Origin of the sequence: Sphingobium agrisoli (assembly GCF_041877245.1) — a bacterium.
Taxonomy (GTDB): Bacteria; Pseudomonadota; Alphaproteobacteria; order Sphingomonadales; family Sphingomonadaceae; genus Sphingobium.
Genome location: NZ_JBHDJI010000002.1, coordinates 389,212 through 434,278 on the forward strand (window position 1 = coordinate 389,212; position 45,067 = coordinate 434,278).

Below are 45,067 nucleotides of genomic sequence, written 5' to 3' on the forward strand. Positions count from 1 at the left end.
TTCTCGATACGATCGACAGTTCGATGCCGGGCGGCCATTCGATCGTGGCCATCGACAATCTGCGCGTGCCGGCGGACCAGATGCTGGGCGCCAGCGGCGAGGGCTTTCAATATGCGCAGGTACGGCTCAGCCCCGCTCGCCTGTCCCACTGCATGCGCTGGCTGGGTGGAGCGATGCGGGCGCAGGAGATCGCGACCGCCTATGCCTGCAAGCGCCATGCCTTCGGCAAGCCGCTGGTGGACCATGAGGGGGTCGGCTTCATGCTGGCGGAGAATCTGATCGACCTCAAGCAGGCCGAACTGATGATCGACTGGTGCGCCGGGGTGCTCGACAGCGGATCGCTCGGTACGGCGGAAAGCAGCATGGCGAAGGTCGCGGTGAGCGAGGCGCTGATGCGGATCGCCGACAAATGCGTCCAGGTGATGGGCGGCACTGGCGTTTCGGGCGATACCATCGTCGAGCAGATTTTCCGCGAGGTCCGCGCATTCCGCATCTATGACGGGCCGACCGAGGTGCATAAATGGAGCCTCGCCAAGAAGATCAAGCGCGACTTTTCCAGGGCGCAGCCGTGACGAACGCGCAGGAGGCGAACAGCGGCACCACGCAAGTGCGCGAGGGCTATGCGCTGGACGAGTCGGCGCTGTCGAAGTGGATGGCGGCGCATGTGCCGGGATTTTCGGGGCCGCTTGCCGTCGACCAGTTCAAGGGCGGGCAGTCCAATCCGACCTATCGGCTGCGGACGCCGGGCGCTACCTATGTGCTGCGCCGCAAGCCGCCCGGCCCGATCCTGAAAGGCGCGCACGCGATCGAGCGCGAGGTGCAAGTCATCAGCGCGCTGGAGGCGGCGGGTTTCCCGGTGCCGCATATCTACGGGCTGTGCGAAGAGGACGCCGTGATCGGCACGCCCTTTTACGTCATGGACATGGTCGAGGGACGGGTGATCTGGGACGCGACCTTCCCAGATGTGGACCGGTCGGCGCGGGCCGCCCATTTCGACGCGATGAACGCGGCGATGGCGCAACTGCACAGCATCGACGTCGCGCCGCTGGCGGGGTTCGGCAGGCCCGGCAATTATTTCGCGCGGCAGGTAAGCCGCTGGTCGCGGCAATATCTGGAGGATGATCTGGCCGGGCGCGACCCGGACATGGACTGGCTGGTCGAGTGGCTGCCGGCGAACATCCCAGCCGGCGATGAAAGCGCGGTGGTGCATGGCGATTTTCGCTGCGACAATATGATCTTCCATGCCCGCGAGCCGCGCATCCTGGCGGTACTGGACTGGGAATTGTCGACACTGGGCCACCCGCTCGCCGACTTTGCCTATCATACGATGATGTACCGGATGCCGCCGGACATTGTGGCCGGACTAGCCGGGGCGGACCTGGGGGCGCTCGGCATCCCATCGGAAGCGGACTATATCGCCGCCTATTGCGCGCGGTTGGGTCGGACAGGGATCGACCATTGGCCCTTCTACATGGCGTTCAACTTCTTCCGGCTGGCGGCCATCTTCCATGGCATCAAGGGCCGGGTGCTGCGCGGCACTGCCTCCTCCGCCAATGCGCGAGAGCGGGCCGAGAATTTTTCCCGGCTCGCCCATATCGCACGCGCGAGCGTCGATTAGCCGGCGGTCAGTCGCCGAGCCAATTGTCGATAATGGGCTTCAAGGCGATGGAGATCAGTTCCACCAGCAGCGCGCCATCGGGGGACGCGAGATAGGCGATGACGCCATAGCCATCCTGCGGCGCGGCATTGGCGCCCCGCACCGTCCAGCCGGCTTCGGTCAGGCGCGCGGCTTCGGCAGCGAGATCGTCGACCCAGACGCCGATATGGCGGGCGCTTTCGGCACGGGCGGTGTCGTAGAACACCCCCTCCCCCTGCACCAGTTCCAGATGCACCCTTTGCCCAAGCGAATAGGTGGCGCGCACGCGCAGGTCGCGCAGCCCCTCCTCCGGGGTCCAGAAGGCGAGCGGATCGAAATCGCGCACCGGCGCGAAGGTGAGGCCCAGCGCCGCGCCATAGTCGGCGACCGCCCGGTCGATGTCGGCGACGGCGATGCCGTTGTGGTGAATGCGGGTGAGATCGATCATGGTGCCTCCTGCCTGTCCTGCTCCAGCGTGCGAGATTAGCCGATCGGCGCGCACGGGAAAGCTGGCGGCTTTGTCAGGTCGGGTCAGCGCGGGGCCATGCGGATCGCGCCGTCCAAGCGGATGACTTCGCCGTTCAGCATGGGATTGCGGATGATGCTTTCGACCAGTTGGGCATATTCGGCGGGTCTGCCAAGCCGGCTGGGGTGCGGCACCTGCGCGCCGAGCGCATCCTGCACATGCTGCGGGAAACCCTCCACCATGGGGGTGAGGAAGATGCCGGGTGCGATGGTCATCACGCGGATCTTGTGCGCGGCGAGATCGCGCGCGATGGGCAGGGTCATGCCGACCACCCCACTCTTGGAAGCGGCGTAGGCCGCCTGGCCGATCTGCCCGTCATAGGCGGCGACCGAAGCGGTGTTGACGATCACGCCGCGCTCGCCGGCCATCTCTTCGAGCGTTGCTGCGCGGGCGGCGACCTTGGCGATCATGTTGAACGTGCCAAGGAGGTTGATCGAGATCGTCCGTGCGAAGCTGTCGAACGGATGCGGCGCATTATCCTTGCCGACCGTTTTGGTCGCGGGCGCGACGCCCGCGCAGTTGACAAGGATGCGAGCCACGCCATTTGCCGCCTCGGCGGCGTCGAGCGCGGCGGTGACGCTGCCCTCATCGGCGACGTCGACGGCGAAGGCGACAGCGCCGATGGCGTCGGCCACGGTGCGCGCGGCCTCTTCGTTGAGGTCGAAGATGGCGACCTTCGCGCCCTTCTCCACAAGCATCGTCGCCGTCGCCTTGCCGAGCCCCGATGCGCCGCCGGTAACGATGGCGGAGAGTCCTTCGATGTCCATATGCTGCCCCTTATGCCAGTTCGATCGCCATGGCGGTCGCTTCGCCGCCGCCGATGCAGAGGCTGGCAAGCCCGCGCTTGCCGCCCCGCACCTTCAGCGCGCCGATCAGCGTCGCGAGAATGCGCGCGCCCGATGCGCCTATCGGGTGGCCGAGAGCGGTCGCGCCGCCATGGACGTTGAGCCTGTCGTCCGGGATGCCGAGTTCGCGCGCGGCGATCATGGCGACGACCGCGAACGCCTCGTTGACCTCGAACAGATCGACATCCTCAACCGACCAGCCGGCCTTCGCCAGCGCCTTGCGCATTGCCGGGACGGGGGCGGTGGTGAATTTGGAAGGCTCATGCGCGTGAGCGGCGGTGGCGACAACGGTCGCGACGACCGGCAGGCCGAGCCGCTGCGCGACGCTCGCCCGCGTCATCACCAGCGCCGCCGCGCCGTCGGAAATGGAGGAGGCGTTGGCGGCGGTGATGGTGCCATCTTTTGCGAAGGCGGGCTTGAGCGACGGAATCTTTTCCGGCTTCGCCTTGCCGGGCTGCTCGTCGGTATCGACCAGCATGTCTCCGCCCCGGCCGCTGACGGTCACCGGCGCGATTTCCGCAACGAAGGCGCCGCTCGCGATGGCGGCATTGGCGCGTTCGAGCGAGCGGATGGCGTAGGCGTCCTGCTGCTCGCGGGTGAACTGATAGTCGCGCACGGCTTCCTCGGCAAAGACGCCCATCGCCTTGCCGGGTTCATAGGCGTCCTCCAGCCCGTCCATCATCATCGTGTCGATGATGCGGTCATGACCGATGCGCGCGCCGCCGCGATGCTTGGGAAGGGCATAGGGGGCGTTGGTCATGCTTTCCATGCCGCCCGCAACGATGATGTCGGCCGCGCCGCTGGAAAGCGCCTCATGCGCCATAATCGCGGCCTGCATCCCCGATCCGCACATCTTGTTGACGGTGGTCGCCTCCGTATTAAGGCCGAGCCCCGCGCCGATCGCCGCTTGGCGGGCGGGGGCCTGGCCGAGGCCGGCGGGGAGGACGCAGCCCATATAGATGCGGTCGACCGCGTCCGTCGAAACGCCGGCGCGCTCGACCGCCGCCTTCACCGCCGCCGCGCCGAGATCGGTCGCCTTGAGTGGCGAGAGCACGCCCTGAAAGCCCCCCATCGGGGTGCGGGCGTAGCTGGCGATGACGACGGGATCGTGGGGCATGGGGTCAATCCTTCAGGCGCGATGATGCGCGTGCATATGGGGGGCGATTAGCCATGACGGAAGATGGCGACGATCTGCGCGGCGATCTGCGCGGGGGTGAGGCGACCGGGGCGATACCAGTCGGCGGCGGAGTTGAGCTGCGCCAGCAGGAGGTTGCGATAGATGGAGCGATCGATCCGGGGCGGTAGCGGCAGCAGATCGACGAGCGTGCGGAACATCCGCTCGAACCGGTCGCGGCGCGCAATCAGCTGGGCGCGGACAGTGTCGGGCACTTCGCGGAAGTCGTTCATCATCGGCGTAGTGAGCGAATCGGGCGCGAGTTGGATGTCGAGAAGGGTGGCGCAGGCCGCTTCCAGCTTGGCCCAGGGATCCGCCATGGCATCGATGGCGGCGGCGATCCGCGCCTCCGCCGCGTCGAGCGCGGCATTGTGCAGCTCGACGAACAGAGCATCCTTGGACTTGATATGATGATAGAGCGATCCGCCCAGCACCCCCGCCCGCTCGCCAATGTCGCGCATCGACGTGCCCCGATAGCCCTTGCGCGCGAAGAGACGCGCGGCGATCTCCAATATCTCGCGGCGGCGGGCGGACGCCTCTTCGGCCGGGACGGGTGAGGACAGCGGGGAACTCATTGGGCCAAGCGGCTAGCATATCGCTCGGGCTGACGCCAACGGGCTGAAAGTTGGAACTCACCCATGCCTAGCAATCATATGTGGCGATTGGCGGCCAGTTTCATATGTGGCGTGGGCAGGCCGCCAGCCGATGAAGGCGGTGAGAAGTGACGGAGTAAGCATGGTGGACCCCGAGCGGCTGACCCATTTGCAGCGACTGGAGGCCGAGAGCATCCATATCCTGCGCGAGGTGGTGGCCGAGGCCGACAAGCCGGTGATGCTGTATTCGGTCGGCAAGGACAGCGCGGTGATGCTGCATCTGGCGCGTAAGGCTTTCTATCCCTCGCCGCCGCCCTTTCCGCTGTTGCACGTCGATACTACCTGGAAGTTCAGGGCGATGTACGACCTGCGCGACCGGATGGCGGCCGAGAGCGGGATGGAGTTGCTGGTGTATCAGAACCCGGAGGCCGAGGCGCGGGGGATCAATCCGTTCGATCATGGCCCGCTCCATACCGACATGTGGAAGACGGAGGGCTTAAAGCAGGCGCTCGACCTCTATGGCTTCGATGCGGCGTTCGGTGGCGCGCGGCGCGACGAGGAAAAGAGCCGGGCCAAGGAGCGGATTTTTTCTTTCCGTACGACGTCGCACGGCTGGGATCCCAAGAACCAGCGGCCGGAGTTGTGGAGCCTCTACAATGCCCGCAAGAACAAGGGCGAGAGCATCCGGGTGTTCCCGATCAGCAACTGGACCGAGCTGGACATCTGGCAATATATCCACCTTAATGACGTGCCGATCGTGCCGCTCTATTTCGCGCAGGAGCGGCCGACCTATGAGTGGGAAGGACAGCTGTTCATGGCCGACGATGTCGAGCGGCTGGAAAAGGTGCTGGGTCGGCGGCCGGAGGTCGTGAACCGGTCGATCCGGTTTCGCACGCTGGGCTGTTTTCCGCTGACCGGGGCGGTCGAGAGCAGTGCGCGGACGTTGCCGGAGGTGATCCAGGAAACGCTGCTCACCACGACGAGCGAGCGGCAGGGCCGGGTGATCGACAAGGATGCGGGCGGGGCTGGCATGGAGAAGAAGAAGCAGGAAGGGTATTTTTAACGCGCCACGTCATCCGCGCAGCCGAGTAACGAAGCGTCAACCCCGGCGCAGGCCGGGGTCTGAGGCCGCCCGGCCGAACCTCTCCCCGAAGAACAATGAGATGCCGGCCTTCGCTGGCATGACGGAACGGACGATATGACCGATACCATCGCCGACCCCATCTACCAGACCGACGCGCTGATCGCGAAGGACATCGACGCCTATCTGAAGGTGCATGAGCACAAGACGATGCTGCGTTTCATCACCTGCGGGTCGGTGGATGACGGCAAGTCGACGCTGATCGGACGGTTGCTCTACGACAGCAAGATGATCTTCGAGGATCAGTTGGCCGCGCTGGAGGCCGACAGCAAGCGCGTCGGCACCCAGGGGCAGGAAATCGACTTCGCCCTGTTGGTGGACGGCCTCGCCGCCGAGCGTGAGCAGGGCATCACCATCGACGTCGCCTATCGCTTTTTCGCGACCGAAAAGCGCAAGTTCATCGTCGCCGACACGCCCGGCCACGAACAATATACGCGCAACATGGTGACGGGGGCGTCCACCGCCGATCTGGCCGTCATCCTGGTCGATGCGCGCAAGGGCATTTTGACGCAGACGCGGCGGCACAGCTATCTTGCCCACCTGCTGGGCATCCGCAACATCGTGCTGGCAGTGAATAAGATGGACCTGGTCGGATACGACCAGAGCGTCTTCAACCGCATCGTCATGACCTATCGCGCCTTCGCGACCGAGTTGGGCATCACGCGCTTCACCGCGATTCCGATTTCGGGCTTCAAGGGCGACAACATCACCGGCCCGAGCGAAAATACGTCCTGGTACAAGGGGCCGACGCTGATCGAGCATCTGGAAACGGTGGAGGTGAACAGCGCGGCGGACGCGGGAAAGCCGTTCCGCATGCCGGTGCAGTGGGTCAATCGACCGAACCTGGATTTCCGGGGCTTTTCCGGCCTGATCGCGACCGGATCGGTCAGGCCGGGCGACGCGGTACGGGTGCTGCCTTCGGGTAAGACCTCGACCGTCACGCGCATCGTCACGCTGGACGGCGACCTTGAGCAAGCGGTGGCGGGCCAGTCGGTGACGCTCACCTTCGCCGACGAGATCGACTGTTCGCGCGGCGACGTGATCGCTCTGGCCGACAACCCGCCGCAAGTCGCCGACCAGTTCGAGGCGACGATCGTGTGGATGGCGGACGAGGCGATGCTGCCAGGCCGGCCCTATTGGCTGAAGATCGGCACGCAGACCGTCAGCGCGACGGTGCAGCAGCCAAAATATCAGGTCAACGTCAACACTATGGACCAGCTGGCGGCCAGGACGCTGGAGCTGAACGCGATCGGTGTCGCCACCGTCACGACCGACAAGCCGATCACCTTCGAGGCCTATGCCGACAACCGGACGCTGGGCGGCTTCATCCTGATCGACAAGATCAGTAATGCCACCGTGGCGGCGGGGATGCTGCATTTCAGCCTGCGGCGGGCGCAGAATGTCCACTGGCAGGCGACCGACGTGTCGCGCGATCATCACGCCAGCCTCAAAAATCAGAAGCCCGCCGTGCTGTGGTTCACCGGGCTTTCGGGCGCGGGCAAATCGACCATCGCCAATCTGGTCGAGAAGAAGCTCGCCCGCATGAACCGCCACACCTTCCTGCTGGACGGCGACAATGTGCGCCATGGCCTGAACAAGGATCTGGGCTTCACCGATGCCGACCGCGTGGAGAATATCCGCCGCGTGGGCGAGGTGGCGAAGCTGATGACCGATGCGGGCCTGATCGTCATCACCGCCTTCATCTCGCCCTTCCGGTCGGAGCGCGACATGGTGCGGCAGATGATGCAGCCAGGCGAATTCATCGAGGTGCATATCGACACGCCGCTGGCCGATGCGGAGGCGCGCGACGTGAAGGGCCTCTACAAGAAAGCGCGGGCCGGGCAGCTCAAGAATTTCACTGGCATCGACAGCCCCTATGAGCCGCCGGTCGATCCCGAAATGCGGATCGACACGACGGCCATGAGCGCCGAAGAAGCGGCCGACGCCATCGTTGCGCGACTGATCCTGTGAGTTCGGGCCTAACCGACGGAGAACTGGCGGCGCATCTGGCCGAGACCGCCGGTCGGCTGCTGCTGGAGGTGCGAGCGAGCGGGATATTTTCGGGCAAGGCGCTGGGACTGGCGGGGGACCAGACCGCGAACCAGTTCCTAGTCCATGCGCTGCGCCATGCTCGGCCCGATGACGGGTTGCTGTCGGAAGAGATGAAGTGCGACGGCACGAGATTGTTGCACGAGCGGGTGTGGATCGTCGATCCGGTCGACGGGACGCGCGAATATGGCGAAGCGCGCGCCGACTGGGCGGTGCATGTGGGGCTTGCGATAGCGGGCGAGCCGGCGGTTGGCGCGGTGGCGCTGCCCGGCGCGGAAGGCGGGCTGGTGCTGCGCTCCGACCAGCCGCGCGCGGTGCCGTCCGCACCCGACCGGTTCCGCATGGTGGTCAGCCGTACCCGCCCGGCACGCGAGGCAGTGGAGATCGCCGCGCGGATCGGCGCGGAACTGGTGCCGATGGGATCGGCCGGGGCCAAGGCGATGGCGATCATCCTGGGCCAGGCCGACATCTACCTCCATTCGGGCGGACAATATGAGTGGGACTCGATGGCCCCGGTCGCGGTCGCGCTGGCGCACGGCCTGCATTGTTCGCGCATCGACGGCAGCCCGCTCCGCTACAACCAGCCGGACGTTGCGCTCCCCGACCTGCTCATCTGTCGCAGGCAAGATGCGGGCATGATCCTGGAGCAGATCAAGGACTTGCCGCCCGCCTAGTTGCGCGCGTTGGCGAGGATGCGCTGCGCCTGGATGAGGTGCGGGCGGTCGATCATCCGGCCGTCGAGCCTGAGCGCCCCGGCGCCGGGGTTGGCGGCGAAGGCATCGACCACGGCGCGGGCATGCGCGATCTCGGCGTCGGTGGGAGTGAAGCCCGCGTTGATGATCGCGACTTGGTTCGGGTGGATCGCCATCATGCCGGTGAAGCCGTCGCGCCGCGCGCGGGCGACATAGGCGGCGAGCGCTTGCGTCTCGTCGATGCGGGGGAAGACGGTTTCGATCGCAGGTGCCCCAGCCGCATGGGCGGCGAAGAGGGTGAGGCTGCGGACCATCTCATAGGGCGGGGTGTAGCGGCCGTCGTCCTCGCGCGATGTGGCAGCGCCAATGGCGGCGGGGAGATCCTCCGCGCCCCAGGTGAGGCCGGCGAGATGGGGAGCGACTTCGCCATAGCTGCCGAGTTGGAAGATCGCGGCGGGGGTTTCGGTGGCGATGGGAAGGATCGACGGCGCGTCCTTGCCTGCGATGGCGAGGAGCGCGCGGATGCTCGCCGCGCCTTCAGCCTTGGGGAGCAGCAGACCGTCGGGCCGGCCGGGCAGGACGGCCGCCAGATCAGCGCTGGTAAGGTCGCCGTCGAGCGGATTGACGCGCACGAAGACAGGCGCGGTGCGGTCCTGCGCCAGCCATTCGGCGATGGCCGTGCGACCGTCCGCCTTTCGTTCGGGCGCGACGCTGTCTTCCAGGTCGAGGATCAGCGCGTCCGCGCCACTCGCCGCCGCCTTGGCGAAGCGCTCCGGCCGGTCGGCGGGCACAAACAGGAGGGAGCGCAGGCTCATGCGTCCGACTTTTTGAGAAGCGCCATGCGCAGGCATTGGCAAACGATCTGGTCGCGCTGGTTGAGCAGGTGATGGGTAAAGGTGACGATGCCGGCATTGGGGCGCGACTTGCTGGGCTTGAGGTCGGTGACTTCGGTTTCGCAGCGGAGCGTGTCGCCAATGAAGACCGGGTTGGGCATGACGAGCTTGTCATAGCCGAGGTTGGCGACGAGCGTGCCGAGCGTCGTGTCGCCGACCGACAGGCCCACCATCAGAGCGAAAGTGAAGGTGCCGTTGACGAGGATCTGGCCGAACTCGCTCGCCTTCGCGGCTTCCGCGTCGAGGTGCAGCGGCTGGGGATTGTGCGTCAGGCAAGAGAAGAGGAGATTGTCCGTCTCCGTCACCGTGCGGCGGATATCGTGGGCGATCGTGTCGCCGATCTGCCATTGGTCGAAATATCTGCCTGCCACTACGACCTCCTGATCCTGCCGTCATCCCGGGCTTGACCCGGAATCCTGCTTTCTTCTCCACCAAAGAACGGCGGGACCCCGGATCAAGTCCGGGGTGACGAAGTTGTGCTAATCTGCCTTCTCGATCTTAGCGAGCAGCGCCCCTTCGCTGACCTGCTCGCCTTCTGCCGCGTTGAGTTCTGCAACCATACCGTCGAAGGGCGCGACTAGGCTATGCTCCATCTTCATCGCTTCGAGGGTGAGGAGCTTCTGGCCCTTGGTCACTTGCTCCCTCGCTGCGACGGCGACAGCGATGACCCGCCCCGGCATGGGCGAGAGGATCGCGCCGTCGGAGGCATCCGCTCCGCCGCTTCCCCCCGCGCGCCATGGGGCGAGCCGCCAGACCTGCCCGTCCTCCGCGATCAGCACATCGGATGACGGTGCGTCCGCCCCCTCGCGCGGATCGAAGCGGGTGCTCACCGCGTCCCGGTCGAGAAGGAACATGGCTTCGGTGTGGACGGGTGCGTTGAGGCGAAAACCCGCCAGCCCGCCACCCCGCGTCAGCGCCGCCGCTCCGTCCGCCAGCGCTTCCTCGCTGGGGCGGGTGGGTGGCATGAGCGCGTCGCCCGCCCGCGCGATCAGCCCGGTGTCGAGCCGCGCGGCGGCGAAGTCTGCGTGTCGCAGCGCCTTCACCAGAAAGCCCGCATTGGTCTTGAGCGGCCAGACCGCGCTGCCCGCCAGCGCCGCCCCCAGCCGCTCCCGCGCTTCGTCGCGGTTTGCGCCATGGGCGATCACCTTGGCGATCATCGGATCGTAGAAGGGCGAAATCTCAGCCCCCTGCTCAACGCCCGTGTCGATGCGCAGGCCCGGCGCGTCGCTCTCCAGATCAAAGGTGTCGAGTCGCCCGATGCTCGGCAGAAAACCCTTGGCGGGATCTTCGGCGTAGAGGCGTGCTTCCATCGCATGACCGTTGATCGACAGTTGGTCCTGCGTCTTCGGGATGGGGTCGCCCGACGCGACGCGGATTTGCCATTCGACGAGGTCGACGCCGGTAATCTCCTCGGTCACGGGATGCTCGACCTGGAGCCGCGTGTTCATTTCCATGAACCAGATGCGGTCGGCGCGCAGCCCTTCGCTGCCGTCGGCGATGAATTCGATCGTGCCCGCGCCGACATAGTCGACCGCCTTGGCCGCGTTGACCGCAGCGGTGCAGACGGCGGCGCGCGTCGCCTCATCCATGCCGGGCGCTGGGGCTTCCTCGATCACCTTCTGGTGGCGGCGCTGGAGCGAACAGTCGCGCTCGAACAGGTGGACGATGTTGCCGTGGGTGTCGCCGAAGACCTGCACCTCGATATGGCGCGGATTGGTGATCCATTTTTCCAGCAGCACGGCGTCGTTGCCGAAGCTCGACGCCGCCTCGCGCCGGCAGGAGGCGAGGGCTTCGGCAAAGTCGGCCGCCGCATCGACCTTCCGCATCCCCTTGCCGCCGCCGCCCGCGACCGCCTTGATGAGGATGGGGTAACCGATCGCGTCGGCTTCCGCTTTCAGGCGTGCCTCGCTCTGGTCTTCGCCCAGATAACCGGGCGTGGTGGGGACGCCCGCGTCCTGCATCAGTTTCTTAGCGGCGTCCTTGAGGCCCATGGCGCGGATGCTGTCGGGACGCGGGCCGACCCATATGAGGCCAGCGTCGGTCACCGCCTGCGCGAAATCGGCGTTTTCGGAGAGAAATCCGTAGCCCGGGTGGATCGCCTGCGCGCCGGTGGCTTTCGCGGCGGCGATGATTTTTTGGCCGACGAGATAGCTTTCGCGCGCGGGGGAGGGCCCGATATGCACGGCTTCATCGGCGGAGCGGACGTGGAGTGCCTGCGCGTCGGCGTCCGAATAGACGGCTACGGTGCGGACACCCATCGCGCGCGCGGTGCGGATGATGCGGCAGGCGATTTCGCCCCGATTGGCGATGAGGAGGGAGGCGATCATGGGCATTACATCCTGAACACGCCGAATTGCGCGCGCTGTTCGATCGGCGCGTTCAGCGTGGCGGCGAAGGCCAGCCCCAGCACGTCGCGCGTCTGCACCGGGTCGATGACGCCGTCGTCCCACAGGCGCGCGGTGGCATAATAGGGGCTGCCTTCCTCCTCGAAGCGCTGGCGGATCGGCGCCTTGAAGGCTTCGGCCTGCTCGGGCGTCCAGTTGGCGGCGTCGCGGTTGACGGTCGCCAGCACGCTCGCCGCCTGTTCGCCGCCCATCACAGAAATGCGGCTGTTGGGCCAGCTGAAGAGGAAGCGCGGGCCATAGGCGCGGCCGCACATGCCATAATTGCCCGCGCCGAAGCTGCCGCCGATCAGGACCGTGATCTTGGGCACCTGAGTTGTCGCGACGGCGGTGACGAGCTTCGCGCCATTCTTGGCGATGCCCTCCGCCTCATATTTGCCGCCCACCATGAAGCCGGAGATATTCTGGAGGAACAGCAAGGGCACGCGCCGCTGGCAGGCGAGTTCGATGAAATGCGCGCCCTTGACCGCGCTTTCGCTGAAGAGGACGCCATTGTTGGCGAGGATCGCCACCGGCATCCCCCAGATATGGGCGAAGCCGCAGACGAGCGTGGTGCCATAGAGCGATTTGAACTCGTGGAACTCGCTGCCGTCGACGATGCGGGCAATCACCTCGCGCACATCATAGGGCGCGCGCACATCCTGCGGGACGATGCCGTAGAGATCGTTCGCATCATAGAGCGGCGCGCGCGGATCGCGGAGGTTCACGTCGGGCGTGGCGTCGCGCTGAAGCGTCGAGACGATGTCGCGGACGATGGTGAGGGCGTGATCGTCATTCTCGGCGACATGATCCACCACGCCGGACTTGCGGCCATGGAGGTCGCCGCCGCCCAGTTCCTCCGCGCTGATAACCTCGCCTGTCGCGGCCTGGACCAGCGGCGGGCCGGCGAGGAAGATGGTGCCCTGATTGCGGACGATGACGCTTTCGTCGCACATGGCGGGAACATAGGCGCCGCCGGCGGTGCAGCTTCCCATGACGCAGGCGATCTGGGGGATGCCGCGCGCCGACATCTGCGCCTGGTTGAAGAAGATGCGGCCGAAATGGTCGCGATCGGGGAACACTTCCGCCTGGTTGGGGAGGTTCGCGCCGCCGCTGTCGACCAGATAGACGCAGGGCAGCCGGTTTTCGAGCGCGATCTCCTGCGCGCGCAGATGCTTCTTCACCGTCATCGGGAAGTAGGTGCCGCCCTTCACCGTGGCGTCGTTGCAGGCAATCATCACCTGCCGCCCGGAAACGCGGCCGATGCCAGCGACGATGCCGGCGCCGGGGACTTCGTCGCCATAGAGGCCGTTGGCGGCGAGCTGGCCGACTTCCAGAAAGGGGCTGCCCGGATCGAGCAGCCGTTCCACCCGATCGCGGGGAAGCAGCTTGCCGCGCGCGACATGCTTGTTCCGCGCGTTGTCCGATCCGCCCCGCGCGGCGGCGGCGACCTTCGCACGGAGGTCTTGGGCCAGCGCACGGTTATGCGCGGCATTGGCGCGGAAGCTTTCGCTGTCGGGCGATAATTTGGTGTCGAGGACAGGCGCGCTCATGCTCCGATCAGTTCCCGGCCGATCAGCATCCGGCGGATCTCGTTGGTGCCCGCGCCGATGTCGAGCAGCTTTGCGTCGCGCATGTAGCGCTCCACCGGCCAGTCCTTGGTATAGCCCGCGCCGCCCAGCGCCTGCACCGCTTCAAGCGCGACCTTCATCGCATTCTCGCTCGCCAGCAGGATCGCGCCCGCCGCGTCGAAGCGGGTCGTGCGGCCTGCGTCGCACGCCTTCGCCACCGCATAGACATAGGCGCGCGCGGAGTTCAGTGCGACATACATGTCGGCGACCTTGGCCTGCATCAGCTGGAACGCGCCGATCGGCTTGCCGAACTGATGGCGTTCGCGGACATAGGGCAGCACCGTGTCGAGGCAGGCCTGCATGATGCCGAGCTGGATGCCAGCCAGGACGGTGCGCTCATAGTCGAGGCCGCTCATCAGAACCCCGGCGCCGCCATTGAGCGGCCCCATGACATTCTCCTCCGGCACTTCGCAATCGTCGAAGACCAGTTCGGCGGTCGGCGAACCGCGCATCCCGACCTTGTCGATCTTCTGCCCGATCGAAAAACCCTTCATGCCCTTTTCGATAAGGAAGGTGGTGACGCCCTTCGACCCCTCGCCGGTCTTGGCGTAGACGACGAGCGTGTCGGCATAAGGCGCGTTGGTGATCCAGAACTTTGTGCCGTTCAGCACATAGCGGTCGCCGCGCTTCTCCGCGCGCAGCTTCATCGAGATGACGTCCGATCCCGCGCCCGCCTCCGACATGGCGAGGCTGCCGACATGCTCGCCCGAAATCAGCTTGGGCAGATATTTCGCCTTCTGCGCCTCATTGCCCCAGCGGCGGATCTGGTTGACGCAGAGGTTTGAGTGCGCGCCGTAGGAGAGACCGATCGAAGCGGAGGCGCGGGCGACTTCCTCCTGCGCCACGACATGCTCGAGATAGCCAAGACCCAGACCGCCCCATTGCTCGTCCACCGTGATGCCGTGCAGCCCGAGTTCGCCCATGGCGGGCCAGAGCTCCTCGCGCGGGAACCAGTCCTTCGCGTCGATCTCGGCGGCCAGCGGGGCGATCCGGTCGGCGGCGAAGCGCGCGGTGCTTTCCCGGATCATGTCGGCCGTTTCGCCGAGCGCGAAGTCGAAATCACTCATGCCTCTCTCCTCGATCGCTTTGTAACCCCGCGCCGCGCTTTCCCAAATTGAAACTTTTCTGTGCCCCGCTATAGATAGCATCTATAATGGAGCGCTATCTTCTTCGCTACTTCCTGGCCGTGGTGGATCAGGGCAGCTTTTCCCGCGCCGCGGCGGCGTGCAACATCGCACAGCCGACTCTGTCGGTCGGAATCCGCAAGCTCGAAAGCTTGCTTGGCGCGCGGCTCTTCGACCGCGCGCACCAGCGGATGCAGTTGACCAAGGCGGGCACGCGGCTGCTGGGCCATGCGCGGCGGATCGAGGTGGAGTTCAATGCGGCGCAGCGGGCGGTCGCGCAGGAAACGGGTGATCGGGGCACGGGATGTCGGCTGGGTGTACTGCACAGCATAGCCGGCGCGGCGATCGCCAGCGCCGTCGCCGCGCTGCCGGTGGAGGCGCGCAGGGGCATCGAAATAGCCTATGGGTCCGAACGCGAATTGCTGAGCCGGCTCGATCGGGGGCGGATCGATGTCGCTCTGTCGCTGACCGAGCGAGGCGGCGCTCGCTTTGCGGAACGGACGATCCTGACCGAAGGCTATGCCATCGCCATCACCGCGGCGCACCCTCTTGCCGGGCGCGAAGACATCGCGGCGGAGGAGATAGCCGGCGAGACGATGATCGTGCGCCGCCATTGCGAGGCACTTGCTGCCACCAGCCGGCATTTCACCGACCGGGGCGTACGCCCGCCCTTCGCGTTGCGCGCCACCAACGACGAGCGGGTGTTGCAGATGGTCGCAGCAGGACTGGGCCTCACGGTGATGCCGGACAGCTATGCCCATGATGGGGTGGCGCGACCCCGGCTGGCGGGCTTCACCCTGCGCCGATCGATCGGCTTTCTGTTTGGACGGGATGGCGGTGCGGCGATGGCGGACGCGCCGCTGCTGCGCGCCGTGGAGATGGCGTTGCGCTAACTTCGGAACGCCCAGCGAAGCAGCCCCGCCATGGCGAAGCCGCCGGCGCGGGTCAGCGGCGCCGCGATCGGGCGCGCGGGAAAGCCGTGCATCCGTTTGGCCCAGAGCGGCAATATGTCGACAGCCGCCTGCATCACGATCGCCAGCGCCGGCTTCATCGCGGGCGTGGGTGCGGGCTGCGAGAGGATGCGGCGGGCAACGTCGCGGGTACGGTCGTTCACGCTGAGGTCGGGGAGGAAGGCGGCGACAAGCGCGTCCGCCTCGGGCCGCGTCCTTGGCACCGGATCGGCTCCGAGCGCGCGGGCGACATGCCCCGCCTGTTCGATATAGGCGTCCTGATCGGCGCGGCTCATGCCCGGTTCGGCGAAGGCGATCCAGGCGTCAAGGAAGCCGATCACCTCGCAGACATGGACCCAGGCGAGCAGGCGCGGGTCGCTGGCGGCGTAAGGCGCGCCATCGGGGAGCGTGCCGCGCACATGGGTGTGCACGTCGCGCACGCGATCGATGGCGGCCTGCGCGTCGGCCCGATCGCCGAAGGTCGTGACCGCAATGAAGCGAGCGGTGCGGCGCAGGCGGCCCAGCATATCGTCGCGAAACTCGCTATGATCCCATACGCCCGCCAGCGCGGCCGGATGGAGCATCTGGAGCAGCAAGGCAGTGACCCCGCCGATCATCATCGTGGTGACATCGCCATGGACGCGCCAGATCACCGAATCGCGCGGGTAGAGGGCGTTGTCGGAGCGCACCACCGGGCGCTCGCCGCGCGCACGGTCGTTGAACATGTCCTGCACCTGGCGGACCAGCCGCTGGCGCAAGCGTTCGGTGGGGGACGGAGGCCGCTCCTTCACTTCGCAACTCGGCTCGTTGATCGGGCGCGGTCGACCGCGTCGGCCCACTGGCCGAACAGGCGCGTGCGTTCGGCTTCGCCCATGGAGGGGGCGAAGCGGGCCTCGTCCTTCCCATCGGTGGGAATGGCGTCCAATCCGGACCAGAGGCCCGCGCCCACGCCTGCAAGGAAGGCCGCGCCCAGCGCCGTCGTTTCGATGCCGGCGGGGCGGTGCACCGGAAGGCCCAGCATGTCCGCGAGGAACTGGCAGAGCCAGCCATTGGCCGTCATGCCGCCATCGACGCGCATCATCGACGCCGCCAATCCGCTATCGCGCGCCATCGTGTCGACCAGTTCACGGCTTTGATAGGCGACCGCCTCCAGCGCGGCGCGGACGAGATGGGCGGACGTGGCACCGAGGCTGAGGCCCGTGATGAGCCCGCGCGCGTCGGCGTCCCAGTGCGGTGAGCCCAAGCCGACAAAGGCGGGGACGAAATAGACGCCGCCATTGTCAGTCAGCGATCGGGCGATCGCTTCGCTGTCGCCGGCATGGGCGACAACACCGAGGCTGTCGCGCAGCCATTGAATGGCCGCGCCCGCGACGAAGATCGCGCCTTCGAGCGCGTAGCAGGTGCGGCCCTCCGCCTGGAAGCCGACGGTGGCGAGCAGGCGGTGGGCGGAACGGCAGATCGTCTCGCCCGTATTCATGAGTGCGAAACCGCCGGTGCCATAGGTGATCTTTGCGTCGCCGGCCCGCAGACAGCGCTGGCCGATGAGCGCGGCCTGCTGATCGCCCGCCATGCCGGTGATCGGCAGCGCGCGGCCCAACAAGGAGGGGTCGCTGGTCCCGAAGAAGGCGTCGTTGGGGCGGACTTCGGGCAGGATTTGCATGGGCACGCCGAACATGCGGCAGAGGTCGGGACACCATGCCATGGCACGGATGTCGAACAGCAGGGTTCGCGAAGCGTTGGTGGGATCGGTGGCATGGACCGCTCCGCCCGTCAGCCGCCACAGCAGGAAGCTGTCGATCGTGCCGAAGGCGATACGCCCCTGCCCCGCCAGTGCCCGCGCATCCGGCACGGCGTCGAGCAGCCAGGCGAGCTTGGTTGCCGAGAAATAGGAATCGAGCAGCAGCCCGGTGCGCTCGCTGATCTCCGGTTCCAGCCCGTCTGCCGCCATCGCGCGGCACAAATCCGCACCGCGCCGGTCCTGCCAGACAATCGCTCGGTGGAGCGGCGTGCCCGTTTCGCGATCCCAGAGCAGGAACGTCTCGCGCTGGTTGGTGATGCCGATCGCCGCGACATCTAGGCCGAGCGCCTTCGCCCGGTCGATCGCCCCGCGCGCCGTGGCGAGCGTGTCGCGCCAGATGATTTCGGCATCATGTTCGACCCAGCCGGATTGCGGATAATATTGCGGCAGTTCGACCTGTGAGGTCACGCGGACCTGCGCGGCTTCGTCCACGATCAGCGCGCGGGTGGAGGTCGTGCCCTGATCGATCGCCAGGATCGCCTTCATCGCTCCCTCTCCTCCAGACGCCGTTCGAGCGCGGCGCGCTCGGCTTCGCTGAAATACAGGCCGAGCTTGGTGCGACGCCAGAGGATATCGTCAGCGGTGCGCGCCCATTCGCGGGTAAGGAGATAGGCGACCTCCCGTTCGGTCAGGCCATGGCCGAAATGGCGGCCGCAGTCTGCGAGCGCCTGGGCATCTTCCAGGATGGTCCAGGCTATGGTCCCGTAGGCCGCAAGGATACGCTGCGCCCAGCGTGGCTTCAGAAAAGGATAGTCGCTCTTCAGCCGGACGGTGAGGTCCGCCGCGCCGTCGATCGGAAAATCGCCGCCGGGCAGCGGGGCTGTGGCGGTCCAGTCGGGGCCGGAGAGCAGCGGGATACGCTCTGCCAGCATCGCCATCGCCGACGCGGCGAGATGGCGGTAGGTGGTGAGCTTGCCCCCGAAGATGCTGAGCAGCGGCGCGCCTTCGGCTTCATTCGACAGATCGAGCCGGTAGCCGCGCGTCGCCGCTTCGGGACGGCCCGACCCGTCGTCGATCAGCGGACGGACGCCAGCGAAGCGCCAGACCACGTCCCGCGGGCCGATCTGTCGCCGGAAATAGCCGTTTGCGCCCTCGCACAGATAGGCGATTTCAGCCGCGTCGGGCTGGACATCGCGCAGCGATCCCTCGTGATCGACATCGGTGGTGCCGATCAGGGTGAAGTCATGCTCATAGGGAATGGCGAAGAAAATGCGGCCGTCGGGAAGCTGGAAGAAATAGGCGAAGCCATGGTCGAACAGAGCTGGGACGACGATATGCGATCCGCGCACCAGCCGCATCTGCGCCAACGAAGGCGCACCGGCGCGGGCAAGCAGGTCGAGCACGGCCGGGCCGGCGGCGTTCACAACGGCCCGGGCCCGAAACGTGTCGCCGCCCTTGACCGTCACGCGCCAATGATCGCCTTCGCGAGCTAGCGCCACGACGGGCGTGGCCGGCATCACCTGCGCGCCGTGTTTGGCGGCGTCGCGCAGGTTAAGCACCACCAGTCGCGCGTCATCGACCCAGCAGTCGGAATAGGCGAAGCCGGCGGTGAAGTCGGGCTTGAGCGGCTTGCCAGCCGGATGGCTTCGCAAGTCGAGCGATTGCGTAGGCGGCAGCCGCCGGCGGCCGCCGATATGATCGTAGAGGAATAACCCGAGGCGCAGCAGCCAGCGCGGCCGAAGCCCAGGCCGGTGCGGCAGGACGAAACGCATCGGGCGCACCAGATGCGGGGCGATCGCCCAGAGCCGCTCGCGTTCGGCAAGAGATTCCCGCACAAGCGCGAATTCGCGATGCTCCAGGTAACGCAGACCGCCATGGATGAGCTTGGTCGAGGCGGAGGAGGTGCCGCCGGCAAGGTCGCCCGCCTCCAGCACCAGCACGCGCGCGCCTCGTCCGGCCGCATCGCGCGCGACGCCTGCGCCGTTTATGCCAGCGCCTACGACCAGAAGGTCGAACATCTCTCCTTCGGCGCCGCTCGCCTGCACCTTCAAACCTCCGAACGAGGGCCGTTCGTCCATCATCCGCCTAATGGCGGGACGCGCAAGCCATTATGCGCGAACGGCGCAGGCGGTCAGTCGGCGCACCATTTGATCCGGTCGGCGGCTGCGCCCGGTGCGGCGGGGTCGGAGCGCGCCATCTGGCATTGCGCGATCGAAAAGGCGGAGCGATGCACCGCAGGCGCAGTGCGCGCTGACGGAGCGAGGGCCGGGCGCCCCTCTGGCGTCGGCGCCAACTGGCGCGTGAAATAGGGTAGTGGATCGACCGCAGCGCCGGCGATGCGATATTCAAAATGCAAATGCGGCCCGGTCGATCGACCGCTCGATCCCACACGGCCGATCAGCGTGGCGGCCGGCACCACGTCGCCCGCGCGCACAGCAAGCGCGGAGAGATGGCCGTATCGGGTGCTGGTGCCGTCGGGATGCATGATGTCGATCGCGAGGCCATAACCGCCACGATGACCCGCGAAAATCACGCGCCCAGCGGCGGCGGCAAAGACCGGCGCGCCGAAACGGGCGGCGAAATCGACCCCGCTGTGCCGCCGCGCCCTGCCGTCGAAGGGATCGTGCCGTGCGCCGAAGCCGGAATTCACTGGCGGAAGCAACGTCCGAGCGTGCGACCAATCGGCATGTGCCACAAGGGCAATAGTGGCGAAAAGCATGAGATGGAGGCGCATAGCCGGACGATGGCACGACTCGGCCAATGCTGTTTCAAATACACCCATGATGCACATTTATAAGGCGCGTCATAGAAAAATCTTTTACAATCATAGCGTTATTGTCGATGCAGCTGCGTAACATGTTTATAAAGCAATAAAATTTATGATGGGCTGGACGGATTGGACTGGCGGGCATCGTCTGGGTCTCATATGACATGCTCTGCCAACAATGAACAGTATAGCGGACGACGACTAGGGGACTGACATGAATTTGACAGAAAAGCGTATGCTGGAGATGCTCAAGAAAGGGCGCGACCATTATGGAGTTGTGGCGGTAAAGGCGGAATTCGAAGCCGAAGGCACGCGACCCGACGAACTGCTGCGCCTGCTGGATCTGGCACGACGCGCCGACCTCAAAGTCGCGCTCAAGATCGGCGGCTGCGAAGCGATTTCGGACCTGCTCGCGTCGAAGCTCTACGGCATCGACTATATCATCGCCCCTATGGTCGAAACGCCCTACGCCCTGTCCAAGTTCGCCGATGCGCGCGACAAGGTCTATGGCGATGCGCCGACCGACACGCGTTTCCTGTTCAATCTGGAAACCGAAACGACGCTCGGCTTCCTGAATGACATGTTGCCGACCGCCAAGAAGCGGCTGGACGGCATCGTCTTCGGCCGGGTCGACTTCACCCTGTCGCGCGGTTTGGCACGCGGCGCGATCAATACGCCGGAGATCACCCAGGCGGTGCTCCAGGTGGCCGAAGCCTGCGCCAGCAACGATCTGGAACTGGTCGTGGGCGGTTCGGTGGCGGTCGAGGCCGCGCCGGCGCTTCGCGCCTTCCGCAAGGTCCGGCTCGACCGGTTCGAGACCCGCAAGGTGATCTTCGACGGCGCGGCGGCGGAGTCTGTCGATTTCGAGGACGGCATCGCCAACGCCATGGCGTTCGAACTGGCATGGCTGGAGAACAAGCAGGCCTATTACAGCGCGATCAGCGCCGAAGACCAGGCCCGCATCAAGATGATGCGTGACCGGATCGCCACGGCCAACAGCGGCGCCATCAAATCGGTCGCCGCCTGATAGGATAACAATGTCCCTGCACCGGCAGGTCGCCGCGCTGATGCACAGCGTGGCGGCCGATATCATAGTTCCCCGCTTCCGCACCCTCGCCGCCCATGAAATCGCCGACAAGGGCGCGGGGGAAATCGTCACCTCCGCCGACCATGATTCCGAGGCGGCCCTGCGCGATGGCCTCGCCCGACTGGATGCGGACGCTCGCATCATCGGCGAGGAAGCGTGCGAGGCCGACCCGTCGCTACTGGAGGGCATTGGATCGGGCCGCGTCTGGCTGATCGATCCTCTCGATGGCACCGCCAATTTCGCGGCGGGGCACGAGCCGTTCGGCATGATGATCGCGCTGGTCGAGGATGGCATACCGATCGCCAGCTGGATGCTCGCCCCGCTCAGCGGGCGGATGTGCGCGGCAGTGCGGGGCCAGGGCGCGACGCTCGACGGGGCGCCTGTCCGCGTGCGCTCGGAGGATCGACCTTCGCCGGTCGCGTCGCTCGGCACCCAGTTCATGGATGCAGAACGCCGCACAGCCGTGCATGCCGCGGTGGAAACCGCCTTCTCGCTGGAGCCCATTCCCCGTTGCGCGGCGGAAAGCTATCCCCGGCTGGTGCTGGGGCGCAACGATGTCGCGCTGTTCCAGCGCATTCTCCCTTGGGATCATGCGCCCGGCGTGCTGTTCCTGACCGAGGCTGGCGGCGTCGTCACCCATTGGGACGGCGCGCCCTATCGGGTGGGTTCGTCATCCGCCGGCATATTGCTCGCCAATTCGCGGGAGGCTTACGACCGGCTGCGGAATGCGCTACCGCTCTCGCTGTTACCAACCGTTTCGCGCCGGGACTGATTCATGATTTCTCCACGCTTGCTTCTGGGGTCCGGTGCGGCCCTCTCCCTCTTATGCGGCGCGCTGCCGGCGCAGGCGCAATTGACGCCGCCGCTGAATGGGTCCACCCGCAGCGATGACAGCGCAGGCTCCAGCCGCGCACGATCCGACGTGGCAGTGCCCGGTACAGGCTTCGAGCCGGCCGTCATCAGCACGCCGCAGCCCGCCACCCTGGCGGCGCCGACGTTGTGGCCCGACACGCAGGCGACAGAGCGGCCCGAACCGCCCAAGCCCGTGCGTGTCGCCCCGCCCAACGAGTTCGAGTCCTATGTTTCGGACATCGTTGGCAAGCCGTTGCGACGCTTCGGATCGGACATGCTCGTCCCCGAGAGCCGCGATTTCACCGCCCCATCCACGACCGCGGTGCCCGACGACTATCGGCTCAACCCAGGCGACCGGCTACGGATCGACCTGTCGGGCAGCGTCCAGGCGAATGGCGTCGTGCTGACGATCGACAGCGAAGGCCGCATCTTCGTGCCCAAGGTCGGGCCGGTGAGCGTGGCGGGGGTGCGCTACGGCGACGTACGCGAGGCAATTGCGCGGCAGGTTTCGCGCCAGTTCCGCGATTTCGACCTTCAGGTCTCGATCGCGCGGCTGAAGGGACTGACCGTCTATGTCACCGGCTTTGCCGAGCGGCCCGGCGCTTATACGGTCAACAGCCTTTCGACGCTGGTGAACGCCGTGCTGGCGGCGGGCGGGCCGAGCGCGGGGGGCAGCTTCCGGTCGATCCAGCTGCGGCGCAACGGCGCCTTGGTCTCCGACTTCGACTTGTATGACCTGTTGCTGCGCGGCGACAAGGGCGGTGATGCGGCGCTCCAGAATGGCGATGTCATCCATATCGCGCCGACTGGCGCGCTGGTCGCGGTGATCGGCAGCGTCAATCGCGAGGCGATCTACGAGGTTGGCCCCAACGAGACGGTGGAGACAGCATTGCGCTATGCCGGCGGCACGTCTTCGGTGGCGGACGCCACGCGGCTGCTGCTGTTCGACTCGCTCGGCCGACGCGAGCTTGGCTGGCAGGAACTGGCACCCGCCGAGGCCCGAGACCGCGTCGCCCAGCGCGGTGATGTGATCCGCGTCCTGTCCGACATTGGCATCGCCCGCCCGATCGGGACGCAGCCGGTGCTCATCACGCTGAGCGGCGAGGTCGCCAAACCGGGCCGTTACTATGTCGCGCCGGGCACGCGGTTGTCCGATGTGGTCGCCCAGGCGGGCGGGCTCACTCGCGATGCCTTCCCCTATGCCAGCGTCATCACGCGGCAGAGCGTGAAGGCGCAGCAGAAAGAGAGCTTCGACCGCGCCGTCAAGGATATGGAGCTGTTGCTCAGTACCCAGCCGCTCGTATCGGTGAACCGGGCGCAGCTCGCGACCGAGGGCAACCGGCAGCTGATCCAGTCGGTGGTGGCGCAGATGCAGACACGCGAGCCGACGGGGCGCCTGGTCTTCGATCTGCCGGTCAGCGCCGCTCAACTGCCTGGCGACCTGATCGTGGAAAATAACGACAGCGTCTATGTGCCGACACGGCCAGTGACGGTCGGCGTGTTCGGGGCCGTGCCGACGCCTGCCTCCTTCGCCTATGACAGCGGCCGCACGATCGGCGACTTCGTCAAAAGCGCGGGCGGCATCCAGAAGCTGGGCGACAAGAGCGAGATTTTCGTCGTGCGCGCGAATGGCACGGTGATCGCGAACGGACGATCGACCCTCAGGGCCAGCGCCCTGCCCGGCGATCTTGTCTTCATTCCTGTCAACGCCGATCGTGGCGAGTTCTGGGCGCGATTGCGGGATATCAGCTCCAGCCTGTTCGGCGGAGTGATCGGTGCGGCATCGGTCGCGGCGGTGGTGAAATGAGCCTGGTCGGGCGATCAAAGCGATGGGTGGCCGACGCGCGCCGCCGCCGGATTGGTTATGCTGCCGCAGCGGCGGTCGCGGCGTTGTTCTGCGTCGTGCCGCAACCCTATGTCGCCCGCGCCAAGATCGTGCCGCAGGACAGCAGCAGCATCGGCATCAATTCGATGATCAATGCCCTGGGGGGCCAGATTGGCAGCTTCGCCTCGCTGCTGGGCGGCGCGAAGCAGCCGATCGACCTGTATCTCGCGGTCGCTCGAACGGGAGAGGTTCGGGACATCGTCATCCGCTCGCTCAAGCTGGATGCGCCGGATGCCTATGGATCACCGACCGCCGCCGCGAAGGCGCTGAAGCGGAAGGTCGATGTTCATTCGCTCATCGGCGGCATCATCGAAGTCGAAGCGCGCACCCATGATCCCGAGGAGGCGCAGAGGCTTGCCAAAGCCTATGTGGGCGCCATCACCGATCGGCTCAACCGCCTGGGCAATGAGCGCGTGCTCCGCAAGCGCAGCGTGGTCGAGAAGCGTTTTCGCGAGGCAGCCGAGCGGGTCGGACGGGCCGAAGCGGCGCTGAACGCCTTTCGCCGCAACAACAATCTCGCTGCGCCCGAAGCGCAACTGGGGGCCGAATTGTCGCTGCGCGCCGGGTTGCAGGCGCAGTTGCAGGCCAAGCTGGTAGAATATCAGACGGCGCGCCAGTTTCAGGGCGATGAAAATCCGGAACTGAAGGCACTGCAATCGGAGATCGGGTCGCTCCGCGCGCAGATCGCCAGCAGCGCCGCGCCGCGCACGGGGGCCGCTGGCCCCAATGTCGCCGGCCTGTCCGAGGTGTCCGGCCGCTATCTCGACCTTTATCGCGATTATCGGTTCGCGCAGGCGCTGTACGAAGTCTATTCCCGCTCGTCCGAAGAAGTTGCTGTGGAAGCATTGGCGGCCGAGACCGCGTCCGACGCGCAACTGGTCGAAGCGCCCCGGCTCGACATTGATCGCAAGTTCAACATTCCCGCCGTGGCGGTGCTGGCGCTGATCCTTTTGCTTGCCTTCTTCACCGAGATCTATGCGCCCTCGACCGGTATCCGCCTGCCACTTCTTTCGCCCCGGAACGACGAGCGATGAACGCGCCTGAACTGTCGATCGTCATTCCCTGCTATAATGAGGAGGAGAATGTCCGGGGCATATGCGCCGCTGTCGCCGCCGAGGCGGAAGCCCATGCGGCAAGCTACGAGATCATCCTGATCGACAATCGATCGATCGACGCGACGCGCACGATCATCCGCGAGATCTGCGCCGAAAATCCCAAGGTCCGGGCGATTTTCAACAATCGCAACTATGGCCAGATGCGCTCCCCCACCCATGGCGTCTATCAGGCGCGGGGGCAGGCCGTGATTGGAATGTGCGCCGACTTCCAGGATCCGCCGGCAATGATCGGCGAGTTCCTGCGGTTGTGGCGCGGCGGCGCGAAGATCGTGCTGGCGCAGCGGCGACAGGAGCGCGCATCGCTGCTGCTCGGGCTGGCGCGACGTGTGGGCTATGGGCTGCTGGGTCGAGTGGCCGATTATCCGATTATCCCCAACGCCACCGGCTTTGGCCTGTTCGACCGCGCTGTAGTGGAGGAGCTCAAGCGCTGGAACGAGCCCGAGCCCTTCTTCCGGGGAATGGTCGTGGAAAGCGGCTTTTCGCTGGCGCTCATTCCCTTCGATCGGCCAGAGCGCGCGGCTGGCGAAACCAAGAACGGCATTCGCCAGCTCCTGTCCTTTGCCCTGTCGGGTCTTGCAGGATCGGCGAAGAAGTTGCTGCGCGTCCCGATATTGCTGTCGGTCTGGGTCGCGTTGGCCGCCGTCGCCCTGCTGCTGGCGACCATAGTGGCGCTTTTCGTGGATGGCCCGGTCTGGCCTCTTGTTGCTCTTACTTTGGGCGCGGGCATGTTTGCGACACTGCTGCTGTTCATTGGCCTGATCGGCGATCAGTTGCGCCTGATCGCCGAGCGGACGCGCGGCGTGCCGCTGGTGATCGAAGAGGAACGGTTGAACTTCGCGGAGCCGGCATGACCCGCCGGGCAAGCGCCCTTGTGATCGAATATGCGCTGGCGATGGCGGTCGTCGCCAGCCTGGCTTGGTGTGTCGCGGCCTTCAGGACGAACGGCTTCCTACCCCAGCCTTTCGTCATGGATACCAACGACACGTTCATGGACTGGTTCAACACCGCCTATTGGGCGAATCGGCCGGGCGCCTATGATGTCTGGAAGACGATCTATCCGCCATTGTCATTTGTTTTCCTTGATATTTTTACCCTGCCCGGCTGCTATGTGTCGTCGCCCTTCGCAGCGCGTGATTGCGACTGGCTGAGCCTGACGGCGATCGGGCTCTCATACCTTGCCAATATCATCCTGTTATGGATCGCCTTTCGCCGCAACGATCCGGCGAGCGCGCTGCCGCGCACCGTGGCGATGGGGCTGGGCCTGCCTTTGCTGTTTACGCTGGAGCGCGGTAACCTGATCCTGGTCGCGATGCCCGCCTTCATCCTGGCGCATGATCCGCTGGTGCGATCACGACTGGTCCGCGCGGTCGCCGCGGCGGTGACGATCAATTTCAAGCCCTATCTGCTGCTCCCCGCGATGGCATGGCTGGTGCGGCGCAAGTGGCGGTCTCTGGAATGGGCCGGACTTGCCACCATTGCGGTATATCTTGTGACTCTCGCCTTCGTCGGATCGGGCACGCCGGGCGATCTGGCGACGAACACGGTCGACTGGATCATCTTTCAGAGCGGGCAGGTGTGGAATGAGGTCAATTACGCGACCAGCTATGCGCCGCTGCTCACCATCCGCAAGGCATCGCCCCTGCCGCTGCTGGACTTCGTGCCCTCGCAACTGGTCGAAGGCGTAGAGTTTGCGGTGCCGCTGCTCATCAGGATGAGCCAGATCGTCGCCCTGTGCGCGCTGGCCGGCATTTGGTTGCAGCCCCGCGCGTCTAGCCATTCCAGATTGGCGTTGCTGCTGCTCGGCGCCTATCTGGTCACCCAGTCGCCGGGTGGTTATACCCAGATTTTCGTGCTTTTCCTGGTTATGCTGGAAAAATGGGAGGGGTGGGGGCCGAAGATCGCAATCGTCAGCGCCTATCTTCTGTGCCTGGTGGGAGACGTGCCGATTTCGACCATATTGGAGATTAAGACCAATGGCTGGCTGAGTGGACGGCCCGTGACGCCCAGTTTCGGCCTTGCCTATGGCCATTTCATCCGTCCCGGTTTGATGGTCGTCATATTGTGGGCGCTGGCCTTTGACACGATAACACGAGTCATCCGCGCCCATCACCAGCATCGCCCCAGCCTGGGACTTATGCCCGCATGATATCTTCCGCCGACCTCCTTGCAATGGACGCTGCACTCGCCCCGATCTGGGCGCGGCTCGATGGTGCGCGCATCTTCTTCACCGGGGGCACCGGCTTCATCGGCCGCTGGATGCTGGAGGCGCTTGCCCGCGCGCCGGTGAATGTCGAGGTGACGCTGCTAAGCCGCGATCCGGCGGGGTTCGCGGCGCGCGCGCCGCATCTGGCCGATCGCTTCGGCTTTCTGCGCGGCGACATTCAAAGCTGCCCGTCGCCGGCAGGAGATTTCACCCACATCATCCATGGCGCGACCGATGCCAGCGCGCAATTGACCGCGACCGACCCCCGCCGCATGTTCGACACCATATTGGACGGCACCCGCGCAATGCTCGACCTCGCGCATGAGCGGCAGGCGCGGATGTTGTTCATGAGTTCGGGCGCGGTCTATGGTGTGCAGCCCTGGGACATCAGCCATGTCGCCGAGGACTGGATCGGCGGACCTTCGGTGCGTGATCCCAAATCCGCCTATGCCGAAGGGAAGAGGGCAGCCGAGACGCTGTGTACCATCTATGCCCACCAGTTCGGGGTCGGCGTGGTAACCGCGCGCATCTTCGCGCTGCTCGGGCCGCTCCTGTCGCTCGATACCCATTTCGCGGCGGGTAATTTCATCCGCGACGCGATGGCCGGTCGCGCCATCGAAGTGCAGGGATCGGGGCAGGCGGTGCGATCCTATCTCTACGCTGCCGACCTGGCGGTCTGGATGTGGACCCTGCTCGCGCTGGGCGAAAAGGGCGGCGCTTATAATGTAGGGTCCGAGGAAGCGGTGTCGATCGCCGACCTCGCCCGCCGTACCGCGCGACTGCTCGGCGCGCCCGACGTCCGCATCCTGGGGCGGCCCGATCCGGGCTGGAACCCCGGACGCTATGTGCCCTCGACCGCGCTGATCCGAGAACAACTTGGCGTCGCCGCCACCGTCGATCTTGACGAGGCGATTCGCCGCACCGCAGCTTCCAACGGATGGAAACCATGACTCAAGTGAAACTTTCCGACTGGCTCGCCCACTGGCTGGCCGACCATGGCATCGAGCAGATATTCATGCTGACGGGCGGCGGCGCAATGCACCTCAACCACAGCATCGGTACGCATCCCAAGCTCAAGACGCTCTTCACCCATCATGAGCAGGCGTTGTCGATGGCGGCGGAGGCCTATGCGCGGCTGACCAACAAGCCGGCGGTGGTCAACGTCACCTCCGGTCCCGGCGGCACCAACGCGATCACCGGCGTTTATGGCGCCTATGTCGATTCCATCCCGATGCTGGTGATTTCGGGCCAGGTGAAGCGCGAGACGACGGTGCGGTCGAGCGGCTTGCCGCTGCGCCAGCTGGGCGATCAGGAACTCGATATCGAAGAACTGGTCCGCCCGGTCACCAAATATGCGGTGATGGTGAACGATATCCAGTCGATCCGCTATCATCTGGAAAAGGCGCTCTATCTCGCGACCAAGGGTCGGCCCGGTCCAGTATGGATCGACATTCCGCTGGACGTGCAGGCGGCCAAGATCGATCCCGAAACGCTGCCCGGCTTCGATCCCGCCGAATTGGAACGGCCCTGGCTCGACGCCGACCTTGGCCCGATTGCCCGCGACATCCTCGATCGGCTGCAAAAGGCGGAGCGGCCCGTCGTTTTTGCCGGCGGGGGCGTGCGCTTGTCGGGGATGCATCGCGAGTTCATCGCGCTGGTCGAGCGGCTGGGGGTTCCGGTCGTCACCGGCTGGAACGCGCATGACGTGCTGTGGAACGACCATCCGCTCTATGCCGGCCGTCCTGGCACCGTGGGCGATCGTGGTGGCAACATGGTGACGCAAAGCGCCGACCTTCTGCTGGTACTCGGCAGCAGGCTCAACATCCGCCAGGTAAGCTACAATTGGCAGAGCTTCGCGCGGGAGGCGTTCAAGATCTGGGTCGATATCGACCCGCTGGAATTGCGGAAGCCAACGGTCCAGCCTGACCTGCCGGTTGTCGCCGATCTCGCCGATCTGATCCCGGCGATGCTGGAGCAGGACTATGCCGGGCCGACCGAGCAGCATCGCGGCTGGCTGGAATGGGCGCGCGAGCGGGTCGCTCGCTTCCCCACGGTTCTGCCCGAATATCATGAGCATGGCCCGGCCAACCATCCCTACGTCGCGATGGACGCACTGTTCAAAGCGCTGGATGACGACGACATCGTCGTCACCGGCAATGGCAGCGCCTGCGTCGTCAGCTTCCAGTCGGCGCATCTGAAGCAAGGGCAGCGGCTCTGGACCAATTCCGGCTGCGCTACGATGGGTTACGACCTGCCCGCCGCGATCGGGGTGAGCGCCGCGATCGGACCTGACCGCCGAGTCATCTGCATCGCCGGCGACGGCAGCATCATGATGAACATCCAGGAGATGCAGACGATCGCGGGCTATGGCCTGCCGGTGAAGATATTCCTGATCAACAACGCCGGATATGTCTCGATCTTCCAGACGCACCGTAATTTCTTCAACGGAGTCGAGGTGGGCGGCGGCCCGAAGAGCAACGTTACCTTTCCCGATTTTGCCAAGGTGTCGGCTGCGTTCGGTTTTTCTTACCATCGTGCCGAGGGTCATAACGACCTTAGCCAAGCGATCGCCGACACGCTCGCCGCGCCTGGCCCTTCGCTTTGCGAAATCATCGTCGACGAGCATGTGTCCTTCGCGCCGAAACTGGGGGCGAAGGTGCATCCCGATGGCCGCATCACGTCCCCAGCGCTGGAAGACCTGTCCCCCTTCCTTCCGCGCGAGGTATTGCGCGAGAACATGGCGATCCCGCTGATGGACGAATCGTGAGGACAGCCGCCTTGAAGGCCGAAGGTCGTCCCCTGCGCTTCCTGATCGCAGGGGGGCTCAACACCGCGTTCGGGCTTGGCCTCTATCCGCTGTTGCTGTTCGTCTTTCCGCTGCTTCAGACGCGCTACATGCTGGGCCTGCTGATCGCGCAGGCGATCTGCCTGTGTTTCGCGTTTACGACATACAAGCTTGGGGTGTTTCGCACCCGAGGCAATCTCCTGCGAGAGTTTGCCGCTTTCTCGAGCTATTATCTTTTCAACTATGCGATCAACTGGGGCGCCTTGCCGTTACTGGTCGAAGCGGGCGGGCTTTCTCCCACTCTTGCCCAATTCGCCTTTTCGCTATTATTGGTGATCGGCAGCTGGTTCTGGCACAGCCGCATTACGTTTAGGCAGGGGGGTTGAAACTATGACGTTACCGGCGCTGCGCGATCGCGCTTGCCCCTCCTGTGGGTCGCGCGCCGGAACGACCGAAGTTGCCTGTCCCGATGATGTCGAGGCCAAGACGGTCGATCAGCTGCGCTCCTACTGGTATGGCCTGCATAAGGAAAAGCATTTTTTCCCGTACAAGCGCTGCGCGCAATGTGCCCTGCTCTACAATCCGGTCTTCTTCGACGACAGCCAACTCGCCGACCTCTACAGCAACATGCCGCCCAATATGGAGCTGGTCACCGAAACCGCGATATCGGATACCCAGCGCGGCTATTTCGCAGCGGCGGCCAACCAGAAGCTCCCGACCGGCGATTATCTGGAGATCGGGCCGGATGTCGGCCATCTGGTGGGACAGGCTGTCGAGCATGGCGGTTTCGAGCATTTCTGGCTGTTCGAGCCCAACCGGGCGGTGCATGACTCCCTCCGCACGGCGGCGGGCGACCGGCCCTCGACCATCCTGACCGACATGACCGATCTGTCGCCGGTTCCCGACGGAAGCGTGTCGCTGGCGGTGATGATCCATGTGCTCGACCATCTGCTCGATCCGCTGGCGATGCTCAAGACGATTGCGGCCAAGCTGACACCCGGCGGCCGATTGCTGATCGTCACCCATAATGAAGGATCGCTGCTGCGTCGCGCGCTCGGCCGCCGCTGGCCGCCCTTTTGCCTTCAGCATCCGTTGCTCTACAATCCCGAGACCATCGAGCGGCTGCTCGTCCATGCGGGCTTCGGCAAGGTGGATGTCAGCGCCAGCACCAATCATTTCCCGATCGCCTTCCTGGCGCGCCAAGCGGCGCAGGCGGCAGGCATGTCGCTGCCCGAATGGGTGCCGCTGCCGAGGCGCGCGATCGGGCTGCGCCTCGGCAATATATTGACTTTGGCTCAGGCGGGGAGCTGAACCGGCGCGCGGCCCGCCAGCGCGCTGTAGGCTGCAATCTGCTCCAGCGTCACAGTGCGTGCGTCCTCTCCCCCGCCGACCCGTTTGTGCCAGTCGACGATCCAGTCGATGGTTTGCGCCAACCGCAGCGCAGGCTGCCAGCCGAGCGCCGCGCGGGCGCGCGAGCAATCGAGCCGCAGCAGCCCCGCCTCGTGCGGGCGCGGCCCTTCGTCTAGGGTCGGCGGCGCGGCGCCGTCGCTCCAGGCGGCGCGCATCCGGTCGACGATCCAGCTCACTGGGCGCGCATCCTCGTCCGCTGGGCCGAAATTCCAGGCGTCGGCAAAGCGCCGCTCGCCCGCCAGCAACCGCTCCGCGATCATCAGATAGCCGCCCAGCGCCTCCAGCACATGCTGCCAGGGGCGCACCGATCCGGGCGAGCGGATGAGCGGCGGCACGCCAGCTTCGAAGGCGCGGACCAGATCAGGGACGAGGCGGTCGGCCGCCCAGTCGCCGCCGCCGATGACATTACCCGCGCGCACCGACGCGAGCGCCGGGCCGCTTTCCTGAAAATAGGAGCGCCGCCAAGCCGACACGACCAGTTCGGCGCAACCCTTGCTGCTGCTATAGGGATCGTGGCCACCCATCGGGTCATTTTCCCGATAGGGCCAATCCCATTCCCGGTTCTCGTAGCATTTGTCGCTGGTGACGCAGACGATGCCGGCGACCCCGCCGACCTGCCGCGCTGCCTCCAGCAGATGGACGGTGCCCATCACATTGGCGGCATAGGTTTCGATCGGCTGTTCGTAGGACAGCCGGACGAGCGGCTGCGCGGCGAGGTGGAAGATGACTTCCGGCTGCGCCTTCTCGACTGCTGCGCGCACGGCGGCGGGATCGCGCACGTCGCCTTCCACATGGTCGATCAACTCGCCGAGTCGCGCCGCGTCGAACAGGCTGGGGTCGCTCGGCGGAGGCAGGGAGAAGCCCGTGACCTTCGCGCCCATCGCACAGAGCCAAAGCGCGAGCCAGCTCCCCTTGAAGCCGCTGTCGCCGGTGACGAGAACGCGGCGACCTGCCCAGGCGGGGGTCACCAGCGCTTCCACGGCGCTTCTCCCGATTGCCAGAGTTGATCTAGATGCATCTTGTCGCGCAGTGTGTCCATGGGGTGCCAGAAGCCGTCATGACGATAGCCCATCAGGTCGCCACTGGCGGCCAACGCCTCCAGCGGGCCGGCTTCCCACACGGTTTCCGGACCGTCGACCAGATCGAGTACGCTCGGGTCGGCGACGAAGAAGCCGCCGTTGATCTGCCCGCCGTCGCCGGCAGGCTTCTCTTTGAAGGCCACGACCTTGTCGCCATCAAACTCCAGCGAGCCAAAGCGGCCCGGCGGGGTGACGGAGGTGATCGTCGCGCGCCGTCCATGGGACTGATGAAAGCGCACCAGATCAGCCACATCGATATCCGCCACCCCGTCGCCATAGGTGAAGCAGAAGGGCTCACCCGGTTCCAGATAGGGCCGGATTGCCGCCAGACGCCCGCCCGTCATCGTGGTAGCGCCCGTTTCCACCAGCGTGATGCGCCACGGTTCGCTGCGGGTATGATGGATTTCCATGCCATTACCGCTCCGCAGATCGATGGTCACGTCGGCGGTGTGAAGGAAATAGTTGGCGAAATATTCCTTGATCAGATAACCCTTGTAACCAAGGCAAATCACAAAGTCATTGAGGCCCGCCGCCGAATAGATTTTCATGATGTGCCACAGGATCGGCATACCGCCGATCTCGACCATGGGCTTGGGCCGGACCGCCGTTTCCTCACCGAGCCGGCTGCCAAGGCCGCCGGCCAAAATCACAGTACGCATTAATCCTCCCGGAACAGGTGTCTTGCATGCAGACGGAGCTAGCCCGCTTATTCCGTCCAGGAAAGCCCGCGCGCGCCGGGAGATACGAAAAGCTGGCGCTGGTCGCCATCCTAATTCTGTCGGTTGGGCTGCGATTGTGGCATATCGACTTCGGCCTGCCGGCGCTCAATGATCCCGATGAGCCGCTGTTCGTGATGAACGCGCTCGACATGCTGCGCGAACATCGGCTCAACCCCGAATGGTTCGGCCATCCCGCGACCATGCTCTTCTACGCCCTGGCGCTGATCTTGGTGGCGGTCGGCTGGGTCGGTACAGTCCTGCACCTGTGGCCCGGCGCGGCGGGCTTCGCATCGGCCGTCTATGCCGACCCGTCGATTGTAATCCTGCCGATGCGCGTGTTCATCCTGATGACCGGGGTCGGCTGCATCTGGCTGACCTGGCGGATCGGGCGCGAGGCGGTGGGGCCAAGGGTGGGCCTCATCGCGGCGGCGCTGCTCGGCTGTAACGGTCTCCATGTCGAATTGTCGCAGGTCATCCGCACCGACATGCTGGCCAGCCTGTTCATGCTGTGGAGCAGCCTCCATGCGATGCGGGCCGCACGCTCCGGCGCGGTGCGCGACCTCGTGCTGGCAGGGCTGTTCGTCGGCCTTGGCGGCGCGACCAAATGGCCGGCGATGCTGTTTGCGATCAATGGCGCGGGCGCGGTGCTGCTGCGGTGGCGGGAGGCTGGGTGGCGGCGAACCCTGCTGCTGTTGCCGATCGTGCCGGCCGTCGCGCTGATCGCGTTGGTGGCCGCGTCGCCCTATCTGCTGCTCGACCATGCGACGGTGGTGCGCGACCTCAGCGGCGAGGCGCGTCCGGTCCATCCGGGGTCGACCGGCGGCGGATTCGCGCAGAATCTTCTCTGGTACGGGCGGCATGTGCTGCTCTCGGGCTTTGGCGTCGTTGGTACGGCGCTGGCTGCGATCGGGCTGGTTCTCATCCCGTTGCGCGCGCGCATACTTGGCATTGCCGGGCTTCCCGGCGCGCTGCTGTTCCTGCTGGGCATTGCCGTGCAGGCGCTGATCTGGGAGCGCTGGACCGTCCCGGTGCTGCCTTGGATTGCGCTCGCGGTGGCGGTCGGGCTGAATGGGGCGATCGAATGGCTGCGGCCGGCGTGGCGACCGGCGGCGTTTGCCGGCGCGATAGCGCTCCTGCTTTTGCCGATGCTGCACGCGACCATGCTTCGGACGACCATGCGGGCGCATGACACGCGCCAGATCGCTAGCCGATGGGTACAGCAGCATGTGCCGCCACAGGCGTCGCTTCTGATCGAGGATGCGTCGTTCGACCTGCTCAACCGGCCGGGCGCAGTGCTCTTCCCGCTCGGCTATGCCGGCTGCGTCAATGTCCGACTGATATTGGGGGCCAAGCCGAAATATCAGCAAATCGGCAAGGAACGATCCGGCAAGGCAATCGTGGATGTGGGCAATGTCGCATCCGAGAGGCTGGCAGGGTGCCGCGCCGACATCGCCATCATCACCCATTATGACCGATACCGAAACGAGGCGGAACGCTTCCCGGAGCAGTTGATCCCCTATCAGCGGCTGCTGCGGGGCGGGCGCACTTTACTCGTCGTCAGGCCGCAACCGGGGCGGATCGGCGGACCCGTCACACGGGTGGTCCGCCTTCGACCGGCAACGGCAGGGTGACGGCGAAGACGCTGCCCTCGCCAGGATTGCTGGATTTGAGGCGGATGTCGCCGCCGTGCAGCGCCACCAGTTGTTTTACCAGAGCAAGCCCGATGCCAAGCCCGTCCTGAGACGCGCCGTCGCCGGGGCGCACTTGCGCGAACAGATCGAAAATCCGCTCCTGCATGTCCGGCGGGATGCCGATGCCGCTATCGGCGACCTCGATGTCGGCGCAATCGCCGTCCGCGCGCAGTGTCAGACGCACCGCGCCGCCAGGGGGGGTATATTTGGCGGCGTTGTTGAGGAGATTGCTGACCACCTGGGCGATGCGGCTATGGTCCGCCTCGATCCAGACCGGCTCCTCCGGCATGTCGATCGTCAGCGAATGGCCGCCAGCGTCGATTGTCGGCTGGCTCGCCTCCACCGCAAAGGCGAGGGCGTCCTGAAGCACGATCCGGTCCTGGCGCAGCGATATCTTGCCCTGGTCGATGCGGGCGATGTCTAGCAGATCCTCAACAAGGCGCGAGAGATGATGGACATGGCGATCCATCCGCTGCCTTATGTCGCGCGCGGCCTCTGTCCCCTCGCGGCGTTCGAGCAGGTGAAGCCCCGCGCCCAGCGCCATGATCGGGTTTCGCAATTCGTGGCCCAAGATGGCGAGAAACTCATTCTTGCGTTGGTGTGCGCCTGCCAATTCCTGTGCCAGACTCGCCAGCTCGTCGCGCTGCGCAACGATCTGGCGGCGCTGTTCATAGAGGTCGAAAAAGACGTTGGTCTTGGAGCGTAAGATGTCGGCGTCGATCGGCTTCTGAATGAAATCGACGGCGCCGGCTTCGTAGCCGCGGAAGCGCCGCTGGCGATCGGCGCTGCCGGCGGTCAGGAATATGATCGGGATATGCCGTGCGCGCGCATGGCCACGCATGAACTCCGCCAGTTCGAATCCGTCCATGCCGGGCATCTGCACGTCCAGCAGCGCCAGCGCGACGTCGTGCACCAGCAGCAACTCCAACGCCTCCTCGCCCGATCGCGCCTTGAGGCAATGCAGCCCGTCGCGCCGCAGCAGCGCTTCGAGCGCGAGCAGATTTTCGTCGAGATCGTCGACCAGAAGGAACTCGATGGGAGGGGCGTCGCACGTCATCGGGCCGGTAGTCCCATGAGGTAGGAAGAAATAGCGTCGAGCGTCATCGTTCGCGCAGCTGGACAAGCAGCAAGCGCCGCCGCCGGCATCGCGGGCATTTCAGCCGTGGCGGGTTCCTGCACGATGGCAACGCCGCCGGCGGCCGCCACGGCACGCAACCCGGCCGCCCCATCCTGATTGGCGCCGGTCAGGATGATCGCAGCGAGGGAGGCTCCATAGGCGTCGGCGGCAGTTTCCAGCAGAGCATCGATTGCCGGGCGGCTATGGTTGATCGGCTCGTCACACGACAGGGCCACCGTCCGATCGGCCTCGACCAGTAGATGATAGTCGGATGGCGCGAAATAGATGGTGCCGGCAGAGACCGGTTCCTTGTCCTCGGCTTCCTTGACGGGCAGACGGCAACGGTCCTGAAACAGGGCAACGAGTGCATTGCCACGATCGGGGGGGACATGGACGACGATGAGGATGGGCACGGCGAAAGCCTGCGGCAAGGGCGGCAGGACATGCAGCAGCGCCTGCACCGCGCCCGCCGAAGCGCCGATCGCCACGGCCTCGATTGCCGCCGCCGTCATGGCTCGCGCCTCTGGTAGATTTTTTCTTCCTGCACGAAATCGGCGAAGGCGTCGGCATGGCTGGAAAACCTCAGGCTTTCCTTCGAGCCCAGCCCAAGAAAGCCCTTGCGCGCCAGCGAGTCCCGGAACAGACCGAGCGCCCGGTCCTGCAACGCCCGATCGAAATAGATCAGGACGTTGCGACAGGATATGAGGTGGACTTCGGCGAAGACGGCGTCGGTCACGAGGCTGTGGTCGGAAAAGACCACATGCGCGCGCAGGCTTTTGTCGAATATGGCGCGGCCATAATCGGCGGTATAATAATTCGACAGCGACGTGCGCGCGCCCGATTTCTGGTGGTTCTCGGTGAATTTTCGTATTTCGTTGAGCGGATAGACCCCCGCCTCCGCCGCCTTCAGCGCCTCCGGGTTGATGTCGGTCGCGTAGAAGATGGTACGGTTGTCCAGCCCCTCCTCGCGGAACAGGATGGCGAGTGAATAAAGCTCCTCGCCATGGCTGCATCCCGCGACCCAGACCTTGAGCGAGGGGTAGGTTTTGAGATGCGGGATCACCTTCTCGCGCAAGGCACGGAAATAGGACGGGTCGCGGAACATCTCGCTCACCTGCACGGTGAGATAGTTGAGCAACCGAGACAGCATCGCCGGATCATGGAGCAACCTCTCCTGCATCGCGGAGATGCTCTCGAAACCCAGCTGCCCTCGCGCCTGAAGCAGCCGCCGTTTGATCGAGGCGCGCGCATAATGGCGGAAGTCGTAATGATAGCGCCGGTAGATCGCCTCCAGCAGCAATTCGATCTCGATATCCTCGACGGGCGCTGTCACTTGATCCATGGCTCAGCGTGGCATCCAAACGCGGACGAGGGAGAGTAGTTTATCCACATCGATGGGCTTTGCCATATAGTCGTTCGCGCCCGCCTCCAGGCAACGTTGCTGGTCGTCGGGCATCGCCTTGGCGGTCAGCATGACGATGGAGAGCGACTGCCAGCGCGGGTCGTGCCGGATCGTACGAGTGGCGGTCAGCCCGTCCATCACCGGCATCATCACGTCCATGAGGACGAGGTCGATCCGCTTGCCCGGATCGGCGGCGGACGCATCCAGCGCCTCAATCGCCTCTTGCCCGTTGCGCGCGATCTGGACGATGGCGCCGCGCGGCTCCAGCACGCTGGTCAGCGAATAGACGTTCCGCACATCATCCTCGACGATGAGGATGCGGCGCCCCTCCAGCGCCGCATCGCGATGCCGCGCTTTTTCGATCAGCTTGCGCTGCTCGGTCGGCAACTCGGACACGACCCGGTGCAGGAAGAGCGATACTTCGTCTAGCAGCCGCTCGGGCGACTTCGCGCCCTTGATGATGATCGAGCTGGAATAGCGGCGCAGGCGCTGTTCGTCGGCGCTCGACAGATCGCGGCCGGTATAGACGATGACCGGCGGGAAGCCGTGATCCCCCTCCTCGCTCAGCGTTTCGAGCAGGCTGTAGCCCGAGGCGTCGGGCAGCGACAGATCGAGCACCATGCAGTCATAGCTGTGCTGGCGCAGTTGTTCGAGGCATTCGGCCGCCGTGCCCACGCCCACCGTCTCGACATCGCCCGACTGGAGCAGCCGGCCGATGGCGTCGCGCTGGACGGCATCGTCCTCGACGATGAGAACGCGGCGCATTCGGGTTTCGAGCTTTGCTTGAAGGCTTTCGAGCACATCGGCCAGCTGCTCGCGCCGCACGGGCTTGGTGAAATAGCCGATCGCTCCGAGCGCCAGCGCGGTCTGACTGTGATCGGCGGCGGACACGACATGGATAGGGATATGCCGCGTATCGTCGTCATGCTTCAATCGATCGAGCACGGTGAGACCGGACTGGTCCGGCAGGCCAAGATCGAGCACGACGGCGCTTGGCTTGAAACTGCGGGCAAGCTGGATGGCCTCCTCTGCCGTGCCGGCGATGATGCACTGAAATCCCAGGTCGCGCGACAGGTCACGGACGATCGAGGCAAAGACTTGGTCGTCCTCGATCACGAGCAGAAGGCGGCGGCCCTCGGCGAGCGAGTCGCGGTCGTCGTCGGCCGGCCAGTCGGCCGATATGTTCTGCGAGGGTTCCGCTTGCTTGGATGAGGGCGGTAGCGAGGGTTGCGCTGCTTCCGGTGGCGGGACGGCGGTGGCGTCATAGGCGATCGGCACGACCAATGTGAACCGGCTGCCCTTGCCCTGCTCGCTCACCAGCCCGATCCGGCCGCCGAGCAAGCGCGCCAGCTCGCGCGAGATGGAAAGGCCAAGGCCGGTGCCGCCATAGCGGCGGCTGATCGTGCTGTCCGCCTGATGGAAGGCGGCGAAGATGCTTTCCTGCTGTTCGGGCGATATGCCGATGCCGGAGTCCGACACTTCAAGCGCGAGATGATTGGCATCCGGTCGCGACAGGGCCAGACGCACGTGTCCACGTTCTGTGAATTTGAAAGCGTTGGAGAGGAGATTCTTCAGAATCTGCTCCAGCCGCATGCGATCGGATTCGAACTTGGCGGGCACGTCGCCAGCGACATCGACTTCGAACGCAAGGCCCCGTTCGTCGGCAACCGGCTGAAACAGCTGGCGGAGGTCGCCGGTCAGCCGCTGCACCGACAGAAGTTCCGGCTGGATCGTCACATGTCCCGCCTCGATCTTCGACAGGTCGAGGATGTCGTTGATGAGCGTGAGCAGGTCGTTGCCCGAGGATTCGATCGTGCGGGCATATTTGACCTGGTCTGGGGTCAGCGTGCCTTCCGGATTGTCGCCCAGCAGCTTGGACAGGATCAGCAGCGAATTGAGCGGCGTCCGCAATTCGTGCGACATGTTGGCGAGAAAATCGGACTTATACTGGCTCGCCTGCTCCAGCTCGCGCGCCTTCGTTTCCAGCGCCGCGCTCGCCCGCTCCAGATTGTCACGTTGCGCTTCGAGCGTCTGCGCCTGCTCTTCGAGCTGGCTGTTGGTCTGTTCCAGCTCGACCTGTTGCTGCTCAAGGCGAACCTGCGATTCCTTGAGCGCACGGCCCTGTTCTTCCAACTCCTCATTAGAGACACGCAGTTCTTCGCTCTGCGCCTGGAGTTCGCCGGCCTGCCGCCGGGTCTCCTCCAGCGCGTCCTGAAGCCGCATACGGAAGCGCGCCGAGCGGAGAGCAATGCCGATCGCGGCGGCCGACTGATCGAGCAGGTCGAGATGCAGCGGGCTGACCGGGTCGAAGAATCCCAGTTCCAGCACGGCATTCACCACCTCGTCCGCCTTGGCGGGCAGAATCAGCAGGTGGCGGGGTTTGTCGCGGCCCAGCGCCGAGCCGATGCTGAGATAGCCATCGGGTATGTCGTGCAACAGAGTCGGGCGTCCCTCGGTGGCCACCTGTCCCAGCAACCCCTGCCCAAGCGCAAAGGATGCCGGCACATCGGCCTCGTCCAGCACGCCCAGAGTGGCGGTACGGTTGAAATGGCCCTGCTCGCCCTTGAACACGGCGCCGGCGCGCGCGCCGAGGTAGGAGGAAAAGAAGCCCAGGATCGCCTGCGACACATCCTCCACCGACTTGTCGCCGCGCATTGCATCGGCCAAGCCCACCTGTCCCGCTTGCAACCAGACCTGCCGCGCCCGCGCACGATGGGCGCGGCGCAGCAGGATGAAGATAGCGACGGTAAGGACGGCGCCAAGAAGCGCCGAGACGATCGCGCTCATTATCGCGTTGCGCGAAGCGGCGTTCATCTCCTCGATGCGTAGCTGGCGCAGCCGCCCTTCCTCCTGCGCCATGGTCGTGATCTGGGCGCGGATGGCGTCCATTTCGACCTTGCCGCGATCCGTCGCAACGATGGCGAGCGCCGCGCTGAATCCCTGGGCACGGCGCAGGTCGATCGTCTGGCGCAGTTCCGCCAGCTTGGCGTCGATATGGCGGCGCAACAGCACCAGATTGGCCTGTTGCGTCGGATTGTCGCGGGTCAGATTCCGCACCGTGTCGAACTTCTCTCCGACCGCCGCCGTGGCGCTGCGATAGGGTTCGAGATAATTGTCCGCGCCGGTCAGCAGATAGCCGCGCTGGCCCGCTTCGGCGTCCTGTGTCGCGGAGAGAAGATCGTCGAGCGCGATCAGCACCATATGGGTATGCCGGATCGCCTCGTTGCTGGCGCCAAGCGTCTCTATGTTGCGATATGCGGTTGCGCCGCTCAGGAAGAAGAAAAGGAGGCCGAGCGTCAGACCCGCGATCGACCAGAGGCGCGCGCTCAAGGACTGGGCGCTCAAAGCTGTGCTCGTCCTTTGTCGCTGGTCTGGCGGATTGACGAACGCGCAGAGCGCCGAGCGCAGAGCATTTGGCTGCGGCGGAGGTTGTTGTCATTGTTTGCTGTCGGGGTTTGCCCCGCTCTCGCGGCCTTTGCCACTGTCACCTAATGGTCTCCGTATCGGCGCCTTGCGCCACTCACGACGGAGCGGTGAAAAACGACCCCCCTTGCCCAGACGGGCACTAAGCAGGGAAAATGCTGATCTCGCGAAAAGTTCCAGAGAAATTTGGGTCCACGCGAATTTTCATGCTGGCCGCCGTTTCGCGCCGCACGCGCCGGCGTCTGGGAAGAGGGATTGCTCTGTTCCCGGAAAGGAGGAAAGATACCGCAATATGCCATATTAGACCGGAGCAGGCCCTTCCATGACCGACATCGTCCTGCATGGCTATTTCCGTTCGAGCACCTCATACCGAGTGCGGATAGCGCTCAATCTCAAGGGCTTGGCCTACACCAATGTCGCCCATCATCTTCGCAAGGGCGAGCAGCGCGCGCCTGGCTATCTCGGGCTGAACCCGCAGGGGTTGGTGCCGGCGCTGGAGATCGACGGCGTCACGCTGACACAGAGCCTGGCGATCTGCGACCATCTGGATGAGCGGTTTCCCGAGCCGCCACTGCTGCCCGCCGATCCCATCGCTCGAGCCAGGGTTCGCGCAGCGGCGCAACTGATTGCCTGCGACCTGCATCCGGTGCAGAATCTCAAAGTGCTCGAACGTCTCAAGCAACATGGCCTGCCGCAGGATAAGGTGACGGCCTGGGCCGCAGAGGTCAATCGCGACGGCCTTGAGGCATTCAACGTGCTGATCGCAGCGCAGCCGGGCCCATTTTGCTTTGGGAACCGGGTCACGCTGGCGGACATCTGCCTCGTGCCGCAGCTCTTCAACGCCCGGCGTTTTGGGGTGGATGTTGTCTGGCCGCGCATCCTGGAGGCGGAGCGCGCCTGCCTCGCCTTGCCCGCCTTCCGCGACGCCGCGCCGGAAAATCAGCCAGATGCGGAGTAGGCGATTGCCTACCCGCGTATCTCGGCGCGGCAGGTTCCAAAGCCGATCGATACAAATCCGTCGGCGCGCGCGCGGGCGGACAGGATGATCTCGTCCCCGTCCTCAACGAAGGCGCGTTCAGCCCCGTCAGGGAGGCGGATGGGCGTCTTGCCCGCCTGGCTCATCTCGAACAAGCTGCCGCAGCTATCCTGCGTCAGGCCGGAAATGGTGCCGGTGCCCAGCAGATCGCCCGGCTGGAGGTTGCAGCCGTTGGAACTGTGATGCGCGACAATCTGCGCAGGGGTCCAGTACATTGACGTCGCCGATCCGTTGCTGATCCGGTGCGGCGGCAACGCCTGCGTGCGCATCGCGGCGGAGAGAATATGAACCTCCAGGTCGACATTGAGCGCTCCGGTGGCCTGATCGTCTTCGTTCCAGAGATAATCGAGCGGCTTCGGATCGCCTTCCGGCCGCGGAGGCTGCGCCACCCGGAACGGAGCAAGCGCTTCGGCGGTGATGATCCACGGCGAGATGGTCGAATGGAAATTCTTCGCGAGGAAAGGGCCGAGTGGCTGATATTCCCACGCCTGAATGTCGCGGGCGGACCAGTCGTTGAGCAGGCAGAAGCCCGCCACATGATCGGCGGCCTCCGCGATCGGGATCGGCTGGCCGAGCGCGTTGCCGGGGCCGATCCAGACGCCCATCTCCAGCTCGAAATCGAGCCGGCGCGAGGGAGCGAACGTCGGCGCATCCTGATCGGGCGCCTTGACCTGTCCATGGGGGCGGCGCACCGGCTCGCCCGACAGACAGATGGAGGAGGCGCGGCCATGATAGCCGATCGGCACCCATTTATAGTTGGGCATCAGCGGATTGCCGGGACGGAGCATCGACCCGACATTGCGGGCATGATTGATGCCGACGTAGAAGTCCGAATAGTCGCCGATCCGCGCGGGCATATGCAGCGTGCAGGCGGCGGCACCATGAAGCGCCTGCGCCACGGACCGGCGCGGCTCAGCATCGCTGAGCAGGCGCGACAGGCTGCGGCGGAGCGCACGGCGGTCTTCGGCGGCAAGCGCGAAAAACGCGTTGAGACTGTCCGACGCCAGCGCCATGGCCGTAGCTGGCGGGAGCAGATCGCGGACGGCGCGCAGATCGAGGATTTGATCGCCGATCGCCGCCCCGATGCGTTTTTCACCGCCAGCAGGCGCAAAAACACCCAAAGGCAAGTTCTGCATCGGGAAATCGGGATGGCTGTTGGCGCTGGCGACCCAGCTGCGAAGGGCAGGATCATGGGTTTCGTCGATGATGGCGCTCATTGGGGCAGTGTCGCTTTCTTAAATCCGTTCCAGACAGCGTCATAATCGGGCTGAGCGCGGGCCAGGGCGTAGTCGGTCAATCGGTAGGGCCAGCAGCTTTCGACCATGAAGGCCATGGTCGCTTCTATCTTATGCGGCTTCAATTCAGCCTGGCTCGCCGCTTCCCAGGTCGCCTGGTCGGGGCCATGGCCCGCCATAAGATTATGGAGGCTGAGTCCCCCGGGCACGAAGCCATCCGCCTTTGCGTCATAGGCGCCGTGGATCAGGCCCATCGCCTCGCTCATGATGTTGCGGTGGAACCAGGGCGGGCGGAATGTATCCTCCGCAACCATCCAACGCGGCGGGAAGATCACAAAATCAGCGTTCGCTCGGCCCGGCGTGTCGGACGGTGAGGTCAGAACGGTGAAAATCGAGGGATCGGGATGGTCGAAGCTGACGGTATTGATCGTGTTGAACCGCGCCAGCGCGTAGCGGTAGGGGGCAAGGTTGCCGTGCCACGCGACCACGTCGAGCGGTGAATGATCCAGCATTGTGCGCCACAACACGCCCAGCGATTTCTGCACCAATTCGAACGGTTCGTCGCGATCCTCGAACCAGGCGACGGGCGTCTCGAAATCGCGGGGATTGGCCAGGCCGTTCGATCCGATCGGTCCAAGCTCGGGCAGGCGGAAGAGAGCGCCATAATTTTCGGCGACGTAGCCTTTTGCGGCGCCCTCCGGCAGCATCACCCGGAAGCGGACACCGCGCGGCACGACCGCGATATGCCCGACCGGCACTGCCAATTGCCCCAATTCGGTGAGCAGCAACAGCGCGCCCTTCTGGGGAATGAAAAGCAGTTCGCCATCCGCGTTGCAAAAGGCCCGTTCGGTCATGCCTCTGTTGGCCGCATAAAGGTGTATCGCCACGCCAGACATATGATCGGGCGACCCATTGCGCATCATGCTAGACATGGAATCGACCCAATCGGTGCCGGGCGCGCTATCTTCGATCGGTCCCCAACGCAGCCGGTTAGGGGGCAGAGGCGTATCGGGCGCGTTGGATGAAAATAATGTGGCGTCCGCATAAGGCTCGAAGGGTCCATGCTGCGCTGTGGGCCTCAGCCGATAAAGCCAGCTACGACGATTTTCAGCGCGCGGGGCAGTGAAAGCGGTGCCGGACAGCTGCTCGGCATAGAGGCCGAATGGCGGCCTTTGCGGCGAATTACGGCCGACCGGCAGAGCGCCGGAGATCGCCTCCGTCGAGAAATGACCGCCAAAGCCAGTGAGATAGGAGGCTGGATGCGACGTCATCTTCTCTCCAGTCGTAACATTTGAAACCTTTGCGTCTTCCTGCGCCTTGCTGGGGACAGTGTCAAATGTTACCAATGGTTATGACGGATAAAGTCCTGAAGCTCGAAGCCTTCCTGCCTTATCGCTTGTCTTACACCGCAGCGCTTCTCAGCGAACTGGTGACAAACGCCTATCGGTCGACGTTCGGCCTTACCATTCCAGAATGGCGGGTGCTGGCGCATGTCGCGGAACGGCCCGGCATATCGCAGCAGGAAGTCGGCCATCGATCGCGGATGGACAAGGTAACGGTCAGCCGGGCGGCGACAGCCTTGCACGGCAAGGGATTGCTCCAGCGAGATGCGAGCGCCGATGACCGCCGCGTGCTGAACCTCCGCCTCTCGCCGGCCGGCCGATCGCTGTTCGACCGGATTGCACCCGTGGCGCTCGATCTTGAAAGGCGCATCGCAGGGTCGTTGTCTCCCGACGAGATCGACCGCCTTCGCGACCTGCTCGGCCGGATCGATGCGGCGGCGTTGTGGCAGATCGGCGGGATGAAGGGTTATACTAAGGTGCGTTGAGGCTGACTCACGCGGGGGATTCCCAAGCTCGTGAAAATCTGATTCGACGTAGCAGGCACG

The 45,067-nt window shown here is 65.2% G+C and carries 40 protein-coding genes (1 of these 40 cut by a window edge); 19 read left to right on the forward strand and 21 right to left on the reverse strand.

Going from position 1 to position 45,067, the window contains the following annotated elements:
* Nucleotides 1-572 carry the 3' portion of an acyl-CoA dehydrogenase family protein gene (locus tag ACETPF_RS06225; protein ID WP_373933470.1) on the forward strand. It extends 607 nt beyond the left edge of the window, so the window shows 572 of its 1,179 coding nt (coding positions 608-1,179); the start codon falls outside the window, past its left edge; the stop codon is at nucleotides 570-572.
* On the forward strand, nucleotides 521-1,618 hold the full coding sequence (locus ACETPF_RS06230) for a phosphotransferase (RefSeq protein ID WP_373933471.1): 1,098 nt from the start codon (nucleotides 521-523) through the stop codon (nucleotides 1,616-1,618). Before ACETPF_RS06225 ends, ACETPF_RS06230 begins: the two co-directional genes overlap by 52 nt.
* Before the next feature lie 7 nt (nucleotides 1,619-1,625).
* On the opposite strand, the gene ACETPF_RS06235 is transcribed toward ACETPF_RS06230, so the two are convergent.
* The 4 genes from ACETPF_RS06235 to ACETPF_RS06250 all read right to left on the reverse strand — a co-directional run bounded on the left by ACETPF_RS06235 (nucleotide 1,626) and on the right by ACETPF_RS06250 (nucleotide 4,756).
* Nucleotides 1,626-2,084, reverse strand: coding sequence for a VOC family protein (locus ACETPF_RS06235; protein WP_373933472.1), 459 nt, complete (start codon nucleotides 2,082-2,084; stop codon nucleotides 1,626-1,628).
* An 83-nt stretch (nucleotides 2,085-2,167) separates the two neighbouring features.
* Complete coding sequence (locus tag ACETPF_RS06240) at nucleotides 2,168-2,929, reverse strand: SDR family NAD(P)-dependent oxidoreductase (protein ID WP_373933473.1); 762 nt, start codon at nucleotides 2,927-2,929, stop codon at nucleotides 2,168-2,170.
* Nucleotides 2,930-2,939: 10 nt separating this feature from the next.
* On the reverse strand, nucleotides 2,940-4,124 hold the full coding sequence (locus tag ACETPF_RS06245; protein WP_373933474.1) for an acetyl-CoA C-acyltransferase: 1,185 nt from the start codon (nucleotides 4,122-4,124) through the stop codon (nucleotides 2,940-2,942).
* A gap of 47 nt (nucleotides 4,125-4,171) precedes the next feature.
* Entirely contained in the window at nucleotides 4,172-4,756 is a 585-nt protein-coding gene (locus tag ACETPF_RS06250; protein WP_373933475.1) for a TetR/AcrR family transcriptional regulator, read from the reverse strand.
* A gap of 130 nt (nucleotides 4,757-4,886) precedes the next feature.
* Here ACETPF_RS06250 and cysD point away from each other — a divergent pair, with 130 nt between their 5' ends.
* The 3 genes from cysD to ACETPF_RS06265 all read left to right on the forward strand — a co-directional run bounded on the left by cysD (nucleotide 4,887) and on the right by ACETPF_RS06265 (nucleotide 8,638).
* Nucleotides 4,887-5,837: a sulfate adenylyltransferase subunit CysD gene (gene cysD, locus ACETPF_RS06255; protein WP_373933530.1), complete on the forward strand. Its 951-nt coding sequence runs from the start codon at nucleotides 4,887-4,889 to the stop codon at nucleotides 5,835-5,837.
* A gap of 135 nt (nucleotides 5,838-5,972) precedes the next feature.
* Nucleotides 5,973-7,886 carry a sulfate adenylyltransferase subunit CysN gene (gene cysN / locus ACETPF_RS06260; protein WP_373933477.1) on the forward strand — a complete coding sequence of 638 codons (1,914 nt, stop codon included), beginning with the start codon at nucleotides 5,973-5,975 and terminating at the stop codon, nucleotides 7,884-7,886.
* On the forward strand, nucleotides 7,883-8,638 hold the full coding sequence (locus ACETPF_RS06265; RefSeq protein ID WP_373933478.1) for a 3'(2'),5'-bisphosphate nucleotidase CysQ: 756 nt from the start codon (nucleotides 7,883-7,885) through the stop codon (nucleotides 8,636-8,638). The genes cysN and ACETPF_RS06265 overlap by 4 nt, the downstream gene beginning before the upstream one ends.
* Here the strand turns inward: ACETPF_RS06265 and ACETPF_RS06270 are convergent.
* The 5 genes from ACETPF_RS06270 to ACETPF_RS06290 all read right to left on the reverse strand — a co-directional run bounded on the left by ACETPF_RS06270 (nucleotide 8,635) and on the right by ACETPF_RS06290 (nucleotide 14,628).
* On the reverse strand, nucleotides 8,635-9,471 hold the full coding sequence (locus ACETPF_RS06270; protein ID WP_373933479.1) for an HpcH/HpaI aldolase/citrate lyase family protein: 837 nt from the start codon (nucleotides 9,469-9,471) through the stop codon (nucleotides 8,635-8,637). The two genes, ACETPF_RS06265 and ACETPF_RS06270, sit on opposite strands and share 4 nt — an antisense overlap.
* Nucleotides 9,468-9,920: a MaoC family dehydratase gene (locus ACETPF_RS06275; RefSeq protein WP_373933480.1), complete on the reverse strand. Its 453-nt coding sequence runs from the start codon at nucleotides 9,918-9,920 to the stop codon at nucleotides 9,468-9,470. Before ACETPF_RS06275 ends, ACETPF_RS06270 begins: the two co-directional genes overlap by 4 nt.
* A 108-nt stretch (nucleotides 9,921-10,028) precedes the next feature.
* Nucleotides 10,029-11,876 carry an acetyl/propionyl/methylcrotonyl-CoA carboxylase subunit alpha gene (locus ACETPF_RS06280; RefSeq protein ID WP_373933483.1) on the reverse strand — a complete coding sequence of 616 codons (1,848 nt, stop codon included), beginning with the start codon at nucleotides 11,874-11,876 and terminating at the stop codon, nucleotides 10,029-10,031.
* A gap of 5 nt (nucleotides 11,877-11,881) precedes the next feature.
* Complete coding sequence (locus tag ACETPF_RS06285; RefSeq protein WP_373933484.1) at nucleotides 11,882-13,483, reverse strand: carboxyl transferase domain-containing protein; 1,602 nt, start codon at nucleotides 13,481-13,483, stop codon at nucleotides 11,882-11,884.
* Nucleotides 13,480-14,628, reverse strand: coding sequence for an isovaleryl-CoA dehydrogenase (locus ACETPF_RS06290; protein ID WP_373933485.1), 1,149 nt, complete (start codon nucleotides 14,626-14,628; stop codon nucleotides 13,480-13,482). The genes ACETPF_RS06285 and ACETPF_RS06290 overlap by 4 nt, the downstream gene beginning before the upstream one ends.
* A gap of 83 nt (nucleotides 14,629-14,711) precedes the next feature.
* On the opposite strand from ACETPF_RS06290, the gene ACETPF_RS06295 reads away from it, so the two are divergent.
* Entirely contained in the window at nucleotides 14,712-15,578 is an 867-nt protein-coding gene (locus tag ACETPF_RS06295) for a LysR family transcriptional regulator (RefSeq protein WP_373933531.1), read from the forward strand.
* Here ACETPF_RS06295 and ACETPF_RS06300 read toward each other — a convergent pair.
* From ACETPF_RS06300 to ACETPF_RS06315, 4 genes are all read right to left on the reverse strand, one after another.
* Nucleotides 15,575-16,360 (reverse strand): oxygenase MpaB family protein, encoded by a 786-nt coding sequence (locus ACETPF_RS06300; RefSeq protein WP_373933532.1) that lies wholly within the window; start codon nucleotides 16,358-16,360, stop codon nucleotides 15,575-15,577. The two genes, ACETPF_RS06295 and ACETPF_RS06300, sit on opposite strands and share 4 nt — an antisense overlap.
* A 62-nt stretch (nucleotides 16,361-16,422) precedes the next feature.
* Entirely contained in the window at nucleotides 16,423-17,919 is a 1,497-nt protein-coding gene (gene glpK / locus ACETPF_RS06305) for a glycerol kinase GlpK (RefSeq protein WP_373933486.1), read from the reverse strand.
* Nucleotides 17,916-19,391 carry a glycerol-3-phosphate dehydrogenase gene (locus tag ACETPF_RS06310; RefSeq protein ID WP_373933534.1) on the reverse strand — a complete coding sequence of 492 codons (1,476 nt, stop codon included), beginning with the start codon at nucleotides 19,389-19,391 and terminating at the stop codon, nucleotides 17,916-17,918. Before ACETPF_RS06310 ends, glpK begins: the two co-directional genes overlap by 4 nt.
* Nucleotides 19,392-19,504: 113 nt before the next feature.
* Nucleotides 19,505-20,023 (reverse strand): M23 family metallopeptidase, encoded by a 519-nt coding sequence (locus ACETPF_RS06315; protein WP_373933487.1) that lies wholly within the window; start codon nucleotides 20,021-20,023, stop codon nucleotides 19,505-19,507.
* A gap of 331 nt (nucleotides 20,024-20,354) precedes the next feature.
* On the opposite strand from ACETPF_RS06315, the gene ACETPF_RS06320 reads away from it, so the two are divergent.
* Genes ACETPF_RS06320 through ACETPF_RS06365 form a run of 10 tightly spaced genes read left to right on the forward strand, consistent with a single transcriptional unit; the run spans nucleotide 20,355 to nucleotide 31,378 of the window.
* Nucleotides 20,355-21,167: an aldolase/citrate lyase family protein gene (locus tag ACETPF_RS06320; RefSeq protein ID WP_373933488.1), complete on the forward strand. Its 813-nt coding sequence runs from the start codon at nucleotides 20,355-20,357 to the stop codon at nucleotides 21,165-21,167.
* Between the two features lie 10 nt (nucleotides 21,168-21,177).
* Nucleotides 21,178-21,999 (forward strand): inositol monophosphatase family protein, encoded by an 822-nt coding sequence (locus ACETPF_RS06325; RefSeq protein ID WP_373933489.1) that lies wholly within the window; start codon nucleotides 21,178-21,180, stop codon nucleotides 21,997-21,999.
* Between the two features lie 3 nt (nucleotides 22,000-22,002).
* Nucleotides 22,003-23,886 (forward strand): SLBB domain-containing protein, encoded by a 1,884-nt coding sequence (locus ACETPF_RS06330; RefSeq protein WP_373933491.1) that lies wholly within the window; start codon nucleotides 22,003-22,005, stop codon nucleotides 23,884-23,886.
* A 26-nt stretch (nucleotides 23,887-23,912) separates the two neighbouring features.
* Nucleotides 23,913-24,998, forward strand: coding sequence for a capsule biosynthesis protein (locus tag ACETPF_RS06335; RefSeq protein WP_373933492.1), 1,086 nt, complete (start codon nucleotides 23,913-23,915; stop codon nucleotides 24,996-24,998).
* Nucleotides 24,995-25,930 carry a glycosyltransferase family 2 protein gene (locus ACETPF_RS06340; RefSeq protein WP_373933493.1) on the forward strand — a complete coding sequence of 312 codons (936 nt, stop codon included), beginning with the start codon at nucleotides 24,995-24,997 and terminating at the stop codon, nucleotides 25,928-25,930. The genes ACETPF_RS06335 and ACETPF_RS06340 overlap by 4 nt, the downstream gene beginning before the upstream one ends.
* The gene (locus tag ACETPF_RS06345; protein WP_373933494.1) at nucleotides 25,927-27,225 is read left to right on the forward strand and encodes a hypothetical protein; all 1,299 of its coding nucleotides are present in this window, start codon (nucleotides 25,927-25,929) and stop codon (nucleotides 27,223-27,225) included. Before ACETPF_RS06340 ends, ACETPF_RS06345 begins: the two co-directional genes overlap by 4 nt.
* A 23-nt stretch (nucleotides 27,226-27,248) precedes the next feature.
* Entirely contained in the window at nucleotides 27,249-28,232 is a 984-nt protein-coding gene (locus ACETPF_RS06350; protein ID WP_373933495.1) for an NAD-dependent epimerase/dehydratase family protein, read from the forward strand.
* Complete coding sequence (locus tag ACETPF_RS06355) at nucleotides 28,220-30,049, forward strand: thiamine pyrophosphate-binding protein (protein WP_373933496.1); 1,830 nt, start codon at nucleotides 28,220-28,222, stop codon at nucleotides 30,047-30,049. Before ACETPF_RS06350 ends, ACETPF_RS06355 begins: the two co-directional genes overlap by 13 nt.
* Complete coding sequence (locus ACETPF_RS06360; RefSeq protein ID WP_373933497.1) at nucleotides 30,046-30,453, forward strand: GtrA family protein; 408 nt, start codon at nucleotides 30,046-30,048, stop codon at nucleotides 30,451-30,453. Before ACETPF_RS06355 ends, ACETPF_RS06360 begins: the two co-directional genes overlap by 4 nt.
* Nucleotides 30,454-30,457: 4 nt before the next feature.
* The gene (locus tag ACETPF_RS06365) at nucleotides 30,458-31,378 is read left to right on the forward strand and encodes a class I SAM-dependent methyltransferase (RefSeq protein ID WP_373933498.1); all 921 of its coding nucleotides are present in this window, start codon (nucleotides 30,458-30,460) and stop codon (nucleotides 31,376-31,378) included.
* On the opposite strand, the gene rfbG is transcribed toward ACETPF_RS06365, so the two are convergent.
* Together rfbG and rfbF are read right to left on the reverse strand one after the other, a co-directional pair.
* Nucleotides 31,363-32,457 carry a CDP-glucose 4,6-dehydratase gene (gene rfbG, locus ACETPF_RS06370; RefSeq protein ID WP_373933499.1) on the reverse strand — a complete coding sequence of 365 codons (1,095 nt, stop codon included), beginning with the start codon at nucleotides 32,455-32,457 and terminating at the stop codon, nucleotides 31,363-31,365. The genes ACETPF_RS06365 and rfbG overlap by 16 nt on opposite strands.
* Complete coding sequence (rfbF, locus tag ACETPF_RS06375; RefSeq protein ID WP_373933500.1) at nucleotides 32,442-33,215, reverse strand: glucose-1-phosphate cytidylyltransferase; 774 nt, start codon at nucleotides 33,213-33,215, stop codon at nucleotides 32,442-32,444. Before rfbF ends, rfbG begins: the two co-directional genes overlap by 16 nt.
* Before the next feature lie 26 nt (nucleotides 33,216-33,241).
* Between rfbF and ACETPF_RS06380 the strand changes: the two genes are divergently transcribed.
* Complete coding sequence (locus ACETPF_RS06380; RefSeq protein ID WP_373933501.1) at nucleotides 33,242-34,906, forward strand: glycosyltransferase family 39 protein; 1,665 nt, start codon at nucleotides 33,242-33,244, stop codon at nucleotides 34,904-34,906.
* On the opposite strand, the gene ACETPF_RS06385 is transcribed toward ACETPF_RS06380, so the two are convergent.
* From ACETPF_RS06385 to ACETPF_RS06400, 4 genes are read right to left on the reverse strand one after another with little or no spacing between them, the layout of a single operon-like run.
* Entirely contained in the window at nucleotides 34,866-36,023 is a 1,158-nt protein-coding gene (locus tag ACETPF_RS06385) for a hybrid sensor histidine kinase/response regulator (protein ID WP_373933502.1), read from the reverse strand. The two genes, ACETPF_RS06380 and ACETPF_RS06385, sit on opposite strands and share 41 nt — an antisense overlap.
* Entirely contained in the window at nucleotides 36,020-36,595 is a 576-nt protein-coding gene (locus ACETPF_RS06390; protein ID WP_373933503.1) for a chemotaxis protein CheB, read from the reverse strand. The genes ACETPF_RS06385 and ACETPF_RS06390 overlap by 4 nt, the downstream gene beginning before the upstream one ends.
* Nucleotides 36,592-37,425: a CheR family methyltransferase gene (locus ACETPF_RS06395; protein WP_373933504.1), complete on the reverse strand. Its 834-nt coding sequence runs from the start codon at nucleotides 37,423-37,425 to the stop codon at nucleotides 36,592-36,594. The genes ACETPF_RS06390 and ACETPF_RS06395 overlap by 4 nt, the downstream gene beginning before the upstream one ends.
* Nucleotides 37,426-37,428: 3 nt before the next feature.
* Complete coding sequence (locus tag ACETPF_RS06400; RefSeq protein ID WP_373933505.1) at nucleotides 37,429-40,830, reverse strand: response regulator; 3,402 nt, start codon at nucleotides 40,828-40,830, stop codon at nucleotides 37,429-37,431.
* Between the two features lie 400 nt (nucleotides 40,831-41,230).
* Between ACETPF_RS06400 and maiA the strand changes: the two genes are divergently transcribed.
* Complete coding sequence (gene maiA, locus ACETPF_RS06405; RefSeq protein ID WP_373933506.1) at nucleotides 41,231-41,866, forward strand: maleylacetoacetate isomerase; 636 nt, start codon at nucleotides 41,231-41,233, stop codon at nucleotides 41,864-41,866.
* Nucleotides 41,867-41,874: 8 nt separating this feature from the next.
* Here the strand turns inward: maiA and fahA are convergent, their stop codons facing one another.
* Together fahA and hmgA are read right to left on the reverse strand one after the other, a co-directional pair.
* Nucleotides 41,875-43,161, reverse strand: coding sequence for a fumarylacetoacetase (fahA, locus tag ACETPF_RS06410; protein ID WP_373933507.1), 1,287 nt, complete (start codon nucleotides 43,159-43,161; stop codon nucleotides 41,875-41,877).
* Nucleotides 43,158-44,450 carry a homogentisate 1,2-dioxygenase gene (gene hmgA / locus ACETPF_RS06415; protein WP_373933508.1) on the reverse strand — a complete coding sequence of 431 codons (1,293 nt, stop codon included), beginning with the start codon at nucleotides 44,448-44,450 and terminating at the stop codon, nucleotides 43,158-43,160. The genes fahA and hmgA overlap by 4 nt, the downstream gene beginning before the upstream one ends.
* Before the next feature lie 80 nt (nucleotides 44,451-44,530).
* On the opposite strand from hmgA, the gene ACETPF_RS06420 reads away from it, so the two are divergent.
* Nucleotides 44,531-45,007: a MarR family winged helix-turn-helix transcriptional regulator gene (locus tag ACETPF_RS06420; RefSeq protein ID WP_373933509.1), complete on the forward strand. Its 477-nt coding sequence runs from the start codon at nucleotides 44,531-44,533 to the stop codon at nucleotides 45,005-45,007.
* Nucleotides 45,008-45,067 lie beyond the last annotated feature (60 nt).

Bases quoted from the DNA above. Each gene is read 5' to 3' on its own strand.
- ACETPF_RS06230 (WP_373933471.1), top strand. From the start codon at position 521: ATGGAGCCTCGCCAAGAAGATCAAGCGCGACTTTTCCAGGGCGCAGCC.
- ACETPF_RS06235 (WP_373933472.1), bottom strand. From the start codon at position 2,084: ATGATCGATCTCACCCGCATTCACCACAACGGCATCGCCGTCGCCGAC.
- ACETPF_RS06240 (WP_373933473.1), bottom strand. From the start codon at position 2,929: ATGGACATCGAAGGACTCTCCGCCATCGTTACCGGCGGCGCATCGGGG.
- ACETPF_RS06245 (WP_373933474.1), bottom strand. From the start codon at position 4,124: ATGCCCCACGATCCCGTCGTCATCGCCAGCTACGCCCGCACCCCGATG.
- ACETPF_RS06250 (WP_373933475.1), bottom strand. From the start codon at position 4,756: ATGAGTTCCCCGCTGTCCTCACCCGTCCCGGCCGAAGAGGCGTCCGCC.
- cysD (WP_373933530.1), top strand. From the start codon at position 4,887: ATGAAGGCGGTGAGAAGTGACGGAGTAAGCATGGTGGACCCCGAGCGG.
- cysN (WP_373933477.1), top strand. From the start codon at position 5,973: ATGACCGATACCATCGCCGACCCCATCTACCAGACCGACGCGCTGATC.
- ACETPF_RS06270 (WP_373933479.1), bottom strand. From the start codon at position 9,471: ATGAGCCTGCGCTCCCTCCTGTTTGTGCCCGCCGACCGGCCGGAGCGC.
- ACETPF_RS06280 (WP_373933483.1), bottom strand. From the start codon at position 11,876: ATGATCGCCTCCCTCCTCATCGCCAATCGGGGCGAAATCGCCTGCCGC.
- ACETPF_RS06285 (WP_373933484.1), bottom strand. From the start codon at position 13,483: ATGAGCGCGCCTGTCCTCGACACCAAATTATCGCCCGACAGCGAAAGC.
- ACETPF_RS06290 (WP_373933485.1), bottom strand. From the start codon at position 14,628: ATGAGTGATTTCGACTTCGCGCTCGGCGAAACGGCCGACATGATCCGG.
- ACETPF_RS06300 (WP_373933532.1), bottom strand. From the start codon at position 16,360: ATGTTCAACGACCGTGCGCGCGGCGAGCGCCCGGTGGTGCGCTCCGAC.
- glpK (WP_373933486.1), bottom strand. From the start codon at position 17,919: ATGAAGGCGATCCTGGCGATCGATCAGGGCACGACCTCCACCCGCGCG.
- ACETPF_RS06310 (WP_373933534.1), bottom strand. From the start codon at position 19,391: ATGTTCGACCTTCTGGTCGTAGGCGCTGGCATAAACGGCGCAGGCGTC.
- ACETPF_RS06320 (WP_373933488.1), top strand. From the start codon at position 20,355: ATGAATTTGACAGAAAAGCGTATGCTGGAGATGCTCAAGAAAGGGCGC.
- ACETPF_RS06325 (WP_373933489.1), top strand. From the start codon at position 21,178: ATGTCCCTGCACCGGCAGGTCGCCGCGCTGATGCACAGCGTGGCGGCC.
- ACETPF_RS06330 (WP_373933491.1), top strand. From the start codon at position 22,003: ATGATTTCTCCACGCTTGCTTCTGGGGTCCGGTGCGGCCCTCTCCCTC.
- ACETPF_RS06340 (WP_373933493.1), top strand. From the start codon at position 24,995: ATGAACGCGCCTGAACTGTCGATCGTCATTCCCTGCTATAATGAGGAG.
- ACETPF_RS06345 (WP_373933494.1), top strand. From the start codon at position 25,927: ATGACCCGCCGGGCAAGCGCCCTTGTGATCGAATATGCGCTGGCGATG.
- ACETPF_RS06350 (WP_373933495.1), top strand. From the start codon at position 27,249: ATGGACGCTGCACTCGCCCCGATCTGGGCGCGGCTCGATGGTGCGCGC.
- ACETPF_RS06355 (WP_373933496.1), top strand. From the start codon at position 28,220: ATGGAAACCATGACTCAAGTGAAACTTTCCGACTGGCTCGCCCACTGG.
- ACETPF_RS06365 (WP_373933498.1), top strand. From the start codon at position 30,458: ATGACGTTACCGGCGCTGCGCGATCGCGCTTGCCCCTCCTGTGGGTCG.
- rfbF (WP_373933500.1), bottom strand. From the start codon at position 33,215: ATGCGTACTGTGATTTTGGCCGGCGGCCTTGGCAGCCGGCTCGGTGAG.
- ACETPF_RS06380 (WP_373933501.1), top strand. From the start codon at position 33,242: ATGCAGACGGAGCTAGCCCGCTTATTCCGTCCAGGAAAGCCCGCGCGC.
- ACETPF_RS06385 (WP_373933502.1), bottom strand. From the start codon at position 36,023: ATGACGTGCGACGCCCCTCCCATCGAGTTCCTTCTGGTCGACGATCTC.
- ACETPF_RS06390 (WP_373933503.1), bottom strand. From the start codon at position 36,595: ATGACGGCGGCGGCAATCGAGGCCGTGGCGATCGGCGCTTCGGCGGGC.
- ACETPF_RS06395 (WP_373933504.1), bottom strand. From the start codon at position 37,425: ATGGATCAAGTGACAGCGCCCGTCGAGGATATCGAGATCGAATTGCTG.
- maiA (WP_373933506.1), top strand. From the start codon at position 41,231: ATGACCGACATCGTCCTGCATGGCTATTTCCGTTCGAGCACCTCATAC.
- fahA (WP_373933507.1), bottom strand. From the start codon at position 43,161: ATGAGCGCCATCATCGACGAAACCCATGATCCTGCCCTTCGCAGCTGG.
- hmgA (WP_373933508.1), bottom strand. From the start codon at position 44,450: ATGACGTCGCATCCAGCCTCCTATCTCACTGGCTTTGGCGGTCATTTC.
- ACETPF_RS06420 (WP_373933509.1), top strand. From the start codon at position 44,531: ATGACGGATAAAGTCCTGAAGCTCGAAGCCTTCCTGCCTTATCGCTTG.